Source organism: Pseudomonas persica, assembly GCF_900291015.1.
GTDB lineage: Bacteria > Pseudomonadota > Gammaproteobacteria > Pseudomonadales > Pseudomonadaceae > Aquipseudomonas.
This window is the reverse complement of sequence record NZ_OLKL01000028.1, coordinates 1-55835: the sequence shown is the minus strand read 5'-3', so window position 1 is coordinate 55835 and position 55835 is coordinate 1. Positions and strand designations below refer to the sequence as shown.

The following is a 55835-nucleotide window of genomic DNA, read 5'->3' as shown; positions in this document are numbered from 1 at the left end:
GCACGGACTTTAATCAGCGCCCGAAGGGTGCGAAACACGATCGTCGAGGGGAGGCATTCAGTTTTTCTAAAGGGGCTGGATGAGTGACCCCAGAGTCCGGGTCAAAGCAGCCGGGCCCCAGGCCATCGGCCCTGTTCCACCAGATCCCGAGCGACCTCCTGCAGTACGATCCGTGTCGCCAACGCGGCCGGCGAGAGCTCGTCATCGGTCAGGCTGACAATCACATTGCGACGCTGCGCCTGCGCTTCATCGATGGCAAACACACGCAAGCCCGCCTGATGCGCCCGGGCCACCGTCGCGCCGGGCTGGATGGTGGCGGCATGACCCGCACAGACACAATCCATCAACAGCGACAGACCGTCGACTTCCATGACGATGCTGGCCTCCAGCCCGGCCCGTTCGAAAATCGCGCGCAATGTCGTGCGCAGACCATGCTGCGTGCTGGGCATCACCAAGGGGAGCGTCGCGATCTGTTGCAACGTCAGCGACTCGCCCCACCCGGCCTTGACCAGCGGGGCGGGAACCAGCACGAACAGGCGCTCCGTCAGCAACGCCCGGACATCCAGCCGCGGCCCCGTCTCTGCCTGGAACAGCACCGCCAGGTCAAGGTGCCTGGCATTGAGCTGGTTCATCAGATAGCCAGACAACATTTCCACCAGGTGCAGACGGATGTCGGGATAGCGTTCGCGCATCCTGTCGATCAATGCCAGGCCAAGAATCGATGCGGTGGTCGGTGCCAGCCCCACGCTGGCATAGCCGCTCATACGGCCACTTTGTGCCGCCAGGACAGCATGCTCCGCCTGACGAAGCGCCAGCCGCGCATGGTATTCGAAGGCCAGGCCCGCCGCCGTCGGCGAGACGCCGGTGCTCGAACGTGTCAAAAGCCGGGTACTCAGCTCGCTCTCCAGCTTCGACAGTTGCTGGCTCAATGCCGAGGCACCGACTCCAAGCTCGACCGCAGCCCTGCCAAGACTGCCGTACTCCAGAACACTCAGGAAATAGCGAAGCTGACGTAACTCCATACAAATCTCTTTCAACGATGGGGGCTGGTCCTCGAGCATGTTAAAGGTATTTGCAGATCGACAGGACGCTACCGTGGAACGGACTGGCCCGCCCTCAGGGAACTGTACATAGCTTATTGAATTAGCAGGGCCCCTGTGGGAGCGGCTTTAGCCGCGAACACCGGCGCAGCCGGTGCCATGCACCGCGTTGGATTCTTCGCGGCTAAAGCCGCTCCCACAGGGTACGCGGACTGCTTGCGAATTGAGTTCTCTACGCGACAGCGCCGCCCAAAGGGCTGGGCGCTCCCCTGCAAGGCCTTCTTTTTTTCTGCAGGAGTCAATCTGGCAGCCTTGCAATACATGCGAAAATACGTATATTCGAAAAACCATATGCGACAAGCATGAAATGCCAACACCGAGAACTGCCATGACTGACTCGCTAACCCCAACCCAGGTCTTCAAATGCCTCGCCGACGAGAACCGTATCCGGATGATGCTACTGATCGCTCGCGAGGAAGAGCTGTGCGTCTGTGAACTGATTTGCGCCCTGGAAGAAAGCCAACCCAAGGTTTCCCGCCACCTGGCACAGCTGCGCACCTGCGGCCTGCTTGAAGACCGCCGGCAGGGCCAATGGGTTTACTACCGCCTGCATCCGGAACTGCCCACCTGGGTACGCGATGTCCTGGTAACAACCCTGGAGGCCAATCGCGAGTGGTTGAACACCAGCGCCAAACGACTGGACACCATGGGTGACCGCCCTCAACGCGTCGCTACCTGCTGCTGACCACTGCCGAGAAAAAACGATGAAAGTCCTGTTCCTCTGCACCGCCAATAGCTGCCGCAGCATCCTGTCCGAAGCCGTTTTCAATCACCTGGCGCCGGCCGGGATGAAGGCCTTCAGCGCCGGCAGCCAGCCCAGGGGCGAAGTGAATCCGCTATCCATCACGGCCCTGCAGCGAGCCGCCATTTCCAGCGAAGGCCTCAGCAGCAAGTCCACCGATGCACATATCAACCTGGCACCCGACTTGGTCATCACCGTTTGTGACAAGGCCGCCGGCGAAGCATGCCCCGTGTTCTTCGGGCCAGCGATGAAAGCCCACTGGGGACTTGCCGATCCGTCGGATCTGCAAGGTAGCGGCAACGAACTGGACGCGGCTTTCGACATCACCCTTGAACACATCAAGCGGCGCATTACGGCATTTCTCGCATTGCCTTTCGAACAACTCGATGCCGCCCAGCTCAAGGCCGAGCTGGCACGCATCGGAACGCTCTGACGTTTAGGGAGATCCACCATGAGCAAAAGCCGACTTTCCTTCCTCGACCGCTACCTGACGATCTGGATCTTTTTGGCCATGGCCCTTGGCATCGCGCTGGGCAGCCTGTTCCAGGGCTTGCCGGTGTGGTTGAACAGCTTGTCGGTGGGCTCGACGAACATCCCCATCGCGATCGGCCTGATCGTGATGATGTACCCGCCATTGGCGAAGGTGAAATACGAGGAGTTGCCCCAGGTCTTCAAGGACAAACGCATCCTCATCCTGTCGCTGATTCAGAACTGGGTGATCGGCCCAGTGCTGATGTTCGGGCTGGCGGTCGTATTCCTCTGCGACAGGCCAGAATACATGACCGGCCTTATCCTCATCGGCCTGGCACGTTGCATTGCCATGGTGCTGGTGTGGAACCAGATCGCCGGCGGCAACAGCCAGTACGTGGCCGGTCTGGTTGCCTTCAACAGCATTTTCCAGATTGTGTTCTTCAGCGTATACGCCTGGATTTTCCTGGGGTTGCTGCCCCCGCTGTTCGGTCTCGAAGGCAGCGTCATTGAGACCAGCTTCATCGAGATTGCCCAATCGGTCCTGATCTACCTGGGCATCCCGTTCCTGGCCGGCTTCCTGACCCGCAAGATCCTGATCAGCAGCAAGGGCGCAACCTGGTACCAGGTACAATTCATTCCCAGGATCAGCCCGCTGACGCTCGTGGCGTTGCTGCTGACCATCGTCGCCATGTTCAGCCTGAAGGGCGACATGGTGCTGCAGTTGCCACTAGATGTGCTGCGCATCGCCATCCCTCTGACTATCTACTTTGTGGTGATGTTCTTCATCAGCTTCTGGATGGGCAAGCTGCTGGAGGCCGACTACCCCCGCACCACCGCGCTGGCGTTCACCGCAGCGAGCAACAACTTCGAACTGGCCATTGCCGTGGCCATCGCCACCTTCGGCCTTGCCTCGCCGGTCGCCTTTGCCACCGTCATCGGGCCTTTGGTGGAAGTGCCGGTGCTGATCTCGCTGGTTGGCGTGGCCTGGTGGCTCAAGCGTCGCTGGTTCGATCAGACATCCGGTGCCTTGTCCCAGGAGTAGAACCATGACCGAACACGCTATCCCCAACATCGACAATGAACTGATCGACCTGCCATCCACCGAAAAACTGGCGATCGCGCAGCAGTCCACCCACAAGCCGCGCATCCTGCTCCTGTACGGATCGACCCGCGAACGCTCCTTCAGCCGTCTGCTGACGGAGGAAGCGGCCCGTCTGCTGGAGCACTTCGGTGCCGAGACGCGAATCTTCAACCCGTCCGGCCTGCCATTGGCGGATGACGGGCCCGACGACCACCCCATGGTCAAGGAGCTGCGCGACCTGGTGCTGTGGTCGGAAGGCATGGTCTGGTGCTCGCCGGAACGCCACGGCGCGATGACTGGTGTATTCAAGTCGCAGATCGACTGGATCCCCCTGAGCCTGGGTGCGCTGCGGCCGACCCAGGGCAAGACCCTGGCAGTGATGCAGGTTTGCGGCGGCTCGCAGTCGTTCAACGTGGTCAACCAGCTGCGCGTGCTGGGCCGCTGGATGCGCATGTTCACCATCCCTAACCAGTCATCAGTGCCCAAGGCCTACCTGGAGTTCGACGAAGCGGGCCGCATGAAACCGTCCCCGTACTACGACCGGGTCGTCGATGTCATGGAAGAGCTGGTGAAGCTCACCCTGCTGTTGCGCGACCGCGCCGACTATCTCGTCGACCGCTACTCCGAGCGCAAGGAGTCGGCCGAAGAACTGTCCAGGCGTGTCAATCAACGATCCATCTGAAGTCACAACTTGAGAACAGGAACATGGCAATGAAAGTAGGTATCAACGGATTTGGCCGTATCGGTCGCCTGGCGCTGCGCGCGTCCTGGGATTGGCCGGAATTCGAATTCGTGCAGATCAATGACCCGGCCGGCGACGCCGAGACCCATGCCCACCTGATCAACTTCGACTCGGTCCACGGGCGCTGGCATCGTGAAGCCAGGGCAGAAGGCGACTCGGTGGTGATCGAGGGCAAACGCATCCAGGTCACCGCGAACAAGGCGATCGCAGACACCGATTGGTCAGGCTGCGACCTGGTCATCGAGGCCAGCGGCAAGATGAAGTCGGTAGCCGTGCTCCAGGCCTATCTGGACCAGGGCGTCAAACGCGTGGTGGTGTGCGCTCCGGTGAAGGAGAAAGGCGCGCTGAACGTGGTGATGGGCGTCAACCAGCACCTGTTCGACCCGGCGCAGCACCGTATCGTCACTGCCGCTTCCTGCACCACCAATTGCCTGGCCCCGGTGGTCAAGGTGATTCACGAGAACCTGGGCATCCGCCACGGCTCGATCACCACCATTCACGACCANTGCCTGGCCCCGGTGGTCAAGGTGATTCACGAGAACCTGGGCATCCGCCACGGCTCGATCACCACCATTCACGACCTGACCAATACCCAGAGCATCCTCGATACGCCGCACAAGGACCTGCGTCGCGCCCGAGCCTCGGGCATGAGCCTGATCCCGACCACCACGGGATCTGCCACCGCAATCGCCGAGATCTTCCCCGAGCTGCGCGGCAAGCTGAATGGTCACGCCGTACGTGTACCACTGGCCAACGCCTCGCTGACCGACTGCGTGTTCGAAGTGGAACGTGAGACAACGGCTGAAGAGGTCAACGCGCTGCTGAAAGCCGCAGCCGAAGGACCGCTGAAGGACATCCTGGGCTACGAAGAACGCCCCTTGGTGTCCATCGACTACCGCACCGATCCGCGGTCCTCGATCATCGATGCGCTGTCCACCCTGGTAGTCAACGGTACCCAAGTGAAGATCTACGCCTGGTACGACAACGAGTGGGGCTACGCCAACCGTGCGGTTGAACTGGCACGCCTGGTCGGCGCAGCGGAGTAAATGGCGATCATGAAGGCGTTGTCAGCCCTGTCTGCGGAAGTGCGTCAGTACCTGCTGGTTACCGGCAATTACTGGGCCTTCACCCTTACCGACGGCGCTTTGCGCATGCTGGTGGTACTGCACTTCCATTCACTGGGCTACACGCCGCTGCAGATCGCGGCGCTGTTCCTGTTTTACGAAGTGTTCGGCGTGATCACCAACCTGGTGGGCGGCTACCTTGGCGCCCGCCTGGGGCTCAACCGCACCATGAACATCGGCCTGGGCATGCAGGTACTGGCCTTGCTGATGCTTACGGTGCCGGCAGCCTGGCTGACTGTGCCCTGGGTGATGGCTGCCCAGGCGNTGCAGGTACTGGCCTTGCTGATGCTTACGGTGCCGGCAGCCTGGCTGACTGTGCCCTGGGTGATGGCTGCCCAGGCGTTGTCCGGCATCGCCAAGGACCTGAACAAGATGAGCGCCAAGAGCTCCATCAAGCTGCTGGTGCCGGACAGCCAGCAAGGCACCCTCTACCAGTGGGTCGCCATCCTGACCGGCTCGAAGAACGCGCTCAAAGGCGTGGGTTTCTTCCTGGGTGGCGCCCTGCTCACCCTGCTCGGCTTCACCCTGGCGGTGCTGGCCATGGCTGCGGTACTGGCATTGATCTGGATCGGCAGTCTGATCCTGCTGAAGAAGGACCTGGGCAAAGCCAAGGCCAAACCGAAGTTCCGCGACATGCTGTCCAAGAGCCGGGCCATCAACATCCTCTCGGCCGCACGGCTGTTTCTCTTTGGCGCCCGTGACGTCTGGTTCGTCGTGGCCTTGCCGGTGTACCTGAGCACGGTTTTCGGCTGGGACTTCTGGCGGGTCGGCGGCTTCCTGGCTGCATGGATAATCGGCTACGGCATCGTTCAGTCGTTTGCCCCCCACATCACTGGCAAGAAGCGCGGCCATGTGCCCGACGGTCGAGCGGCTTTCATCTGGGCGATCGCCCTTGCCGGGCTACCTGCGCTCATCGCCCTGGGCCTGTCGGCAGGCTGGTCGGCTCAGGGGGTGCTGCTAGGCGGGCTGATGCTGTTCGGCGTGCTGTTCGCCGTGAACTCGTCGCTGCACAGCTACCTGATCGTCAGTTATGCCAAGGAAGATGGGGTATCGCTGGATGTGGGCTTCTATTACATGTCCAACGCGCTAGGGCGGTTGGTCGGTACGCTGCTTTCCGGTTGGGTATTCCAGGCTTACGGGCTGGAAGCCTGCCTGTGGATCTCCACAGCCTTCGTTCTGCTGGCTGCCCTGATTTCAATCGCCTTGCCAAGGCATGCCGCTGTGGCTGCTGCGCGCTAGCGAACCCCCAAAAGACTGCGGTGTGCACACTCCGCTCAATCCAGAATAACGTAGATCAAGATACAGTTTATGTTGAGCTCTCTACATGATCACTTGGTCGCTGCTGATTCTCGGACTGCCGACAGCCAACGCCACCGAACGTATACAACGGTCGCCGGGGGCATCTTCGATGGTCTGCTGACGGCTTTCGCGAGTGAGGAAGTTCAAAATGGTTGATAGCACCTCGGCAGTGGGCGAACAGCCACCATCGCAAGCGGCTCAGCGGCCAATCGGTCTGTTTGAAGCATTCCTGTTCTGGCTCAAGCTGGGCTTCATCAGTTTTGGTGGGCCCGCCGGGCAAATCTCGATCATGCACCAGGAGCTGGTCGAGCGCCGGCGGTGGATCAGCGAAAAGCGCTTTTTGCATGCGCTGAACTACTGCATGTTGTTACCCGGTCCTGAGGCTCAGCAGCTCGCCACCTACATCGGCTGGCTCATGCACCGCAGCTGGGGCGGTGTGATTGCCGGCACATTGTTCGTGCTGCCTTCGCTGTTCATCCTGATTGGTTTGTCCTGGGTCTACATCGCCTTCGGTGAGGTGCCGGTGGTCGCCGGGATCTTCTATGGCATCAAGCCGGCGGTCACGGCCATTGTCGTCCACGCAGCCCATCGCATAGGTTCGCGCGCGCTGAAGAACGGCTGGCTGTGGGCCATGGCCGGGGCCTCGTTCGTGGCCATCTTCGCCCTCAACGTGCCATTCCCGCTGATCGTGCTGGTTGCCGCCATCATCGGTTACATGGGCGGCCGCTTCGCCCCAGGCAAGTTCGTGATCGGTGGCGGTCATGGGGCCGCGAAGCACAGTTATGGCCCGGCCCTGATCGATGACGACACCCCCCCTCCAGAACACGCCCGTTTCAATTGGGGGCACCTTCTGCGCCTGTTGCTGGTCGCTGCTGCGCTGTGGGCCCTGCCCATGGGGCTGCTTACGCTGTCGTCTGGCTGGCACGGAACCCTGACACAAATGGGCTGGTTCTTCACCAAGGCTGCCTTGATGACATTTGGCGGTGCCTATGCCGTGCTGCCCTATGTCTACCAAGGCGCTGTCGGGCACTACGGGTGGCTGACTCCAACCCAGATGATCGATGGGCTGGCCTTGGGGGAAACCACGCCAGGGCCGCTGATCATGGTGGTCGCCTTTGTCGGCTTCGTCGGTGGCTACGTGCATCCAATGTTCGGTGCCGAACACCCGTTCCTTGCCGGCGCAGTCGCGGCAAGCCTCGTCACCTGGTTCACCTTCCTGCCTTCGTTCATCTTCATCCTGGCCGGTGGCCCGGTGGTGGAGTCGACTCACAACGAGATTAAATTCACCGCCCCGCTAACAGGGATCACCGCCGCAGTGGTGGGGGTGATCCTGAACCTCGCCATGTTCTTCGGCTACCACGTGCTTTGGCCAAAGGGCTTCAGTGGGGCGTTTGACTGGCCTTCAGCGGTAATCGCGGTTGCTGCGGCGATTGCCTTGTTCCGCTACAAGCGAGGTGTGATCCAGGTGCTGTTTGCCTGCGCCTTGGCCGGCCTGGCTGTCCATTTGATGCGGTAGCCGCAGGGCGCTGGCCGCAATTGCTGCGGCCAGCCCTGCCGATGGACCTGTGACGCGGTGTCAGTCGTCGTGGCGGTGTTTGCGCCAGCCATAGTGATGGCCACGGTCGTGACGGTGACGGCGCCAACCCCGATCGTCGTCATCGTCGTCATGACCACGGTAGCGATGCCCACTCTCATCATCGTAATCCCGGCCCATGTGGTTGCCCAAGGCTCCGCCCACACCGCCACCGGCTGCTGCGCCGATCATGCTGCCAGTGGTGCCGCCCATCTTGCGGCCTACCACGTTACCGCCAGCTGCACCCAGTGCGCCGCCAATGGCCGCCTCGCCACGGCTGTGTTTGTTGGCGCCCACCGCACTACCAGCTGCGCCACCCAGGCCTGCGCCGATTGCCGAACCGGTGCTGCCGCCAATCGACTGGCCGACTACCGAGCCCAATACTCCACCCAATGCGCCACCTATACCTGCTTCGGTATTGCCGCCTGCCGACGCAACGCCGCTCAACAGACCAAGTGACAACAAGAGAATCGAGGAGTACTTCATTTGTGAAAGCCTCAAAGGGATACCGCGGCGATCCTGAGGCTCTGAACCGGGGCTTACAATGGAAATCCGACGAATGACACGACTTGAAAAAATTCTCCAAGTTGCTGTTTTTCCAACGAAACTTCGGCAAGTTTCGATGGTCACAGGCTAATTGCAACAGGCCATGCATGAGCGCTAGCGGCGCAGGCGTTGAATGGTCAGCACGCTCCACACGGCGAGGAGCCCAACCCTACTCCCCTTCCCTCCCAAAGCCTAAGCATTTGGGCTGGAACGCTTGCATGAACCAAACCGCCGGATCAACAAAGTGACAACTGTGCCGAGCAAAGCCAAGGCCATATCCTTTTGCGCATCCCAAGGGTCTTGCTGGGTCGCGAGAAAGGTTTGCGCCCGGTCATCGCCCAGGTATTGGCCGCCTATCCACTCCAGTAGTTCATACAACGCCGATGTCGCAAGCACGAAAGAAACTATGCACTCTTGGTCATTGCTTTACGCTCGGCTTGAGCACGGTTGAGCCTGGCAGGGCTGCCAAAGTTTCCTTCGTTAGCCGGTTTCAGGTGTATGGCACCGGCTTCGCCGGTGTTCGCGGGCACGCCCGCTCTCATAGAACTGCACATAACTCGTTGAATTAGCAGGGCCCCTGTGGGAGCGGCTTTAGCCGCGAACACCGGCGCAGCCGGTGCCATGCACCGCGTTGGATTCTTCGCGGCTAAAGCCGCTCCCACAGGATGCACGGACCGCTTGCGAATTCAGTTCTCTATGCGACAGCGCAGACCAAAGGGCTGGGCCATCTCCCACAGGGATCGCATCAACTTTTAAACATTGAGCAAGACAGACTACCTCAAGGCCCACAAGCTAGTGTTGACCACCGCAGTGATGTTACCTCCCAGCGGTGGTCCGGTGCGTTGATCATCCGTTTTGAACCTTGCCGCTCGCGTCCTACTCCATCGAAGGCAATCGTGATTTTTCCAACCCCGAGGAGATGTTTCATGAACGCTATCGAACTGCTGATCCAGGATCATGAGCTGGTGAAAAAGCTGCTGGAGGAACTGTCCTCCACCACTGAGCGCGCGGTGAAGAAACGCGCCGAACTGCTCGAACGCATCAAACAGGAGGTCACCATCCACACCGCGCTGGAAGAAGAAATCCTCTACCCGGCCATCAAGCAGGCCGGCGGCAAGGAAGAAGCGAAGATGTATTACGAAGCCAAGGAGGAGCATCGCACCGTCGACTCGCTGGTGCTGCCGGACCTGCTGCGAACCGAAACCGGCACCGTCGAGTTCGCCGGGCGGGTCAAGGTCATGAAGGAACTGTTGGAACACCATATCGAGGAAGAAGAAAGCGAGCTGTTCCCGACCGCCCGCAAACTGCTGGGCAAGCAGGAACTGGAAGAACTCGGCCAGGCCATGGAAACGCAGAAGAAACTGCTCAAGGGCGAACAGCGTGCCGCGTGATGGCGTACTGGATCGACTTTCTTGAATGGCCCGCCATGGCCCTGACTGTGCTTGCCGCCTGGTGCATCGGTTCACGACGCCCAGGCCGGCGCAAGCTGGGTTTCTGCTGCTTCATTGCCAGCAATGTGCTGTGGGCCATCTGGGGTGGCAGGCGCAAGCCTGGGCGCTGATTCTCCTGCAGGGTTGCCTGTGCGCCATGAACCTGCGGGGGTGGAAGAAAAACACCGCTGTGGAGTCGGGCTGAACATCCGCTCACAGGCGCGAGGTCGTTCAGCGTCGCACAGGTGAAACCGGATTGAACAGCCACCCCGCTGTCACGGCTTGCCCCAGGTAATTCAACGGCGAGGAACCAAGCCATGATCGCCTCCAACCACCCCGACCCTTACGTGGACGAAGTACCGCACAACCCAGGCTGACATTCCTCGTGGCGCGGGCGACCATCAGTTTCACGCTGCATCGGATCAGCCGCTGGTCCGAGCCTGACGGCGCGCTGAGCCGGGTGCTGGCCAAGCTGCTCGCCGGAACCAGCAATTTTCTGCGGTTGCTTGCCTCGCTGCTGGTGGGCCTGAGCATGCTCGACCTGACCGAGCGCTGGCTGACACGGGTCGGTAGCCTGTGGTTGGTGGTGGCCGCATTGCAGGTGACCAACCTGCACACGCAAGGCATGCTCTGCCCGCGGCGTCAGCAGGGCTGCTCACATTACGCACCCAGGCTTTCATGCGTCGGGGTGCAAAGAGTCGCGCCCCCCTTCCTTTCGTGCATTTCGTCCAGTGAATGCGATCGCGCCTGCCCCGTCAAAGGGTTCGTTTGCCTGAAATGAACTCGCCGCGAACCAGGTTTCCCGGTTCGCGGCGTAATGGAAGCGTTACTCAGGCAATCAGGTAGGAATGCCAGCCAGTCGCCAGATTGGCGCTTGAACCGGTTCGGCTTCGCTGCGTTTGCGCGCCCACTGGGTCAGGGCGGCCATCAGCGCAAAGCCCGCCAGGATCATGAGCGGATAAGCCAGCAGCAACTCGGTCAGCGAGTATTTCCAGGCCAGTGGCCGGCCGACGCCCAGCATCGCCGCATACAGCCAGGACACCCCCGACAGTGCGCCGGAGAACAGCGCGAACATGCGCACGCCAAAATTCAGGTCGAGCAAGTTGCCCGCTTTGAGCAGGGCAGGCAATACATAACGGTGCAACAACATGCCGTTGAAAGTCAGCAACAGGACAATAATGATCTTCGCCTGCAGTTTTGGATTGGCGAAATAGTTCATGCCTTTGTCAAGGTAATCGATACCAATTACCGCAGCACCGGTCAGCCACAAGAATATAAGGGCATTGCCCACGGACTTCTGCAAGCTCGCCATATGCTTGCTGTCATGCCCGGCCTCTTTATGGCCTTTCAATAAATTCCTGACCATCTCGGCGTCACTGGCGAATACCAGGCCGATGGCAATGCAACAGGCCAGTAAATGAACGTAAATCACTGACAACCGCACCAGCTCCATGGATTCTTTCTGCCCGAACAGGCTAATAATTGTATTAATCTCCACGACGTTTTCTCCACGTAATGCGTTAGCGCTAGATGCCCTTGCAATAGGCGTGCGAACGACTCAGTCGCAGCGGCAAGGCCAAATTCAAATCGTTAGTTGAAACAGCATATCGTTATTCAATACACACGGTGGCTCACCCGAAGAGCCTCGGTTGGGCATGGTATTGCTCCACTCTTCCGAAAAAGAAAGCCCCATGAGCATCCCTGCGATGCCGATGAGGTTGAACGTCCATAAGTTCTGGGGGAAAGGCGCGCGGTGCAATCACATTGAAAGCACCTGCTGGCAAATAGGAGTCAGCGTCGCCCAAATCGTTCATTTCTCGAACAAAACGACCGACAGGCGGTACACTCAGTCAAGTTAGTTAGTTTGCTAAGTTGTTGCAAGTTGACCGAATGGAAAGTTTTCACGACAACTGGATCCAAACTTCGCAAGCGACTTTGAATGCTCTATTCCGCTATTTCGCAGTTCTCGTTTTGCAGGGGGCCGTGCCTGAAGTGCCATCAGTCAGGCCAGGAGCAGCCCCATTCTGCTCGCCAGCGGCGGCCAGCACCCCGTCTGTCGCCTTCAGTCTGTCCGCCTCGTCAACTTGCCCTGGGTGATGCCCTGCGCATGACATGCTAAATACTATGTGCATGCACCTTATCAAGGAGCCTGCGATGATCGCAGTACGCGAAGCCTGGAAAGCCGGCTTGTTCAGACGTGAACACTGGATGCGCAACCTGGTATCCGGCCTCATCGTTGGCGTTGTTGCGCTGCCCCTCGCCATGGCCTTCGCCATCGCGTCCGGGGTCAAGCCGGAGCAAGGCATCTACACGGCAATCATAGGTGGGCTGCTGGTTTCCCTGCTGGGTGGCAGCCGATTGCAAATCGCCGGACCGACCGGGGCATTCATCGTGATCCTTGCAGGGGTGACGGCGAAGTACGGCGTGGAAGGCCTGCAACTGGCCACGATGATGGCTGGCGCCATACTGTTGGTGCTTGGCATTACCCGCCTGGGTGCAGTCATCAAGTTCATTCCCGACCCGGTGATCGTCGGTTTCACCGCCGGCATCGGCATCATCATCTGGGTGGGGCAATGGCGTGATTTCTTCGGTCTGCCCGAAATTGCAGGCGGGCACTTCCACGAAAAGCTATGGCACCTGTTGCAAGCCCTGCCCAACCTCCACATTGCCACGACACTGCTCGCAACCTGCAGCCTTGCCCTGCTGATCATGACGCCAAGAGTGCCCGTGCTGAAACGCCTGCCGGGGCCACTGGTAGCCATGGTGTTCGCGACCATCGTTCAATCCCTGTTCCATTTTGACGGTGTGGCAACCATCGGCACCGCCTTCGGGGCGATTCCACAGGGTTTGCCGTCACTCACCTGGCCCGAGGTCCCCCTCGCACGGGTGATCGAACTGATCGGACCGGCCTTCGCCATCGCCATGCTGGGGGCCATTGAATCGTTGCTTTCTGCTGTCGTCGCCGACGGCATGGCAGGGACCCGGCACGACTCGAACCAGGAACTGATCGGCCAAGGGGTTGCCAACATGGTTGTGCCGTTATTCGGCGGCTTTGCCGCCACCGGAGCCATTGCCCGGACAGCGACCAACATCCGCAATGGTGCTACCGGGCCACTGGCCGGCATCATCCATGCAGTGACACTGGTACTGATCATTCTGTTCCTGGCGCCACTCGCGTCGAACATCCCACTCTGCGCCCTGGCGGCGATTCTATTCGTCGTCGCCTACAACATGAGCGAGTTGAAGCATTTCAAGCGCATGCTGCAACGCGCACCGAAAGCCGACATCGCCATCCTGCTGGTCACTTTCACCTTGACGGTGTTCAGCGATCTGGTGATCGCCGTGAATATCGGCGTCATCCTCGCCATGCTTCAGTTCATGCGCCGCATGGCATCATCCGTCGAAGTCCAACAGGTGGTCGAAGAGGAACTGGCCAATGAACTGCACAGCAACGGCCAGAAATCGCTCCCCCCGGGTGTGATGGTGTACACCATCGAAGGCCCGCTGTTCTTTGGCGCCGCTGAAACCTTCGAGCGTGCGCTGTCACAAACGCATACCGACCCTGAACTGCTGGTGATTTGCCTGAAACGGGTGCCCTTCATGGATATCACGGGGCTGCAAACCCTGGAGGAAGTGATCCAGCAACTGCATAAACGCCGGATCGTGGTGAAATTGTGCGAAGCCAACCGCAAGGTGCTTGGCAAGCTGGAAAGGACCGGTATCTTGCGGCTACTTGGCCCTGAGCACTATCACCACACGCTCGGTAGCGCCCTGCTGGAGGCGCAGGCATCAGCGGCAGAGAACTGAATTCGCAAGCGGTACGCGTGCCCTGTGGGAGCGGCTTTAGCCGCGGACAATCCAAGGCGGTGCATGGCACCGGCTGCGCCGGTGTTCGCGGCTAAAGCCGTTCCCACAGAGTCCCTGCTAATTCAATGAGTCATGTGCAGTTCCAGGGGAGCCTGGCTTGCCGGCGATGGGCCGCAAGGCGGCCGCCAAATCGCTTGACTGACGGGCATCAGGCCTGGCCCAGCAACTGGCTCAACACCGCACGCAATTTCCCCGGTTTGACGGGCTTGTTCAGCAACGGCGCGCCGAGCTTGTTCAAGGCGCGTCGGCACTGATCGCTGCGGTCGGCGGTGATGATCACCGCTGGAATGACGACGCCGAAATGTTCGCGCAAGTGCCTGACCACCTCGCAGCCGACCACGCCGTGGTCCAGGTGAAAATCCGCCAGGATCAATTCCGGCGCCTGCCCCCGCAAGGCCAGCAAGGCCCCGGCCTGGTCGGTCGCGGTAACCACTTCGCAGCCCCACTGCCCGAGCAGTGCGCCCATGCTCTGGAGGATGCTCACTTCGTTGTCCAGTACCAGCAGGCGCCGGCCTGGCAACGGGTTGCCGGCGCCCGGCTGCGGCACGGCCTGGTGGCTAGGCAGCGGGATGGCTTCGCCGATCGGCACGTCGATGCTGAACATCGAGCCACGCCCCGGCCACGAGCGCACCTCGACCCGGTAGCCGAGAATCTTGGCGATCCGTTCGACGATGGCCAGCCCCAGGCCCACGCCCTTGCGATCGGCGGCGCGGCCAACGTCCAGTTGATTGAACTCGAGGAAAATGGCCTGCAGCCGATCCGCCGCGATGCCCCGCCCGGTATCCCACACCTCCAGGCGCAGATGGCTGCCGCGGCGTCTGGCCCCCAGCAGAATCCTGCCCTCGTCGGTATAACGGCAGGCGTTGCTGAGAAAATTGCGCAGGATACGTGTCATCAGCCGCAGGTCGGTGCTGATGGCATAGTCGGCAATCCGCGCACGCAGCTTCAGGCCGGCCGCGTCGGCCACCGAGCGGAATTCCGAGACCAGTGGCGCGAACAGTTCGTCGAGGCGGTACAGCGCCACGTCCGGCTTGACCGCCGCTTGGTCGAGGCGGGAAATGTCCAGCAGGTCGGTCAGCAGGTCCTCGGCGCCCTCCAAGGCCTGATGGGTACGCTCCACCAGCACTTTTTCCGCTTCTGGCAGTGGCCTTTCGCGCAAGGTCGAGATCAGCAGCCGCGCGGCATTCAGCGGTTGCAGCAGGTCATGGCTGGCGGCAGCGAGGTACTTGTCCTTGCTGCGGTTGGCGGTTTGCGCAGCGTCGCGGGCATCGCGCAGGGCGCGGGCGATCTGTTTGCGCTCGGCGATCTGCTGCTGCAGGTTACGGTTGGCCTCCAGCAGTTCATCGGTGCGGGCGGCCACCCGTTGCTCGAGTTCGTCATTCAGTTGCTGCAGGCGCTGCTGGGCCTGCTTGCGTTCGGTGATGTCGGCGACAAACCCTTCCACCAGCCCTTCCTGGCCGGGCTTGAGCAACAGGTTCATCAGCACATCGAGGTGGCTGCCGTCCTTGCGCCGCAAGCGGGTTTCGTAGCCGTGCAGGCTGTGTTCACGGGCGAGAGTCGCGGTGATGGCGTGCAGCTCTTCGGCCCCGCCGACAAACAGGTTGGCGGCAAGGTCCGTCAGCGGAAACAGCAACGCCTGCGGATTGTCGTAACCGAGCATACGTGCCAACGCCGGGTTGGCGGCCCGCATGCCGTCTTGCAGGCTGGCCTGGAAGATCCCGTGCACGGCGTTTTCGAACAGCCATTTGTAGCGGTTGCGTTCGGCCTCCAGCTCGTCCAGGCGCGCCGCCAGCTCCGGGTAATGGCTCTTGCGCGCCGAGTGGTCGCCCAGCCCCAGCAGCCCGGCCAGCGCCCGCTGCTGCTCGTCAGAGGGCCTCGCCATAGACGACCTCGACATCACGCTGGCTCGACGCACGCGGGTTGGTGAGAATGCACGGGTCATCCATTGCATGTTCTGACAGGAACGGGATATCGGCCGTGCGCACCCCGTGCAGGCCCAGGGTTTCATGGAAACCGATGGCATGCTTCAGCGCGATCAGGTGCTCCACCAGGCGCGCGCAGATCTGCCGGTGGTTGAGGCCGCGGCAGTCGATGCCCAGTACTTCGGCAATCACCTTGAAACGCTCCGGCGCCGAGCTGTAGTTGAACGCCACCACGTGCTCCACCAGCACCGCATTGCACAAGCCATGCGGCAGGTCGAGGAACCCGCCCAGGCTGTGCGACATGGCGTGGACCGCCCCCAGAATCGCATTGGAAAATGCCAGCCCCGCCTGCATGCTGCCCAGCATGATTTTCTCGCGCAAGGCGATATCGGTGGGGTTGGCGATCATTTCCACCAGGTTGCCGTTGATCAGGCGCATGGCTTCCAGCGCATGGGGGTCGGTCAGTGGGCCGTGGCCGGTGGAGACGAAGGCTTCGATAGCATGCACCAGCGCATCGATGCCGGTGCAGGCCGACAGGAACGGGTCCATGCTCAGGGTGGTTTGCGGGTCGATCAGCGATACGTCCGGCACCACCGCCTTGCTGACGATGGAGAACTTCATGCGCTCCTGCTGGTTGGATATGATCACGAACTGCGACACGTCCGCCGAGGTGCCGGCCGTGGTCGGGATCAGGATCAGCGGCGGGCTGGGCACGCGGATCATGTCCACGCCTTCGAATTCGAGGATGCTGCGCCCGTGGGCGACCACGATGCCGATGGCCTTGCCGCAATCCATCGGGCTGCCGCCGCCGACCGCGACAATCACATCACAATGGTTTTGCCGGTAGATCTCGGCGCCGAGCATCACCTCTTCGACCCGTGGGTTGGGCGATACGGCGCTGTACAGGCAGTAGTCGATACCCTGGGCCTGCAGGCTGGCCTCCACGTCTGCCACCCAACCGGCGGCAATCACACCGGGGTCGCTGACCACCAGCACCTTGCGCGCACCGAAAGTCTTGGCGTAATTGGCGACGTTATGCCGGCAGCCGGCACCGAAGATGATCTCAGGCGAAACGAACTTGCGAAGCGGGCTGAAACTCTGGCTCATCGGGAAGCCTGTTCTTATTGTTCTGGAAGAAGGTAACCGCCAGCGTAAAGCATCCCGCAGCGAAAGCAACCAGACCAAAGCGTGGCCACCGCTCACTCGATCCAGTATTTGGCACGGGCCACCTCCAGAAACGCCAGGATGTCCTCGTCGAGCCCCGGTACCCCGGGGAAGCGCTGTGCCAGGCGGTCGATGACCGCCGCCACGCTGCGCTGGCCGTCCAGCAACTCCAGCACCCAGCCGGCACTGGCGTTGAGCTCGATGATGCCCTCGGGGTACAGCAGCACATGGCGCGCCTGGTGCGGCTCCCAGCGCAGGCAGAAGCCTTTGCGCAAGGCCAGGGCTTGCTCGCGATCGATCAGGTTCACAGGGGGGGGCGCAATGAAGACCCGGCCACCGCGACGATGGCCGGACAGGCATCAACGATTGGCGAAGTACATCGTCACTTCGAAGCCGATGCGCAGGTCGGTAAAGGCGGGTTTAGTCCACATGGGGCGTTCCTCTTGTTGTGCCGGGCGATTCCGGTAGAGGCATTAATGCACGAGGGGGCGACGAGACCGAATGCTACTTTGGGACTGATTTGTGGGGTGCGTTGGTAGGGGGCATCGAATCACTGTGGATTTGTCTGTTGCAGTGCCGGCCTCTTCGCGGGTAAACCCGCTCCCACAGGTACTGCGCAGATCTTGAACCCTGCGCAGTACCTGTGGGAGCGGGTTTACCCGCGAAGAAGGCGACGCGGTTTAGAAGAAGCCCAGCGGATTGATGTCGTAGCTCACCAGCAGGTTCTTGGTCTGCTGGTAGTGATCGAGCATCATCTTGTGCGTCTCACGGCCCACCCCGGACTTCTTGTAGCCACCGAACGCCGCATGCGCCGGGTACAGGTGGTAGCAGTTGGTCCACACACGCCCGGCCTTGATCCCACGGCCCATGCGATACGCACGGTTGATGTCACGCGTCCACAGCCCCGCGCCCAGACCGAACTCGCTGTCGTTGGCGATCGCCAGCGCTTCGGCTTCGTCCTTGAAGGTGGTCACGCCCACCACCGGGCCGAAGATCTCCTCCTGGAACACGCGCATCTTGTTGTTGCCCTTGAGCAGGGTCGGCTGGATGTAGTAACCGCTGGCCAGGTCGCCGTCGAGCCGCTCCGCACCACCCCCGGTGAGCAGCTGCGCGCCCTCCTCCCGGGCAATCTGCAGGTAGGAAAGGATCTTGTCGTATTGCTGCTCAGACGCCTGGGCACCGACCATGGTCGTGGTGTCCAGCGGGTTGCCACGGGTGATCCCGGCGATCTTCTTCATCACCTCGGCCATGAACGGCTCGTAGATCGACTCCTGGATCAGCGCCCGCGACGGGCAGGTGCACACTTCGCCCTGGTTGAAGAACGCCAGCACCAGGCCTTCGGCGGCCTTTTCGATGAACGCGGGCTCGGCCTGCATGATGTCTTCGAAGAAGATGTTCGGCGACTTGCCGCCCAGTTCGACGGTGGACGGGATGATGTTCTCGGCCGCGCACTTCATGATGTGCGAGCCGACCGGGGTGGAGCCGGTGAAGGCGATCTTGGCGATGCGCTTGCTGGTGGCCAGGGCCTCGCCGGCTTCGCGGCCAAAGCCCTGGACGATGTTCAGCACGCCTGCCGGCAGCAGGTCGGCGATCAGCTCGGCAAAAATGGTGATCGCCAGTGGCGTCTGCTCGGCCGGTTTGAGCACCACGCAGTTGCCGGCGGCCAGGGCCGGGGCGAGTTTCCAGGCGGCCATCAGCAGCGGGAAGTTCCACGGGATGATCTGCCCGACCACGCCCAGCGGCTCGTGGATGTGGTAGGCCACGGTGCCTTCGTTGATTTCGGCGGCGCCGCCTTCCTGGGCGCGGATGCAGCCGGCGAAGTAGCGGAAGTGATCGGCCGCCAGCGGCACGTCGGCATTGAGGGTTTCGCGCACGGCCTTGCCGTTGTCCCAGGTTTCGGTAACGGCCAGTACTTCAAGATTCTGTTCGATACGGTCGGCGATCTTCAGCAGCACCAGGGCGCGGTCCTGCACCGAGGTCTTGCCCCAGGCCTCGGCAGCGGCATGGGCGGCGTCCAGGGCCAGCTCGATGTCCTCGGCGCCAGAGCGCGGGAACTCGGCAATCGGCTGGCCGTTGACCGGCGAGCTATTGGTGAAGTACTGGCCGCCCAGCGGCGGCACGAATTCACCGTTGATGAAATTGCCGTAGCGTGGTTTGAAGGACACGATGGCGCCTGGGGTTCCGGGTTGTGCGTAGATCATGCTGAGCCTCTGTGGTCGATGCCTGTCCAGCGACAGGCGATGAACCGATGGTAAAAAGCCCCGCCTGCCGGGCGAATGCATCGTTGGCAGCGGGGCTCTCGTCATTTGGTAGTAGGGCCGCTTGCCGCCGGGTCTGTGGCAGCAAGCGGCAGGTCATGGCCTCAGCGCTTGGCGCTGGCCATTTGCAGTTGCTTGGGCAGCTTGAAGGTCCAGAGCATGCCGCCCTGGTTGAAGTCCTTGACCCGCTTGGCCACTTCGCCGCCCCACAGCGGCACCGCGCCACCCCAGCCGGAGACCACCGAAACGTACTGCTCGCCGTCCATTTCCCAGGTCACTGGCGAGCCGAGCACACCAGAACCGGTCTGGAATTCCCAGACCTTGTCGCCGGTCTTGGCGTTGAACGCCTGCAGGAAGCCTTCCGGCGTGCCGGTGAACACCAGGTTGCCCTTGGTAGTCAGCACCCCGCCCCACAGCGGCGCGTAGTTCTTGTGGCGCCACACTTCCTTGCCGCTGACCGGGTCGATGGCGCGCAGCACGCCGATGTAGTCTTCGTTGAGCGGCTTGATGGTGAAGCCGGCACCGAGGAACGCCGCGCCCTTCTTGTAGGCGATGCCTTCGTTCCAGATGTCCATGCCCCACTCGTTGGAAGGCACGTAGAACAGCCCGGTGTCCTTGTTGTAGGCCATCGGCATCCAGTTCTTGGCACCGAGGAATGCCGGGGCGACGAACACCGAACTGCCCTTCGCTTCGCTACCCGGCGCCCCCGGCCGGCTGGCCTCGTTGTAGATCGGCCGGCCATCCTTGTCCAGACCGGTGGCCCAGGTGATCTTGTCGACGAAGGGGAAGCCGCGGATGAACTTGCCGTTGGTGCGGTCCAGCACATAGAAGAAGCCGTTGCGGTCGGCGGTGGCGGCGGCCTTGACCTCTTTGCCGCCGTCTTTGTAGTTGAACGAGATCAGCTCGTTGACGCCGTCGAAGTCCCAGCCGTCATGCGGTGTGCTCTGGAAGTGCCACTTGATGGTGCCATCGTCCGGGTTCAGGGCCAGGCGCGAGGAGGAATACAGGTTGTCGCCCGGGCGCAGGTGCGAGTTCCACGGCGCCGGGTTGCCGGTACCGAACAGAATCAGGTTGGTTTCCGGGTCGTAGTAGCCGCCCAGCCAAGGCGCCGCACCGCCGGTCTTCCACAGGTCGCCGGGCCAGGTCTTGCCCGCCTCGCCGCCGGATATGCCATTCTCGATCGCCTTGCCATCCTTGTACACGTAGCCCATGTGCCCTTCCACGGTCGGGCGCATCCACAGCAGTTCACCGTTTTCCGGGTTGTAGGCCTGGATCTTGCCCACCACGCCAAACTCGCCGCCGGCGACACCGGTGATCAGTTTGCCGTTGACGATCATCGGCGCGGCACTGATGGAGTAGCCTTCCTTGTGGTCGGCGACCTTCTTGCTCCATACCACCTTGCCGGTGTCCTTGTTCAGCGCCACCAGCTTGGCGTCGAGGGTGCCGAAGAACACCAGGTTGCCGTACAGCGCCACACCGCGGTTGATCACGTCGCAGCACGGGCGGATGTCATCAGGCAGGCGCGCATCGTATTGCCACAGCTTCTTGCCGGTACGTGCGTCCACGGCGAACACCCGCGAGTAGGAGCCGGTCAAGTACATCACTCCGTCCTTGACCAGCGGCTGGGCCTGCTGGCCACGCTGCTTCTCACCACCGAAGGAAAACGCCCAGACCGGCCGCAGGTCCTTGACGTTGTCGGTATTGAGCAGGTTCAGCGGGCTGTAGCGCTGGCCCTGCACGCCCAGGCCATTGGTCACTATCTGCTGCGGGTTCTTCGGGTCCTGGAGAATTTCTTCATTGCTGACAGCGGCGTGGGCCGCGCCGGCAAGCAGCATGGCGCTGAGCACCAGGCTCAAGGCGAACACAGGACGACGTGGGGATCGGGTCATGACGGCTACCTTTGGTTTTTTTGTTGTATCCGGGAAAACTTCCCGGTGTGCCGAGAATTCTTGGGCCCGACCTGCTTGCCAGCAATTGCCCGCAGTGCGGAGTTTTCTAGTTCCTTGGTATGGGGCTGGGTTGCGCTGCAAAACACCACACAACGCCCGCGCCAATCACGCTAGTCAGCACTGCAAGCATCAAGATAACCCCTTGCGTCCCCAGCGGTGCCGCCAGCACTGCCACCAGCAAACCCGCCAACGGTTGTGACAGGTTGTTGAGCAACGTGATCACCCCAACCGTCTTGCCAAAATCCTGGGTCGGAATTACCCGCTGACGAACATTGCGCATATAGACATTGAACATCTTGTCGAACCCGACGATTAGCAAAAAGCCCAGCACATACCCTGCAAGGTTTGGACTCAGGGCACTGATGAAGGCACCGGCGGCAATCATCGAGTAGCCCGCGCCGCCCATTACCCGCAGCGGCAGCACCACTCGTGCGAGAAAGAACAGGATCACGATGGTAATCACCGCGCCAACCGCCTGCAGCCCTGCGTAAGCGTCTTTCCCAGCGCCATGCTCGCCGAGCACCATGGCCGCCGAGGTGGCCAGGGTGACCCCGACGATCAGGTTGACGCCGACGGCCAAGGTGATGACCTTCTTCAGTTCGGCCTGTTCACCAATATGCCTGAAGGCAATGCGCACGGGTTGGAACCAGATATCACGATGCTGCTCGTACACCTGTAGAGTGATCTGGCTGGCGCGCTGCCAGGCCCGCATGCTCAGGTCGGCCAGCAGAAACAGCCCAGCGACCCAAAGCACCACCCAGTGCCACGCCACAAGCTCCAGCAGCGCGGCCGCCACCAGCGGCCCGAGTACCAGACCCGTCTGGTCGGCGATCTGCGAATAGGCGAGGGTCCTGGTGTAGCTGTAGTGCTGGAAGATATGCGGCATCACCACCTCGCGAGCCATGATGCCCTGGGTGGTCAGCACCCCACATAGCGCCGACAGTACCACCAGCCAGGCGAGACCACCGAACAGGGTATGAAGCCCCATCGCCAGTACGCACAGCAAGGCCCGGTAGACTTGGCTGATGTGCAGGATCTTGATTGGTGAGAACTTGTCGCACAGTGCGCCGCATACCGGGAAGGCCAGAAAACGCGGCAGCGATTCAACGAAGAACGCCAGCCCTGCCCAGGCGGCGCTGTTGGTGGCCTGGAACACTACCAGCGGCACCATGAACAACAGGATCTGGTCCGCCAGGCGCGAAAGAAATAGCGAAATGAAAAAGGCGAGGTAATCCTTGCGCATGCTGAACTCCTAAAGGCAGCGGGGATAGAGGCCTGGCCATACTTCAATAGGCGAGCAGCACCCATTCCAGTCCGATTGCCTTGATCGGACCAGGAAGATCGTCGGTACAGGCCCACACGATCGCCTGGAGTGATTCCCAGGGTTGGCAAGAGAGATGCGATATCATCCGCTTGGTGTTGCAATATTCGATAGGAAGTTGCTACTCCGTCTAGAACATTTGCTGACTTGTCTGGGTGCGCATCGGTGTTATTCGCAATGACTTTATGAAACGATGAAATCCATTATGTCTTATTTATTTGGCATCCACATTTTCACCAGCATTCAAATATCTCGATAAGTGGAATTTATCCACCGTCGAAATCCTCCTATCAAGGTAACCCCGGATGCAGCCAGGTTAATTTTGTCACGTCCGAGTGACATTATTCGCGCAGCAGAATCTGGAAATATCTTGTTATCGGAAACATCAGTCAGACATTGGGAATGTTCGAAGAAAGTTTCCCCAGTTTGCAATGCTCAGCGTTTTAACGCGGCAAGGCCAGGCAGCAGCTGAGATGGGCATCCTGTTTGCTGTGCGCGCCGCCTCGGCGACGGGCGTGCTCCCACAGTACAGCGCGTTGCGCGATCAGATTGGGGGCTTGGCATCGACACGCCGCAGCTGCTGGCGTTCGTAGCGGGGATACAGGTGGCTGACACTGCGAATCAACTCGTAACGGGTCAGGCTGATACCGGCAAACCGTTCGGGGATCGGGCTGCGGATCATCTCGGCCATGTCATCGCCACGCGCCGCGCCGTCACGCATCAGTCCATCCAGCCAGCTCAGGTAATCACGCATCTGGGCAAACGGCCGGGCATCGCTGGCCAGTGGACCATGACCGGGTACCAGCTGCTTCCAGGGCAGCGCTTGCAAGGTGTCCAGGTCCCTCAGCCACACCGCCAGCCCCGGGCTGTTGGGCGTGGTCAGCGCGCGCTCGTAGAACACCAGGTCGCCGGCAAACAGCACGCCGGTGCTTTCATCCAGGATCGCCAGGTCGGCACCGGTATGCCCGCCCAGCGCCAGCAGCCGCAGGCGGTGCCCGCCCACCTCATGAATACCCGGTTGCAGTACCCGGGTCGGCAGCACCACCTCGGTACCGCGCATCCAGTCGCCGACCAGACGGTACATGTTCTCGGCCATGGCCTCGCCCTGCTGGCGCAACAGCTCGCCGGTGCCGGCCAGGGCGCCGATGGGCACATCGGCAAAGGCCTGGTTGCCCAGCACATGGTCGGGGTGATGATGGGTCAGCAGCACTTCGACCACCGGCTTGTCGGTGGTAGCGGCAATGGCCTGGCGCATGGCTTCGCCGTAGCGTTTCGACGGCCCGCTGTCGATCACTACCACACCGTTGTCGGTAACGATGAACGCGGTGTTGACGATATTGCCGCCGTTGTCCTTGGCGAAATTGTCGGTGCTGCCCTCCAGCAGCCAGGTGCCCTCGGCGATCTGCCGGGGTGTAAGCCGATAGTTCAGGTCTGCCCAGGCCGGCAGGCCCAGGCACAGCAGCAACAGCAGAATGCAACGCATGACGGGCGCCTCCGGTCAGGGATGAAGTCGGGCAAATGCGCTCAGGGCAGCGCCGCCTCGAACTGGTTGCCGCTGTTGTCCTGCAACACCAACCGGGTCGGCCCGGGGCCCTGGATGTCGAAGCCCAGGTTGGGGTTTTCGCTGACCGCCGGGTACAGCTCCAGGCTGGCCAGGCGCTGGCCGTCGGCGTCTTGCAGCTCGGCATGGTTGAGGAAGAATTCGGGAATGCCGCTGACCAGGCCATTGCCCATCGGGTGGGCCACCTGCAGGCGCAGGCGGCTTCTGTCGCCGCGCGGGTAACGCCCGCCGAGGACTTCGCCAAGGTGCTCCTCCCAGCCGGGCTGAGTGCGTACCACGCTGGGCGCGGTGCAACCGCCGCCGGCGGCATCGATCAGGGTCGAGCCGACATGCCACAGGCCGTCGCGCGTCAGTACCGCAGCGCGCAGCGGTGTGGCCTGTTCGATGCGGATGCGGATCGACAACCAGGGCTGCACGCGCTCGCCAGGCTGGAAGTCGACAATACGCGGCAGCGGGTTGAGTTCAGCCCAGGCGAGCATCCGCACCACCTCGCCGCTGAACGCCCGAGCGTCGATCTCCAGCGGCACCTGGCGCGCGTCCTCGGCAAACGGCGGCGCCAGCAGCTTGACCCGGTCATCGAAGACGAACGCGGCCTGGCCCAGCAGCTGCTTGTGGTAGAAGTCCCACATTACCGACGGTACCGGGTCCGGGTTGGCACTCGGTTCGGTGGCCTGGGCTGCCCAGGGCATCCAGCAGGCCAGCAGGAAAATTGCTCGCCAGTTCATCGCCTACTCCCTTTGATCAACACAAATCTGGCTGACATTGCACGGTCCTTGTGGGGGCGGGTTCACCCGCGAAGAATGCAACGAGGTAGATGGCACCGGCTTTGCCGGTGTTCGCGGGTGAACCCGCTCCCACAGCACAGGGGTTGTGCTGCTCTTGCAAACCCACAGGCCTGGGCAATTCGTTACTGGTACATTTCCGGCACCTGGTAACGCAGGCCGTAACTGGCATAAATCGCCTTCATCCGCCCATCACGAATCAGCGCCTCAAGCGCCTCCTCCACCGCATAGGCCAGCTGTCGGTTGCTTTCATGCACCGCCATGCCGATCTCCCAGGCCTGTTTGCCCAGGTTCGGGTAGGCGTTTTCCGCCAAGGCCAGTTGCGGGTCGGCGGCCTGGCGCAGTTGCCAGTCAACCTCGCCGCGCATCGCCATCACCGCGTCCACCTGGCCGGCCTGCATGGCACCGAAGGCCTGCTGCACATTCGGGTAATGATGGGTCCTGGCGCTGAGCATGCCGTTGAACACCGAGGTCAGGTAGAACGACGGCACGCTGTCCACCTCGACCCCGATCGGGTGCTGCTGGAACACCGCGACACTGGCCACCGAGGCCAGGCGGCGGCGATCGTAGGCGACCTGCCAGCGCTCCTCCTGATAGGGGCCGAACATCACCACCTGGGCGTTTTCCAGTTCGCCCACCTCATTGCGTCTCTGCGCGTACGCGTGGTCATACGGCACCCGCATCATCAGGTCGGCCAGTTGCTGGTGGCGCAGCGGGCTGCCGCGCCAGATGTAGTCGCGCAGATCGTCGTCGAGCTTTTCCCCCGGCGGCGCCCAGATCAGCTGCAAGCGCACGCCCAGGGCCGTGGCCAGGGCCTGCGCCAGCTCGACGTCGACACCACGCGGCTGGCCGTGGTCCTGGAAGCTGTAGGGCGCGAAGTCCTTGTACACCGCCACCTTCAGTTCACCGGCGGCGATGATCGCGTCGTAGCTGCGCACCTGCGCCTGCGCCGCCGCGCACCACAGCAGCAGGCCACTCAACAGCACCGCCAACAGACGCATGGCCGTCACTCCTCGACGTGCACGCTGTCCAGGTAGGTACGCACCGCCCACAGGGCTTCCTGGCTCAGGTAGTCGGCCATCTTCGGCATGTACACCCGGCCGTCGCGAACCGCACCGTGGCGGACCCGCTCGACGAACCATTCATCCCCGGCCTCGCCGGCATCGAGCATGCGCAAATCCGGGGCGATGCCGCCGGACTTGGCCTCCAGGCCATGGCAGGCGGCGCAGTTCTGGTTGTAGGCCGAGGCACCGATTTCCACGGCCTTGTCGTGCTCGGGAGAAGTGCGGTACGGGTTGACCGCCGCCCAGCCATCACCGTCCAGGGTTACGCCAGCGTCCTTGATCGGGGTCAGCCCCTGGGTTTCCACGGCCTGGGGCACCACATTGCCATGCGCCCAGGCCGTGCCGGTCAGCACTGCACTGGCAAGCAACCCGGTAGCCAGCAAGACGTTGCGTTTTGTTGTCATTTTTATACCCTCACGATTGCACGCATGGCCTCAACCACAGAGGCCGTGCCGCCATCTTAGAAACACCCCGCAGGCGGCCGAATGCTGCTTTGGTGGCCGTGCCTTACTCCCTTGGTAGTAGCGCTTGTGGCGAAGGGCCAAATGAGGTGCCCTGCGGGAACTATTCCCGGCAAGGGCGGGACTTTTTCCGTATCCCGCAACACCCGCCGCATCCCACCCTGTGCAGGCCAAAACCTCCACTGGGAACTGCAACCATGACAACAAGAACGCTACCCGCCCCTTCCCCTCTGGCCCTGAGCGTGCGGGCCTTGCTGCTGGCCGGTAGCCTGGCCCTCGGCAGCATGGCCACAGCGGCCACCGCCCCGGCACCTGCCAGCAAGAACGTGACCTGGGAAGACATCGCCAACGACCACCTGACCACCCAGGACGTGCTGCAGTACGGCATGGGCACCAACGCCCAGCGCTGGAGCCCACTGGCCCAGGTCAATGACCAGAACGTGTTCAAGCTGACCCCGGCCTGGTCCTATTCCTTCGGTGACGAGAAGCAGCGCGGCCAGGAATCCCAGGCCATCGTCAGCGACGGCGTGGTCTATGTCACTGGCTCCTATTCGCGGGTGTTCGCCCTCGATGCCAGGACCGGCAAGCGCCTGTGGACCTACAACCACCGCCTGCCGGACAACATTCGCCCATGCTGCGACGTGGTCAACCGCGGCGCGGCGATCTACGGCGACAAGATCTACTTCGGCACGCTCGACGCGCGGGTCATCGCCCTCGACAAGCGCACCGGCAAAGTGGTGTGGAACAAGAAGTTCGGCGACCATGGCGCCGGCTACACCATGACCGGCGCCCCAGTGCTGATCAAAGACAAGACCAGCGGCAAGGTATTGCTGATCCACGGCAGCTCCGGCGATGAGTTCGGCGTGGTCGGCCAACTGTTCGCCCGCGACCCGGACACCGGCGAAGAAGTGTGGATGCGCCCCTTCATCGAAGGCCACATGGGCCGCCTGAACGGTAAGGACAGCACGCCGACCGGTGACGTCAAAGCGCCGTCCTGGCCGGACGACCCCAGCACCGAAACCGGCAAGGTCGAAGCCTGGAGCCACGGCGGCGGCGCGCCTTGGCAAAGCGCCAGCTTCGACCCCGAGACCAACACCATCATTGTCGGCGCAGGCAACCCCGGCCCCTGGAACACCTGGGCGCGCACGTCGAAAGACGGCAACCCGCACGACTTCGACAGCCTGTATACCTCAGGGCAGGTCGGCGTCGACCCGAGCACCGGTGAGGTGAAGTGGTTCTACCAGCACACGCCCAACGACGCCTGGGATTTCTCCGGTAACAACGAGCTGGTGCTGTTCGACTACAAGGGCAAGGACGGCAAGCTGGTCAAGGCCACGGCCCATGCCGACCGCAACGGTTTCTTCTATGTGGTGGACCGCAGCAACGGCAAACTGCAGAACGCCTTCCCCTTCGTCGACAACATCACCTGGGCCAGCCACATCGACCTCAAGACCGGGCGCCCGGTGGAGAACCCCGGGCAGCGCCCGGCCAAACCACTGCCGGGCGAAACCAAGGGCAAGCCGGTGGAGGTCTCGCCACCGTTCCTTGGCGGCAAGAACTGGAACCCCATGGCCTACAGCCAGGACACCGGCCTGTTCTACATCCCCGGCAACCAGTGGAAGGAGGAGTACTGGACCGAGGAAGTGAACTACAAGAAGGGCTCGGCCTACCTGGGCATGGGTTTCCGCATCAAGCGCATGTACGACGACCACGTCGGCACCTTGCGGGCCATGGACCCGAGCACCGGCAAGCTGGTGTGGGAGCACAAGGAGCAGCTGCCGCTGTGGGCCGGCGTGCTGGCGACCAAGGGCAACCTGGTGTTCACCGGCACCGGCGACGGCTTCTTCAAGGCCTTCGACGCCAAAACGGGCAAGGAGCTGTGGAAGTTCCAGACCGGCAGCGGCATCGTCTCGCCGCCGATCACCTGGGAACAGGACGGCGAGCAGTACATCGGTGTGACCGTGGGTTACGGCGGCGCGGTGCCGCTGTGGGGCGGCGACATGGCCGAGCTGACCAAGCCGGTGGCCCAGGGCGGCTCGTTCTGGGTGTTCAAGATCCCCAGCTGGGATAACAAGACTGCACAGCGGTGACTGCCTGAGTTGACGCATCACTGGGGCTGCGATGCAGCCCCAGGATGCATCCCCGACCTCACATTGAGAGCCTTTCGCCATGAACTACCTGCCACTTGCCTTGCTGATCGTGCTGTCCCCTGCCATGGCCGACAATGCCGACGACGCTGGCATCGATCCCCCCCTGACCATCAATGGTTGCGTGATTGCCGAAGCCAGCCAGTGCCCGGGGGCAAACCTGCGCGGCGCCAACCTGGCCAACCAGGACCTGCGCAAGATGAACCTGGCCGGCGCCGACCTGCGTGATGCCGACCTGCGCCATGCCCGGCTGGACCTGGCCAACCTGGAAAAGGCCAGCCTGCAAGGCGCCAACCTGACCCGCGCCAGCCTGCAGCAGAGCAACCTGCGCCTGGCCGACCTGAGCCATGGCCGGCTGGTGGCGATTCAGGGCTGGGGCCTGTTTGCCCAGGGGGCGCAATTTGCCAAGGCCGACCTCAGCGCGGCCTACCTGCAGTTCGCCAGGTTGTCAGGGGCGAAGATGCACCAGGCCAACCTGCGGGCGGCGGACCTGGAAATGGCCTGGCTGAGCAAGGCTGATCTGCAAGGGGCCGACCTTGGCGATGCCAACCTGCAGGAGGCCAAGTTTGGCCAGAGCAACCTGGCCCGCGCCGATTTGCGCGGGGCGCGGCAGCATTACGGGAATTTTCAGGAGGCCAATATGGAAGGGTGCAAGGGGTGCCCTGAGACATGGGACAATTGAATAGAGCGTGCTCGGGCACATTGGCTCCCACAGATTCCCTGCTAAATCCATCAGACCTATGTTGGCCTTCGAAGAAACCTCACCCCGCCACCCGCACCACCCCAAGATCGATTCCCAGATGCACCAGCTCGGCATGCGAGCTGACCTGCAACTTGCTCTTGAGCAAGGTCAGGTGGTTGGACACGGTCTTGGCGCTGATGCACAGCTGCTCGGCAATCCCCCGCACCGGCGTCCCCTTGGCCAGCATCACGAAAATCTCCAGCTCACGCTGGGTCATGCGCTGCAGGCGCGGGTCACTGGCGTTCTGCTGTGAGGTGCAGGCCAGCTGGGTGGCCAAAGGCTGTTCGATATAGGCATGCCCGGCCAACACCCGCTGCACCGCCTCGATCAACACTTCGGGCGCCGAGTTCTTGGTCAGGTACCCTGAGGCCCCCGCGTCCAGTGCCTGACGCACCAGCGGCAGCTCGTCATGCATGCTGAAGAACAGCACCCGCAACTGCGGCAGGCGCTGACGCAGGCGCCGGGTGGTTTCCAGGCCGCTGATGCCTGGCAGGCCGAAATCCATGATCACCAGGTTGGGCACCTGCTCCTGAACCCGCGCCAGCGCCTCTTCGCCACTGGCGGCCTCACGCACCTGTACTGTCGGCAGCACCACCCGCAGCAGGCTGGCATAGCCCTGGCGGACCACGGCGTGGTCATCGACCAACACGATATTCATCACACCTCCATGGGAATGTTCAGGGCCAGCGCCCAGCCGGCACCCGGGCGGCTGAGGATGCGCAGTTCACCGCCCAGGCTGCGGGCGCGCTCGGCCATCGAGTGCAGGCCTACCCCGGGGCGCTGGGGCTGGCTCGCACCGCAACCATTGTCGCGAACCAGCAGGCGCAAGCCCTTGGCGCTGCGTTGCAGGCGTATCCGCACCTGGCTGGCGCCGGCGTGTCGGGCGACGTTGGTCAACGCCTCCTGCAGCAAGCGATACAGATGCGTCCGACTCTCCCCGGGCAGCAGCGGCAGCTGCTCGCCGACCCGCAGGCGGCAATCGATACCCTGGCTGGCCTGCCATTGGCTCACCAGCAGGCCGAAGGCTTCGGCCAGCGGCATGTGTTGCAACGCCAGCGGATACAGGTCGTGTACCAGGGCGCGAAAACCCTGCTGCAGGCGTTCGCAATCGAGTTCCAGGGCACGTGTCGTTTGCGCCACCACGGTAGGCTGGTCGGCCACCATGCGCAACAGACAGAGCTGGGCGCGAATACCCGCCAGGTATTGCCCGAGGTCGTCGTGCAGGGTCTGCGCCAACAGGGTGCGTTCCTGCTCCTGCACCGCCAGCAGGGCCTGGGTCAGCTGGGTATTGTCAGCCCGGGCCTGCTCCAGGGAGGCGGTCATGCGGTTGAAGTGCTCCGCCAGCTGGCGCGCCTCCGGCAGACCGGCCTCGCGCAGGCGCGCGGTCAACTGCCCACCCGAGACCTGGCGCAAAGCCTGCAGCAGATCGTCCAGCAAGCTCATGCCCCGCCGCACCGCCCAGCGGATGGTCAACAAGCTCAGCAACAACGCCAGGCCGCACAGGGCCAACAGCTGCTGCAGGGAGTCGCGGACCTCGTCGATTTCATCCCGAGCATCCACGGCTATCACTACCCGGCGGCCGTCACCCAGCTCCAGCAGCCGGCTGCTGTTGTGGCGCTGACCAAGCAGTTGGCGGCCCAGCCAGGCATCCAGGCCGACCTCTTGCGGCAGCCGCGCGGCTTCATCCGCCGCCAGCCAGTGCACCCGCACATGGCGCAGGCTTTGCGTCAGCCGCGGCTGCAGGCTCTGCGGGTCGCGCTCGGCGGTGTCACCGAGGTACGCCAACACGGCTTCGGCAGACTGCAACTCCCGTTCCACATCAGCCACTGCCTGGTGCAACAGCACCCCGGCACAGGCCAGCGTCACCATCACGAAGCAACAGGTGACCCAGAGGTTGATCCGCCACAGGGCCGACAGGTTGACAAGGCGCATGGGCCGGTTCTCCTCTGAGGGTGCTGCGACCCATCGTAAAACCCGGGCCCGCGTGGTGAATTACTACCTTGGTACCGGGCGAGCGCTACTTTCTGCATATTCCCCCGTCCCGACGGGCTTCCTATGCTGGCGCCATCTGCCGTGGAGTTGCTTTATGCGCCAGCCTGCCCACCTTGCCCTGACCTGCCTGCTGGCCCTGGCCGCGACGCTGCCTGCACCCCCGGCACCCGCCGCGCAGGCCCAGGCCACTGAACCGTTGCAGGTGCGCATCGGCTATCTCGGCTATCGCCCCGACCCCGGCCCGCTACTGTCCAACATCATCCCCGAGCCCGCCGATGCCGGGCTGCAGGGCGCCGAACTGGCAATTGTCGACAGCAACAGCACCGGGCGCTTTCTCAAGCAGGAATTCCAACTGGCCAAGGCCAGTGTCGACAGCCCCGAAGCCCTGCTGCAAGCCGCCAAGGCCCAGCATGACCAAGGCCTGCGGCTGTTCGTGGTGAATGCCCCCGCCGCCAGCCTGCGCGCGCTGTCTGCCGCCCTGCCCGACAGCCTGCTGTTCAACGCCGGCAGCCCGGACGACAGCCTGCGCAGTAGCCAATGCCTGGGCAATGTGCTGCACAGCCTGCCCAGCCGCGCCATGCTGGCCGATGCCCTGGCGCAGTTCCTGGTGCTGCGCAAATGGCAGCGGGCGCTGTTGATCGTCGGCCCGACCGACGACGACCGGGCCTACGCGGCGGCCCTACGCCGCTCCATGAAACGCTTCGGCATGCAGCTGGTTGCCGAGAAAGCCTGGACATTCGACAACGACCAACGCCGCAGCGCCCAGGCCGACATGCCGCTGTTCACGCAAACCGTCGAGTACGACGTGGTGCTGGTAGCCGACGAGCGCGGCGACTTCGGCGAGTACCTGCCCTACCAGACCTGGTACCCGCGCCCGGTGGCTGGCACCCAGGGCCTGACGCCCACCGGCTGGCACAAGACCGTGGAAACCTTCGGTGCGGCGCAGTTGCAAAAGCGCTTTGAAGCCCAGGCCGACCGCTGGATGAACGACCGCGACTTCGCCGCCTGGATGGCCGTGCGCAGCGTCGCCAGCGCGGTGAGCAAACTGCGCCAGGCCGAGCCCCGTGCCCTGCAGCAACTGTTGCTCAGCGAGCAGTTGCCGCTGGACGGTTTCAAGGGCCGCAAGCTCAGCTACCGCCCGTGGAACGGCGAACTGCGCCAACCGATCCCGCTGGTGCAGCCGCGGGCCCTGGTCAGCACCTCGCCGCAGGAAGGCTTCCTGCACCCGTTCAACGAAATGGACAGCCTGGGCTACGACAAGCCCGAAGTGACCTGCGGCTACCCCTGACCCGATAACCACAACAAAAAAAGGATTTCGCCATGCGTCGCTCCCCTTTTTACCGGGCACTGCTTTACCCTAGCCTGTTGTCGGGCGCCCTGGCACTTGCCAGCGGGCACGCCGTGGCCGCCACTGCCTGGGTGTCGAACGAGAAGGACAACAGCCTCAGCCTGATCGACATGCACACCCTGCAAGTCACCGAGACCCTGCCGGTGGGCCAGCGCCCGCGCGGCCTGCTGCTGTCCCACGACAACACGCTGCTGTACATCTGTGCCAGCGACTCGGACCGGGTGCAGGTGATGGACGTGGCCACCCGCAAGATCATCAAGGAGCTGCCCTCCGGCAAGGACCCCGAGCAGTTCGCCCTGCACCCCAACGACCGCTGGCTGTACGTGTCCAACGAGGACGACGCGCTGGTGACGGTGATCGATACCCAGACCGACAAGGTGCTCGGGCAGATCGACGTCGGCATCGAGCCAGAAGGCATGGCGGTGAGCCCGGATGGCAAATGGGCGGTCAACACCAGCGAAACCACCAACATGCTGCACTGGATCGACACCAGCACCCAGACCCTGGCGCAAAGCACCCCGGTGGACCAGCGGCCACGTTTCGTCGAATTCAGCCAGGACGGCTCGCAGCTGTGGGCCTCGGCGGAAATCGGCGGCACGGTGACTATCCTCGACGTGGCCACCCGCCAGGTACTGAGAACCCTGAACTTCCAGATCAAGGGCGTGCACCCGGACAAGGTCCAGCCGGTGGGCATCAAGCTCAGCGCCGATGGCAAGTACGCGTTCGTTGCCCTGGGCCCGGCCAACCATGTGGCAGTGGTCGATGCCAAGACCTACGAGGTACTCGACTACCTGCTGGTGGGCCGGCGGGTCTGGCAACTGGCGTTCACCCCGGACCAGAGCCAGTTGCTGGCCACCAACGGGGTCAGCGGCGACGTTTCGGTGATCGATGCAAAAAACCTCAAGGTGCTCAAGTCGGTGAAGGTCGGCCGCTACCCCTGGGGCGTAGTGGTGACGCCATGAATACCCTCGAAGTCAGTGACGTGAGCTTTGCCTATGGCCAGCGCGAGGCGCTCAGGCAGGTCGGTTTCAGCCTGGCGCCGGGGCGCTTCGCTGCCTTGCTGGGTCCCAATGGCGCCGGCAAGTCGACCCTGATCGCCCTGCTCACCCGGCTGTACGACCTGCAGCATGGCGATATCCGCGTGTGCGGCTGCTCGCTGCGCAACGCGGCGCGCCCGGCCTTGCGCCAGCTGGGCGTGGTGTTCCAGCAAAGCACCCTGGACCTCGACCTGAGCGTGGAGCAGAACTTGCGCTACCACGCTTCGCTACATGGCCTGTCGCGGCGCCAGGGCACTCTTCGGGTCGATGCCGAACTGGCCCGCCAGGGCCTCGATGAACGTCGGCGGGAGCCAGTCCGGGCGCTGAACATCGGCCATCGGCGCCGGGTGGAAATTGCCCGCGCGCTGCTGCATGAACCGCGTTTGCTATTGCTCGACGAGGCCAGCGTCGGCCTTGACCCGGCCAGCCGCCTGGCGCTCAACCAGCATCTGCGGCTGCTGTGCCGCGAGCAGCGCCTCAGTGTGCTGTGGACCACCCATTTGCTGGACGAAGTGCAGCCCAGCGATGACCTGCTGATTCTGCACCAGGGGCGCCTGGTAGCCAGCGGCACGGCCGATGCCCTGAGCCTGGAGCACGGCGGTGACCTCGACCATGCCTTTGCCCGCCTGACCAGCGCCCCCTCAGGAGTCAATGCCCGATGAACGCTTACTGGCAGTGCTTCAACGGCATTCTCCTGCGCGAATGCCTGCGTTTCGTCTTGCAGCGCACACGCTTCCTCAGCGCCCTGGTGCGGCCGTTGCTGTGGCTGCTGGTGTTCGCCGCCGGCTTTCGCGCGGCCCTGGGTATCGCGATCATCGAGCCCTACGACACCTACATCCCCTACGAGGTGTACATCATTCCGGGCCTTGCCTGCATGATCCTGCTGTTCAATGGCATGCAGGGCTCGCTGTCGATGGTCTATGACCGGGAGATGGGTAGCATGCGCGTACTGCTGACCAGCCCGTTGCCGCGGCCATTCCTGCTCGGCAGCAAGCTGCTGGCGACCTCGTTGATTTCCCTGCTGCAGGTGTACGCCTTCCTCGCCATCGCCTGGGTGTATGGCGTGCAGCCACCGGCCACGGGCTTGCTGCTGGCGCTGCCGGCGTTGTTGCTGGTGGCGCTGATGCTCAGTGCCCTGGGGCTGTTGCTGTCGAACGCGATTCGCCAGCTGGAGAACTTTGCCGGGGTGATGAATTTCGTGATTTTCCCGCTGTTCTTCCTGTCCTCGGCGCTGTACCCGTTGTGGAAGATGCGCGAGGCCAGCCAGTGGCTGTATTGGCTGTGCGCGGTGAACCCGTTCACCCATGCCGTGGAACTGGTGCGCTTTGCCTTGTATGAACGCCTGAACCTGTTGGCGCTGGCGGTATGCCTGGGGCTGACCGTGCTGTTCAGCCTGCTGGCAATCCTCACCTTCAACCCCCAGCATGCGGCGCTGCGCAAGCCGCGCTGAGTGGCGGCTGTCTCCCCCGGACCTTTCGCCGAACCCGTTGAATGAACATGGTCCGTGTGGGAGCGGGTTCACCCGCGAAGAAGGCGACGCGGTGCATGGCACCGGCTACGCCGGTGTTCGCGGGTAAACCCGCTCTCATAGAACTGCACATAACTCGTTGAATTAGCAGGGCCCCTGTGGGAGCGGCTTTAGCCGCGAACACCGGCGCAGCNCAGGATGCACGGACCGCTTGCGAATTCAGTTCTCTATGCGACAGCGCAGCCCAAAGGGCTGGGCCATCTCCCACAGGGATCGCGCACGCATTCAGATATTGAGCAGGATCAGGCCAGAGGCGCCGTTCAGCCATCTACTACTTTAGTACTGCCTTTGCTGTCTGATCGTCGCATTCACAATGCACCACCACTGGCATGTAATGGGCCTATAACAAAAAGGACAGACCCCATGCCACGTGCCCTGCCCCGGCTGCCACGCCCATTGCTGGCGGCGCTTTCGCTGAGCCTGACGCTGGGCATCGCCCAGGCCGACAGCACACCGCTGTTTTCCGCCGAGGGCTATCGCACCACCCTCTACCGCAGCCCGACCCCACAGCAGGTCGAAGGTGGTCAGGTCATCGACACCGCCATGCTGCAAAACCTGCTGGGGCACGCCCCAAAGCCGGTGCTGATCGACGTCTATCGCCGCCAATGGCTGCAAGGCCGTTTCATCGAAGATGAACCCCACACCAACATCCCCGGCAGCCGTTGGCTGGCCAACACCGGCGACGGCGAGCTGAGCCCGGCGTGGCACGACTACTTCGTGCGCAACCTGCAACAAGCCAGCGCCGGGCGCATGGAGCAACCGCTGGTCTTTTACTGCCGGTCCGATTGCTGGTTAAGCTGGAACGCGGTAAAACGCGCGAAAGCCTTGGGCTATAAGAATCTGTATTGGTATCGCGACGGCCTGGACGCCTGGCAGCAGGCCAACCTGCCACTGCAGCCGGCGCAGCCGGAACCCTTCCCCTGAATTCACTGCCTGCGAACGCGTGCCCCGCTCCATCCAATAAAAACGAGGTGAAAAGGCCATGTACAAAATTCTGATTGCCGACGATCACCCCCTGTTTCGCGAAGCCATCCACAACGTTATCAGCGATGGTTTCCAAGGCAGCGAAGTCATGGAAACTGCCGACCTGGACAGTGCCCTGGCGCTGACCCACGAGCACGACGACCTCGACCTGATCCTGCTCGACCTGAACATGCCCGGTATGCACGGCCTCAATGGCCTGATCACCCTGCGCAACGAGGCACCGACCACGCCGGTGGTGATCGTTTCGGCCGAGCAGGAAAAACAGATCGTGCTGCAGGCCATCACCTATGGTGCGGTGGGTTTCATCACCAAGTCCTCGCCACGCTCACAGATGATCGAAGCGATCGAGCAGATCCTCAACGGCAATGTCTACCTGCCGCCCGACATCATCCGCGCCCAGAAAAGCAGCACCAGCCGGCGCCTGAGCGATGCCCCGAGCTTCCCGCCGGAGATGCTCCAGGCCCTGACCCGCAAGCAGTTGCTGGTGCTCGAGCGCATGACCAAGGGCGAGTCGAACAAGCAGATCGCCTACACCCTGGATATCGCCGAAACCACGGTCAAGGCCCACGTTTCGGCAATCCTGCGCAAACTCAACGTGCACAACCGGGTGCAGGCCATCCTCAGTGCCGGTGATATCGATTTCGGTGATTACCTGCGCCGTTGATACCGCTATTTGGGGCCGCCTTGCGGCCCATCGCCGGCAAGCCAGCTCCCACAGGGACCGGGCAACTCTCGAGTCCTGCGCTGTACCTGTGGGAGCTGGCTTGCCGGCGATGGGCTGCGCAGCAGCCCCAATACCGCTGACTGTCTGGCACCACGGCTAGCCCTGGCTGCCCAGCAAATGGCTCATCGCCGCCTTCAGCTTCATCGGCCGCACCGGCTTGTGCATCAGGGTGTGGCCCAGCTCGCGGATCTGTTGCTTGAGTTCGTTGCTGTAGTTGGCGGTGATCATCATCGCCGGTAGCGGCTGGGCGCGGCGGGCATTGATCCGCGCCACGGCATCGACGCCATTGCAGTCGTTGTCCAGGTGGTAATCGGCGATCAGCAGGTCGGCGTCGGCATGGTAGTTGTCCACCTGGCGCGCCAGGTCCTCCTCCGACAGCGCGGTGACCACCTGGCAGCCCCAACCCTCCAACAGGGTACGCATGCCGGCGCAAATCGCCGCATCGTTATCCAGCACCCACACCCGCGCCCCGCGCAGGCGTTCGAGCATCGGCTCGCTGATCGCCAGGCTCGGCTGGGCCTTGGGCGCGGTGGTGCTCAGCGGCACTTCGACCGCGAATACCGAGCCCTTGCCAAGCCATGACCGCACCCGAATCCGGTGGCCGAGGATGCCGGCGATCTTTTCCACGATCGCCAGGCCCAGGCCCAAGCCACGGTCCTGATCCGGGCGCTGCACATCGCCGCGCCTGAACTCCTGGAACATTTCTTCCAGGTGCTCTTCGGCAATGCCGATCCCGCTGTCCCACACTTCGATCCGCAGGCCGCCACGCTGGCGCCGGCAACCCAGCACCACGCGGCCACTGGGGGTGTAGCGAATGGCATTGCTGAGCAGATTGCGCAGGATCCGCGCCAGCAGCTGGATGTCGCTACGCACCACGGCAGAACAACCCACGAAATGCAGCTCAAGCCCTTCGCTGCGCGCCACCTGGGCATATTCGGCAGCGAGGTTGTCCATCAGTTCGCGTAGGGCGAACGGAGCGACATCGGCCTTGATTACCCCGGCATCGAGCTTGGAAATGTCCACCAGGGTACCTAGCAGGCTCTCCACATCCTCCAGGGAGTTGCTGACATTACGCACCAGGTGAGCACTGTTTTGCGGCTCGCGACATTCGAGCAAAGCACTGGTGAACAGCCGCGCCGCGTTCAGCGGTTGCAGCAGGTCATGGCTGACGGCGGCAAGGAATTTGGTTTTCGACAGGTTGGCCTGCTCGGCCTCGCGCTTGGCCTCGCGCAGGCGCGATTCCACCCGGCTGCGCTCCTCGATTTCGCGCAGCAGCTGCTCGTTGAGGCTGGTCAGCTCGGCAGTGCGCTCGCGTACCCGTTGCTCCAGGTGTTGATAGGCCTGGTGCAGCGCCTGCGCGGTATTGCGCCGTTCGGTGATGTCGCGGATCAACACGAAGATGCCCACCACGTCACCATTGGCCAGGCGGTTCGGCACGTAGGAGCGCAGCATGTAGCGTTCCTGGCCGTTGATGTTGGTCTCGGCAAACTCGAAGGTTACGCTCTCCCCCGCCAGCGCCCGCGCCACGTAGGCCTCCAGGCGCTGGTAATGCTGCTCGCTGTGGGCCTCGCGCAGGCTCTGGCCCAGCATCACGCCGCGAGGCCAGCAGTACCATTCTTCATAGACCTTGTTGGTGAATTCGTAGACCAGGTCGGCATTCAGGTAGGCGATCAGCGCCGGCACATGGTCGGTGATCAGGCGAATCTGGTGCTGGTGGGCAGTCTCGGCCCGCTGCCGGGCCTCGCTGAGCAGGTGGTTGACGGCCTTGAGCTCGGCCATGGCCTGGTTCAGCGCTTCGGTGCGCTCACGCACCTGTTCGGCCAGCACCACCGAATGCTGGAACGCGGCGTAAGGGTCGTTGCCACGCGTTACGCCGGACTCGATGCGTTCGATCAGCGCACCGTTGATGCGCTGCAGCTTGTGGTTCTGCTGCTGCAGCCGGGCGACCTCGGCCTGCAGTTCAGCGACCGACAGGGGGGCGGTTGCGGGCAATGGCGACCCCGGTGAAGGTCTGGTTGATGTGCATGCCATTGAACTGTTCTCCGTAGGTGTTGAAGCCGATCACCCGCTGCTCGCGCAGGAACGCACCGATCAGTTCCAGGCCGTGATGGGCTTGCAGTTCCAGCCGCCGCAGGAAGCAATCGCAACCGATGGTCAGCAGCAGCGGGCCGAGGCGCTGCTGCAAGCCGTCGAACAACTGCTGCAGGTTCGGCAACAACGGGCCCGGGGTCATGGCGGTAAGCACGATGCCGTTTTCCACTGCGCAGTAGAAACTCAGGCTCAAGTCCGGGTGCACCTGCTGGATCGCCCGCACGTAATACTGGTCGTGGATGCGCACGGCCAGCGGATGGGCGGCGAATACCCGGTGGTCGAGCTCGGCCACCGACACGCCGATGTGCCGGGCGTACTCCTCGGCAGCAGGCTCGGCATTCAGTTCGAAGACCCGGCGTTGGCCACTGTCGGCACCGGTGACCACCAGCTTTTCCTGGCGCGGCAGGATGTGGTGGGTGGTGAACACTTCGAAGTCGAGCCAGGTATTGACCAGCACCACCACTGCCGCACTGTGGTGGAACGCGCCGCCGAAATACACATGGGTACGGGTCAGGTAGTTGTCGTCGCCGGCCGAACCACCGAAATGCGGGATGTCGCCCAGGGCCGCACTGAGGGCGGCAAGGACCATCTCCTCGCGGCTGGACAAGCCGTCGAACAGGGTCAGGGCAAAGCTGTGGCCCTTGATCGGCGCCAGGGTGTTGCTGCGGCAGGTGCTGACCAGGCGCTCGACCATCTGCTGGGCGTCGATCAGGCTGTAGCGCTCCATTTCATCGATCAGCTCGGTGGCGATGGAAAAGTGCCGATGATCGAACCCAACCGCCGTTATGCAATTGCGGCCGTAGCCCAGCGGAGTGATTTCGCCGGCGCTGGTGCAACCGACCAGGCGGATGCCACCAAAACCCTGCTCCAGGGCTTCGCCCAAGGCCTGCAGGTCGTATTCGGCGGAGCAGAAGAACAGCACGAAGCCCAAGTGTGGGTGCAGCAACTGCGCCGCCAGCTCCTGGGCTGCCTGCCGGGCATCGGTTGCCTGCGACATGGCGCTGACCACACCGTCGTTGTGAGCCTGCTGCATGGTGGTCTCCGGCGCGGGGTGGCTGAGGGTTCAGTGTACGAAGGTGGGTACCGGGGACGAATGCTACTTGGGTAGCGGGTGGGCGGTTCCATGGTTGTAATTGCTTTCACTGAAGATTGCCGGGGCCGCGCAGCGGCCCCGGCAATCTTGAGTCGAAGCCGAGGGCCTACCAGGTCAATACCGCCCCCACCGCAAAGGTATCGGTGTCTTCGTTCTGGTCACTGGTTTCATGGCCGTCGATGGAGAACTGGTTGTACTCGGCAACCAGCTTGAGGTTGTCGTTGACGTCATGGAACAGCGCCACGCCACGGGTTTCATAATCCGCACCACTGCCCACCGCGCCGTTGCCATCGTCCTTGGTCTTGCCATAGGACAGCGCCACGCGGTTCTTGCCGACCTTGTAGGAGCCCTGCAGCAGGTAGCCATCGCTGTCGACATTGCGCAAGGTCGGTTCACCAGCGTTGTTGGTGAAGAACGGGTTGATGCCCTTGGCCTGGAACCCCGAGCCGGTCAGCGACAGCCCGCCCATCTTCGCCTGTACGCCATAGCCAACGCCCTTGGAGGTGACCGACTGCACCGTCGGGTCGGTGTTGTCGGAGGTCTGGTAGCTGCCGTTGAGCCAGCTGTAGATCTGCGCCCCGGCCAGGTCGAACTGGTAGGTGATCTCGCTCTCGGTGCGCGGGTTTTCCTGGTAGGCCTTGCCGGTCGGGCTGCTGTCGTTGGTGTCCACCGGGTCCATGATGCCCACCGCCACCCGCAGGCCGTCCATCACCGGCGTGCGGTAGGTGATCTGCGATGTGGGGAACGGGTACGGGTAGCCGCTACCGATATTGCCGAACGATACACCGCCGCCGTCCACCAGCCCCAGGGTGTCACTGACCTGGCCGTAGCCGGCCAGCAGTTCGTCGAGCAGGATGTTGGAACGGGCAAACAGCCCGAAGTCCTTACCGATCAGTACCTCGCCCCACTCGGGGTTGGCCACGGTACCGTAGAACTGGCGCACGTCGATGGCGGTGTCGGTGCCGTTGGTTTCGCTGTCGTTGATGGTTACCCAGAACGAGGCGCGTGCGCCGAGCTTCAGGTCATCCACCTGCTTGCCCATGTTGAAGCCCAGGTAGTTGGGCAGAAAGCCCATCTTCACCCGCGACTGGCGGCGGTCGAACTGCTCGCCTTCGCGATCGACATCGCTGTTCACGTAAAAGGCGTTGATGTAGCCGTCGGTGGAGAAAGTCGTCTGGTCCTTGTCGTACAGCATGATCTCGGCCTGGGCGACGCCGCTCAGGCAAAAGGTCGACAGGCTGACGGCAGCAGCCGCAAGCAAACGTGGGCACAGATTCTTATTGTTGTACATGGCGCGCTCCGAAACGGGGACGGGATGTCGGAGGCGATTATCAGAAGCGGGCAAACAGCCAGAAACGCTGCCTTGGAGGGGGCTGGCAGGTGCTTTGGGCCGACGCGCAGGGCGTGATGATTCCGGCCCAGGACCGGGTTACGTCCGGATGCAACACTTCGGGCGTAACCCACAGGAGCAGGCCAGGGATGAATACGGCAGGCTACCGCGGGCCCCGATTCGCTCATCCCAGGCTAGCGTTCAGTGCCTTGCAACTGAATGAACCAAGGCCTGGATCTCTGCGAAGACACCCGGAGCAAGGCTGGCCGGGACGCCCCAATAGTCGAATATCCCGCCGTCATCGCTGTTCTGGCCGCAGGTGACGAAAACGCCCGTTCCAAACAACCGCTTCAGACGCATCGCCAACCAGCCCACGAACCCGCTGTTGTCGACGTTTTCAGGGAAATGGAAGCGGAAGACCCCGAACAGTTCTCGTTCGATGTCGTCGCAAGGGACCAGTTGACTCCAGACCTTGTCGTCTCGTACCAGCGCCAGCGCCTCGGGATAGGCCGCACCAGGAAACGCTGACAAGGGAAACTCCAAAAATGCATAGGTGCCAGGAAAGAACCGGACGCGCGCCTGGGAGGTCACCTGCAGCAGTCTGCGCTCGGTATCCGCTGCCGTTTCATGCGATATGTTCACCAATTCATAATCTCCGCTCTACGAAGCGCAACGCGCCTGCTGTGATTGACCCGAGGCATGATGAACAGCAAGATCCTGAAGATAAATGCACAAGATCCAATAACATTGGCAACTAAAGGTTGTAGATATGGACAAGCTGAAAAGCATGGCAGCGTTCGTGGCGGCAGCCGAATCAGACTCCTTTTCCGCAGCCGCTGCCTTGTTGGGCGTGACCCCGCAATTGATCGCCAAACAGGTCGGCAATCTGGAATCTGAGCTGGGCCTCAAATTGATCACGCGAACCACTCGCCGGCAAAGCTTGACCGCCGTGGGGAGGCAATATTACTCACGCTGCAAGGCCATTCTGAGCGACGTTGAGGACGCAGATGCCCTGGCCTTGGCAGCGAACTCGATACCGCGAGGAAAAATAAGGATCAGCGCGCCGTACAATTATGGTTCTCATCGACTGATCCCGTTCCTCACCCAATACCTGACGCGTTACCCCGAAACGGAAATCGAGTTGGAGTTGACGGACAGGTTCGTGAATGTCGTGGAAGAAGGTTACGAAGTCGTCTTCCGGCTGGGGAAACCGCAACTGGCCGACAGTGCGGCTCTGGTTCAACGCGGCTTGAAGCCTTTCAGGATGTTTGCCTGCGCGTCCCCTGCTTATCTCGCGCGCAAAGGGGTTCCGCTCCATCCCGAGCAGCTCGTGGACCATGACTGTCTGGGCTACCTGTTTTCCGATCGAATGACCGACAAGCGCTGGCAATTCACTAAAGACCTGCAGACGTTCACGGTCCCCATTGCGAGCCGGCTGAAAGTAAACAACACCATGGCCAAGGTGAACGCCGCATTGTCGGGCTTCGGTATTACGCTTTGCGTCGAGGACGTGCTGATGCCCTACGTGCAACGGGGTGAATTGGTCGTACTTTTCGAGGACTTCGAAGGCCCCATCTACCCGGCCAACCTGATCTACCCCGCCGACCGTCGCCCTTCAGCAAAGCTCCGACACTTCGTGGATGAGGTCATCCAGAGCCTGGGTTGATCGCCGCAAGTTCGCGCGAACCTCAGCTGAACACCCAGAGCACGCGGGTGGGCTTGTCAGTGAGGTTGGCGTAACGAAAACTGGCGTGGGGTTGCAGCTGAAAACTGTCACTGGCGCGCAGCGTTACCGGCTCGCCGCCATCCAGCCAGACGGTCAGTTCGCCTTCGAGCACGAAGCAGCCCTGCTCCGAGCTGTCGTCCAGATACTCCTCGCCACTGCTGGCCCCCGGCTCCAGATGGCTGTCGAGCATGGAGAACGCGCCCGTTATCGTCGGGGATGCCAGCACATCGGTGATGCCACCGGCCAGGTGGAGGGTACGACGCTCGTGCGGACGGGTGACCCAGTCGAGCTCGCGGGGCTTGTCCAGCTTGTAGAAATAGGCCGTGGAGACGCCGAGCTCTTCGCTGATAGCCGTGAGGTCGGCCACGGTCGGGCGTGACACGCCTCGTTCGACCTGGGACAGAAAGCCCACCGAACGGCCGATGCGCTGGGCCAGTTCGCCCAGTGTCAGGCCCTTGAACTTGCGCAGGTCGCGAATCAGTACGGCCAGGCCTTCTATCTCTTCGTGCACTTTCATAGTTGAATCGCGACTTTCGGACGGGAAAATGATTGCCCTGAAAAGTACATGATTCATCTCGCAAAGCAAGATTCTTCAAACAATTGCGGGAACCGGCAGCGCAACCCGGGGCCGCCTTGCGGCCCATCGCCGGCAAGCCAGCTCCCACAGGTACTGTGCATGACTTGAAGTCGATGCGGTCGAGGTGGGAGCTGGCTTGCCGGCGATGGGCTGCACAGCAGCCCCCCTTACCGGATAGCCTCGTACGTCAGGTCCAGGCACTTGCGGGCTTTTTCCAGCAGTTCGTCGATCTCCTCGATGCTGATCACCAGCGGCGGCGCAATGATCATGGTGTCGCCCACGGCGCGCATGATCAGGCCGTTGGCGAAGCAGTGCTGGCGACAGATCATGCCGACACCTTTGCCTTCGTAACGGGTGCGGGTGGCCTTGTCTTTCACCAGCTCGATCGCGCCGAGCATGCCCAGGCCGCGCACTTCGCCTACCAGTGGGTGGTCGGCCAGCTCGCGCAGGCGTTGTTGCAGGTAAGGAGCGGTCTTGTCGTGCACCTGCTCGATGATCTGTTCGTCACGCAAGATCCGCAGGTTCTCCAGGCCCACCGCAGCCGCCACCGGGTGGCCGGAATAGGTGAAACCGTGGTTGAAGTCCCCGCCTTCGCTGATGACTTTGGCCACTTCATCACGCACGATCACACCGCCCATGGGGATATAGCCGGAGGTAAGGCCCTTGGCGATGGTCATCAGGTCGGGCTTGAGGTCGTAGTAGTCGCTGCCGAACCACTCACCGGTACGGCCGAAGCCGCAGATCACTTCGTCGGCGACGAACAGGATGTCGTACCTGGCCAGGATCTCCTTCACCTTCGGCCAGTAGGTCTGCGGCGGAATGATCACCCCACCTGCGCCCTGGATCGGTTCGGCGATGAAGGCGGCGACGTTGTCCACACCGACTTCGAGGATCTTCTTCTCCAACTGCTCGGCCGCCCACACGCCGAAATCGGCCTCGGTCATGTCGCCGCCTTCGCCATACCAGTACGGCTGCGGGATGTGCACGATATCCGGGATCAGCCCACCCTGCTGGTGCATGCCGCTCATGCCGCCCAGGCCCGCGCCGGCCACGGTGGAGCCGTGGTAGCCGTTGATGCGGCCAATGATGACCTTCTTGTTCTTCTGCCCCTTGAGCGCCCAGTAATGGCGGACCATGCGCAGCACGGTGTCGTTGCCTTCGGAGCCGGAGCCGGTGAAGAACACATGGGTCATGCCTGGCGGGGCCACATCAGCGATCGCCTTGGCCAGTTCCAGCGCCGGCGGGTGCGCGGTCTGGAAGAACAGGTTGTAGTACGGCAACTGCTTCATCTGCCGGCTGGCAACGTCGGCCAGCTCATCGCGGCCATAGCCCACCGCCACACACCACAGGCCTGCCATGCCATCGAGAATCTTCTGGCCTTCGCTGTCCCAGAGGTACACGCCCTTGGCCGAGGTGATGATGCGCGGGCCTTTCTCGGCCAGTTGCCTGACATCGCTGAACGGCGCCAGGTGGTGGTCGCGGCTCATCGCTTGCCAGGCAAGGGTCTGCGAATGCTGTTCACTCATTGACTTCACTCCATCAAGTTGCGCAGCCGTGCTGCGCGGGTACTTTTTTGTAATTGGCAACGGTCGCTGTTCAGGCGCACTTCAACAGCATCTGGCGCAGTACCGAGCGATGCCGGCAGGCCTTGCCAAAGGACTGGAAGATGGTCAGGTAATGCGGGTTGTCCATGACCTGGTACTCGGGGTGCCATTGCACAGCCAGGGCAAAACCCTCGCTGTTCTCGAGCGAAATCGCTTCCACCAGGCCATCGGGGGCCCGCGCCTCCACCCTCAGCCCGGGGGCCAGTACATCGATACCCTGGCCGTGGATGGAATTGACCTCGATGATCGCCGGCAAACCCATGCGCTCGAGCATGCCGCCTGGCTCTATATGCAGGGCGTGACGCGGGCCATATTGCTTTTCGATGGGCTCACCCTTGCTTTCGCGGTGGTCCATGAACACGCCTGTCTCGTGAACCTTCTGGTGCAGGGTGCCGCCCAGCGCCACGTTCATTTCCTGAAAGCCACGGCAGATGCCGAGCACCGGCACGCCGGCGGCGATGGCCGCCCGCATCAGCGGCAATGTGCTGGCATCACGCAGCGGGTCGTGATGGGTACCCGCTGCACTGGCCGGGCCGTTGTAGTGGAATGGTTCGATGTTGGACGGCGAACCGGTGAAGATCAGCCCATCCACCACGTCGAGAATATCGGCGCTGTCCATCAGGTCGGCGAGGCTGGGTATCACGATGGGCAACCCACACGCTGCCTTGGCCGCCGCGCGCGCGTACTTCTCGCTGATGGTCTGGGTTGCATGCAGCTCGATCATGCTGGTGCATGCGGTAATGCCGATAACGGGCACACGTGGCATATCTTCCTCCGGCAAATCCATATTGCGCGTTGTATTGAAACGCTAGAAAGAGAGGGGGTAGCGGCGCTGTTCGAAGCTCGGCACCTACAGGAACCAGCGGTATTCGCGGGCATCGATGTGGTGCATGAAATCCAGTTGCTCCTGGTATTTGTTTTCGCAATAGACCATCACGAACTCACTGCCCAGGCCCTCGTTGACCACCGGGTGGTGACGCATGGCGGCCAGGGCACTGCAGGCATCCTTGGGGAAGTCGATGCCGCTCTGGCGGTTGTCGTTCAGCGGGGCGATGGGCTCGACACCACGATCCAGGCCATGCTCCATCCCGGTCAGGATGGCCGCCAACACCAGGTACGGGTTGGCATCGGCACCGGCGAGGCGGTGTTCGATGCGCAGGTTGCGCGGGTCGGACTCGGGGATGCGAATACACGCATCACGATCCTCGAAGCCCCAGCTGGCCTTGCTCGCCGCGTTGACCATGGCGCCGTACCGGCGGTAGGCATTGTGGTTGGGGGCGAAGATCGGCATGCAGTGGGGCAGCAACTCCAGGCACCCTGCCACCGCATGGCGCAGCTTGCGCTGGTCATCGCTGGCCAGGATGTTGTTGCCGGCGTTGTCGTACAGGCTGACGTGCACATGCATGCCGCTGCCCGGCGCGTCGAGGTACGGCTTGCTCATGAAGCTGGCTCGGTAGCCGTGTTTCATCGCGATACCGCGGGTACTGCGGCAGAACAGCGCCGACCAGTCCGCCGCGCTCATCGCATCGTCGCTGTGCGAGAAATTGATCTCGAACTGGCCTGGGCCCAGCTCCGCGGTGATGACGTTTGCCGGCACGCCCTGCTCGTTGGCGCCATCGACCATCTCGTGCAGCACCGGTGCGAAGCGCGACAGCCGCTCGATGTGCATGTTCGGCTGGTCGTCCTGGTCGTCGGTCGCCGTGTCGCGCGGGTACTGTGGCAGACCGTTATCGAGTTTGCGGTCGAACAGGTAGAACTCCAGTTCGAAGGCCACCACCGGACGGATACCGCGCCTGGCCAGGCGCTGTACCACCCGGGCCAGCACTTCACGGGGCTCGAACTCGATAGGCTTGGCAGTGCCGTCGGAGGTGATGAGCATCTGCGCGATCACTTCCTTTTCCCAGCGCACCGGCTTGAGGGTACCCGGCACCAGGCGGCGGGCGGCATCCGGGTCGCCGTCGGCGAAGCAGTAGTCACCGATTGGGTAGAGGCCACCTTGGGTGCCCAGCAGCACGCAGTTCTGCGGCAATTTCAGCGGCGTGCCGGCTGCGACTTTTTCCAGCATGTCCATCGGGTAGCGCTTGCCGTAGAAGTGCCCGGGGATATCCAGCGCAATCAGGTCGACATAGCGTATTGTCGGGTGTTCCGCTCGGAACGAACGCACTTCAGTCAGCAGATCCGGAAAGATGACACTCATCTTCTTGTCCTTGTGAGGTGAACGAATTCAGTTGAAGACCCAGAGCACGCGGGTGGTTTTTCCCGTCAGGTTGGCGTAACGGAACTGCGCGTGGGGGTGCAGCTGGAAGCAGTCGTTGGCCTGCAGGGTCACGGCATCGCCGTGGTCCAGCCATACCGTGAGTTCGCCTTCGAGCACGAAGCAGCCCTGCTCGGAACGGTCAGTCAGGTACAGCTCGCCACTGCTGGCGCCTGGCTCGAGGTGGCTGTCGAGCATGGAGAACGCACCGGCGATGCTGGGCGAAGCCAGCACATCGGTGATGCCCGACTCGAGGTACAGCGTGCGTCGCTCGTGAGGGCGCGTGACCCAGCTGATGCTGCGGGGCTTGCTCAGGTTGTAGAAGTACGCAGTCGATACACCGAGCGCTTCACTGATGGCAGTGAGGTCTGCCACGGTAGGACGCGAAACACCGCGCTCGACCTGGGACAGGAAGCCGACCGAGCGATTGATGCGCTCGGCCAGCTCGCCCAGGGTCAGGTTCTTGAATTTGCGCAGGTCGTGAATAAGGATCGCGAGGGCTTCAACCTCTTCGTGCATCTTCATCGATTCGGACTGCCGTGAAATTTTTAGAGTTATTTTTCATGAAAAAATACATGAAAAATTTCACGAGTCAAGCCGAATCAGGAAATGTGAAACAGGGAACAGAGGTTTGGGGGCACAGGGAGACGACAGACGCCAGGCGTTTCCAACGCTGGCTTCTGAACGTCAATAGGTAGAGATGAAGGATGAATTGTGAAGAGGTAGTACGAAAACAGTACCCTGAAGCCCTCTCAGGACGCGAGGGCTTGCGAACGCTGTCGCATCGGCATTTCATAGCGGTGCGGTTGCTGCCAAGCCAGTTGTGCCTGGACGTCGACCGCCGCATCCATCACCTTCTGCGCCCAGTTCTGATCCTTCGGGCACACCACCACCACGCGAAAACCGTGGTCGACGCCTTCCAGCCGCACACCGTCGGAGTCATCGACATGCAAGTCGATATCGAAGGCCGATGGCAACTTCGAGGGCGCATTCTCAAGCCCGTTCACGGCCAGGATATGCTGGTGCCGGTCACTGTTGACCACGCCATCGACACGGATGCCGTAGAGCATCAGCCAACGGCGGATGTAGGACGGCGTGCGCCCGGACGAGGTGTAGATCCAGATGCTGCAGCCCTGGCGGCGCAGGTCGCGGATCAGCGAGCGCGTGCCACTGCGCAGGGGTTCACCCAACCAGCGGTGGACGAACGCCGGCAGCTTGCTGTCCTCGGCGGCGGCGTGGTCGGCCTGGCAGGCCAGCGTGTCATCGATATCGAACGAAATGCGTACCTGCGGGCGATTGAACGTGCGCTCGATGGCTTGCCGCCCGCGCTGGAGCAGTGAAGGCCTTGGCATCAGCGGCACCTCTCGCGCGCAGGCACAGGCGTGCCGCTGAGGAAGAACTTGCCCGGCTCGGGCGCCTTCGCTTCGAGGAAGGCTGCGTACTTCTTCTTGATCTTGGGTAGTTCGTACAAGGCCTTGACACCATGCTTGGCGGAGTTGCGTATGACCGAGGACGGGTTGAAGTAACCCTCGGCGTTGTCCAGCGACAGCACGAATGGTGGTAGCCCCGCGCGCATCAGCAAGTAGCTGACTATGAGCGAGCCCGTGCGGTTGTTGCCTTCGATGAACAGTTGCGGCTTGCTGAGAATTCGAACGTAGACACCCGCCGCGCGTTTCCAGATCGAGTCGCTGCCATACGAGCAATACCAGTTGTAGAGGTCCTTGATGCCACCCTCCACATTATTGAAAAAGTGCGCCTCGGTCGCCGCCAGGTGCGGGGCAAACTCCAACCTGCGCGTCGGGTCGCTGCCGCACAGTACGGTGGCATTGATCTCCAGCATCAGGTTCAGTTGCTGAAGGTCGAAAAGGTCGACGCCCCGGGCGACATAGTCGTCAATCAGGGCATAGCCTTCAACCACATTCAGCAGCACCTCGTCGGTAAACGGGTCACGCGGTTCGGTGAAGTGCTGGCTGAGTTCGGCAAAGCGGCCTTGCACCTCACGTAGTGCGTGCTCTACCGCTGCCAGATCAAGACGACACGTCGCTCGCATTGGAAATCCCTGGTAACACTTGACGGAAGGTAATGCGGTCGGGTGTTGCAACCTTCCTGACAGCAACACCCGGCCACCTTGACACGTACGGCCTCAGCTGAACTTGCCGCTGATGTAGTCAGCGGTCAGTTGCTCACGCGGGTTCTGGAAAATCTGCGTGGTCGGGCCCATCTCGACCAGGTAGCCGGTGCGGGTGCCCTTGGAGATGTCGACCGAGAAGAACGCGGTGGTGTCGGCCACACGAATCGCCTGCTGCATGTTGTGGGTCACCAGGGCGATGGTGTAGTCCTTCTTCAACTCGACCATCAGTTCCTCCACCCGGCGGGTGGCAATCGGGTCGAGTGCCGAGCAGGGTTCGTCCAGCAGCAGCACTTCCGGCTCGGTGGCGATGGCGCGGGCGATACACAGACGCTGCTGCTGGCCGCCAGACAGGGCCAGGCCGCTGACCTTGAGCTTGTCCTTCACTTCGTCCCACAGCGCGGCGCCCTGCAGCGCGTGCTTGACGCGGTCGCCGATGTCGCCCTTGTAGCGGTTCAGGCGCAGGCCGAAGGCGACATTGTCGAAGATGCTCATCGAGAACGGGTTGGGCTGCTGGAACACCATGCCGATGTAGCGGCGCACCACCACAGGGTCGACGCCCTTGCCGTAGACGTCCTGGCCCAGGAAGTGCACATGGCCTTCGAAGCGGAAGCCCTTCACCAGGTCGTTCATGCGGTTCAGGCTACGCAGCACGGTACTCTTGCCGCAGCCGGACGGCCCGATGAAACCGGTGATCTCGTTTTTCCTGATCGGCACATGGCTGTCGCGAACGGCCATGAAATTGCCGTAGAAAATCTTGTCCAGCTTGCAGTCCATGACGATGGGGGCTTCGCTGACCACGGGAGCGGCTTTTGGCGCAGTGGATACGTTCAAGTTCGGATGCTCCCTTTCTCAATACTTGGGCTTGCCGAATACTCGGCTCAAAATGTTGATTACCAGCACGATCATCACCAGTACCAGCGAGGCCGCCCAGGCGAGCTCGAGCTGGTTGTCGAATGGCATGCCGGAGAAGTTGTAGATCAGTACGGCAAGCGAGGCCGTCGGGTTCATGACCGCGAGGTCGCCGTCATGCAGGATCCAGTAGTTGCTGAACAGCGCGGTGAACAACAGCGGCGCGGTCTCGCCGGCGGCGCGGGCCACGGCCAGCATGACGCCGGTCAGGATGGCCGGCAGGCCGGTGGGCAGGACGATTTTCCAGATCACCTGGGCACGGGTGCAGCCCATGCCGTAGGCGGCATCCTTCATGATCTTGGGCACCATCTTCATCGACTCTTCAGCGGTCAGCACGACGATGGGCAGCATCAGCACTGCCAAGGCCACACCGCCTGCCGGCGCAGAGTAGGTGCCGGTGGTCATCACCACCAGGGCGTAGGCGAATACGCCGGCCAGGATCGACGGCAAGCCGGTGAGCATCTTGGCGGCGAAGCGCGCGGCGTTGGCCAGCTTGCTGTCCGGGCCGAGTTCAGCGAGGAACACCGCGGCCAGGATACCGACCGGTACGGCGATGGCCGCGGCAATACCGACCATGACGAAGGTACCGGCCATGGCGTTGCCAAAGCCCCCGCCCATCTCGAAGCCGGTGGGTGGCAGCTCGGTGAACACCTCCAGGTTGAGGCGTGCACCGCCGCGGGTGATCAGCATGTACAGCACGGAAATCAGCGGCACGCTGGCCACCAGTGCCGCCAACCATGCCAGCGTGGTCAATACCAGGCTGCGCAGGGAACGGCCTTCCAGCTTGCGCTGCAGGCTGGGCAACGCGTTTGCAGGGGTGGTGAGGTTAGTCATTATTTGTTACCCCGCTGGGCGTAAAGCATGATCATCGAGCCGAGTACGTTCACCAGCAGGGTGATGAACATCAGTACCAGTGCGGCGTACATCAGCACCTCGACCTCGTTCGGACCGGCCTCCGGGAAGTTCAGGGCCAGCAAGGCCGCCAGCGTGTTGGCCGGGGCGAACAAGGACAGGGAAATGTTGTTGGCATTGCCCACCAGCATCGCCAGCGCCATGGTTTCACCCAGCGCACGGCCCAGGCCGAGCACCAGCGAACCGAAGATGCCGGTGGCTGCCGATGGCACCATTACCTTGAGGATGGCTTCCCAGTGGGTGGCACCCAGGCCGTAGGCGGCCTGCTTGGTTTTCATCGGCACGCTGGTCAGCGCATCCTGCGAAACGGCGGCGATGGTCGGCAGAATCATGATCGCCAGCACCAGCGCAGCCGGCAGCAGCCCGGGCCCGCTCAGGGAAGTGCCAAAAAAGGGAATCCAGCCCAGCTCGCTGTTCAGCCAGGTGGTCAGCGGGCGAATGGCCGGGATGACCACATAGATCCCCCACAGGCCGTAAACCACGCTGGGGATGGCAGCGAGCAGCTCGACGATGGTGCGGAACACCGCCGCCAGCCTGGCCGGGAGGAAGTCCTGGGTCAGGAAAATGGCCATGCTGACGCCGAAGAAACCGGCGATCAACAGGGCGATCAGGGCGCTGTAAAGCGTGCCCCAGATCGCTGGCAGAATACCGTATTTGCCTTGGTTGATGTCCCAGACGCTGCCGAACAGCACGTCAAAACCGTGCTTCTCGATGCCTGGCAATGCCTTGCGGCCCACTTCGTAGACCAGCGCGAAGACCAGCGCCAGGACCAGCACTACACCGATGCGTGCAAGCGCACGGAAGGTGCGATCAACCAGGAAGTCTTTCGCAGACGGTGGCTGGCACGCGGAGTCGGGGTTAGCCGGGATGGCAAAAGGAGTGTTCATTGGCAGGTTCCGGGACAGAGGGCAAACACGCCCGGTATGGCCGCAAGACCACACCGGGAGCGCCTGGACGTGTTACTGGATGTTGGCGGACGCTTTGCGTACATGTTCGACAACCGACGGTGGCAGCGGGATGTAGCCCATCGAGTCGGCGATCTTCTGGCCTTCGGTCAGGCTGTATTCGACCATTTCGCGCATGGCCTTGGCCTTGGCCGGGTTACCGTTGTCCTTGCGGAAGATCATCCAGGTGTAGGAGGTGATCGGGTAAGACTTGGCACCGTCCGGGTCAGGCAGCCAGGCCACCAGGTTCTCTGGCATGTTCACCGCCGCCAGCGCCTCGGCACCGCTCTCGGCGTTCGGCACGACGTATTGGCCGGCCTTGTTCTGCAGCTGGGCGAAGTCGACCTTGGCCAGCTTGGCGAAGCCGTATTCGATGTAGCCGATGGCGCCTGGGGTCTGGCGGACGGTGGCGGTTACGCCATCGTTCTTCGGCGACTTGATGAACTTGTCGCTGGCCGGCCAGTTGACCGTGTTGCCTTCACCCAGCGCCTGCTTGAAGTCAGCGTTGATGGCCGACAGGTGCTTGGTGAATACCGCAGTGGTACCGCTGGAGTCGGCACGCACGACCACGGTGATCGGAGTGGCTGGCAGTTTCAGCTCAGGGTTGGCCGCGACGATCTGCGGGTCGTTCCACTGGGTGATCTTGCCGAGGAAGATGTTGGAGTACACATCGCGCGGCAGCTTCAGCCCTTTTGGGTTGCCCGGCAGGTTGTAGGCCAGGACGATTTCGCCGGCGGTCATCGGCAGCAACTGCACGCCCTCGCCGACCTTGGCGATTTCTTCAGCTTTCATTGCCGAGTCGCTGGCGGCGAAGTCGACGGTTTTATTCAGAAAGTCCTGAACACCCGCCCCGCTTCCCTTGGACTGGTAGTCAACGGTGACACCGTCGGTTTCCTTGCTGAAGGCCTTGAACCAGGTCAGGTAGATCGGTGCAGGGAAACTGGCGCCGGAACCGGTCAGGCGGACGTTCTCTGCGGCAAAGGATGCCGAGGTGGCGCAAAGAGAAACGGCAACGGCGAGTGCAGCAGACTTCATCAGGCGTATCATCGAAAAGCGCTCCGTGTGATGGCCGGCACACTTTGCAACAGCAATGTTACAGCTTTGTGACCGATGAATGGCAGGCCGCACGGTAGAGCCGTGCGGGAGTGCCATCACGGCAGCATCGAGGGCTGGAACCCTGCAGCGACTGCTGTCGCAACCCTAAGGCCTCAATGTGTCGATTGAATGACTGTTTCAGTGGACAACTGGCTTCATGACACCGCTCGTCGATTAGCGGGCACTCTGACGTTGCCCCGGCATTCAACCGCTCATGCAAACCAGCCAGGAGTGAATCCCATGCCACGCGGCGACAAGGACAAGTACACCGACAAGCAAAAGCGCAAGGCCGACCATATCGAGGAAAGCTACGAGCACAATGGCGTGCCGAAAGACCAGGCCGAAGCGCGTGCCTGGGCCACCGTCAACAAACAGTCCGGGGGTGGTGAGAAAAAAGGAGGCTCGGGTAAAACCACATCTTCCAGCGAGAAGAAAACTGCCCGTTCGGACTCCGCCAAACGCGCGGCAAAGTCACGCCAGGGTCTTTCCCGCCCATCGGGCAGCTCGCTGGAAACCCGGAGCAAGCAAAGCCTGATGAAACAAGCGCGCAGCAAAGACATCAAGGGGCGCTCCACCATGACCAAGGCACAATTGGTGGCAGCGCTCGCGCACGCATGACGCAAGCGCCGAGCACGGCCCATCAACCATTCCCGGCGATATCCGCCGTGTCAGCATCTCTGCAACTGTTGCGGTACGCACATACGAATTCCGCTTCGGCACGCGTCGGGTAGTTGAGAGTCAGGCGCAGCTTTTCTTGTGTGTCATAGAGGTCATAACCCTCCCCTAACGTCGCGGGAAAGCCAAGACTGCGAGGGTAAATCTCTTTCTTGAGCGGCACAGCGGGAACCACAACGAAGCGCGTCTGCATGATCATCCCCCTCCCGGCAGTCTCTTAGTATTAGTACTGCTACGGGAAAGCATCAAGCTGACTCATGCAAACAATCCCAACACCCTGCAGCCCGGCTACCGGGCACTGCGCCATCCGCTACGCCAGGCCTATGTGCGAGGGTTCGCAGAAGTGGTCAGCTCGGGATCGGTTCCTCACTCCATTGATGCACGTCAAGCCGCCGGGCCGGGTTCGCGCGACGATGGCTGCCAGCAAGGCACGAATCGACAATCGCCCTGCGCATTGTGCTCAAAGGTCATCGCCCTTGATCACTGTGCGCGGCTTTGGATAAGGAGTCCCACATGAGCCCGCTGAACCACGTACTGGTAGCCACCGACCTGTCCACCTCTGCCCGCAACGCGGCAGAGCGCGCTGCACAGCTGAGCAAGGCGCAACAGGCATCACTGGACCTGCTATACGTTGCCAACCCGGCCCCCTTCGAACGCCTGAAGCAGCTGGTGGCACCTGGTGACGATCTACTGAAGCGCGTGCTGGATACCGCTGGCGAGAAAATTCGCGCACTGGCTGCAATGCTGTTCCAGCGCCATGACATCGCCGCTGGCGTGCAGGTCGCGCACGGCTCGGTGACCACGGAGATCACCCGCGAGGTGCAGGATAAACGCAGCGACCTGCTGGTGTGTGGGGCAAAGGGCCAGAGCGTGGCGCGGCGCCTGCTGCCGGGCTCCACTGTGCAGAAAATGCTGAACCGCATGCCCTGCCCTTTGCTGGTGGTCAAGCAGGCACCTCGCGATGCGTACCGCACCGTGCTGGTTGCGGTTGATTTTTCGTCTTCGTCACTGCGCGCCATCGAACTGGCAAAAGCCATTGCCCCACAGGCCGAGATCATTTTGCTGCATGTGTACGAGGCGCCGTTCGAAGGCAGCATGCGCTTCATCCACATCGATCACGACACCCTGACGCACTATCGCAATGTCATCCGCAAGGATGCGGTGAAGCAACTTGCGGCCTTGAGCGAAATCGCCGGAGTGGCCGATGCTCGGCAAATCGTGGTGCACGGTGACCCTGCCTGGCAGATTGCCGAGCAGGAACAAGCGCTGGAATGCGACCTGATTGTGGTCGGCAAGCAAGGGGAAAGCGCGCTTGAAGAACTGCTGATAGGCAGCGTCACCAAGCATGTGCTGAACGAATCCCAGTGTGATGTGCTGGTGTCGCCATAGGGTCCATATGCTGGGGAGGACGCTTAGGCGCCCTCCCCCGAAGCCCGTGCCATCCACCGTGGCGCCTGCTTCGCGGGTAAACCCGCTTGTATGGTTAGACTTGAAGGGGTGGTGGGACTAAATGCCCGATTCTGACTGTTCAGAGC

General features: G+C 62.3%; 53 protein-coding genes and 2 pseudogenes. 22 read left to right on the top strand and 33 right to left on the bottom strand.

The genetic code is table 11. The annotated features are described in order from the left end of the window. Nucleotides 1-101 precede the first annotated feature (101 nt). A complete protein-coding gene (locus tag FQ664_RS13880) occupies nt 102-1022 on the bottom strand; it encodes a LysR family transcriptional regulator (RefSeq protein ID WP_144172585.1) in 921 nt (306 codons plus the stop codon). 406 nt (nt 1023-1428) lie between these two features. On the opposite strand from FQ664_RS13880, the gene FQ664_RS13870 reads away from it, so the two are divergent. From FQ664_RS13870 to chrA, 7 genes are all read left to right on the top strand, one after another. After that, entirely contained in the window at nt 1429-1785 is a 357-nt protein-coding gene (locus FQ664_RS13870; RefSeq protein WP_144172580.1) for a metalloregulator ArsR/SmtB family transcription factor, read from the top strand. A gap of 19 nt (nt 1786-1804) precedes the next feature. Continuing rightward, nucleotides 1805-2275 (top strand): arsenate reductase ArsC, encoded by a 471-nt coding sequence (locus tag FQ664_RS13865; RefSeq protein WP_144172578.1) that lies wholly within the window; start codon nt 1805-1807, stop codon nt 2273-2275. Between the two features lie 18 nt (nt 2276-2293). Beyond that, nucleotides 2294-3355 (top strand): ACR3 family arsenite efflux transporter, encoded by a 1062-nt coding sequence (gene arsB, locus FQ664_RS13860; RefSeq protein WP_144172576.1) that lies wholly within the window; start codon nt 2294-2296, stop codon nt 3353-3355. 4 nt (nt 3356-3359) lie between these two features. Continuing rightward, nucleotides 3360-4076 (top strand): arsenical resistance protein ArsH, encoded by a 717-nt coding sequence (gene arsH, locus FQ664_RS13855; RefSeq protein WP_144172574.1) that lies wholly within the window; start codon nt 3360-3362, stop codon nt 4074-4076. A gap of 23 nt (nt 4077-4099) precedes the next feature. Continuing rightward, the gene (locus FQ664_RS13850) at nt 4100-5182 is read left to right on the top strand and encodes an aldehyde dehydrogenase (RefSeq protein WP_144172572.1); all 1083 of its coding nucleotides are present in this window, start codon (nt 4100-4102) and stop codon (nt 5180-5182) included. A gap of 9 nt (nt 5183-5191) precedes the next feature. Further along, on the top strand, nt 5192-6499 hold the full coding sequence (arsJ, locus tag FQ664_RS13845; protein WP_144172570.1) for an organoarsenical effux MFS transporter ArsJ: 1308 nt from the start codon (nt 5192-5194) through the stop codon (nt 6497-6499). A 208-nt stretch (nt 6500-6707) separates the two neighbouring features. After that, nucleotides 6708-8075: a chromate efflux transporter gene (gene chrA / locus FQ664_RS13840; RefSeq protein WP_144172567.1), complete on the top strand. Its 1368-nt coding sequence runs from the start codon at nt 6708-6710 to the stop codon at nt 8073-8075. A gap of 60 nt (nt 8076-8135) precedes the next feature. Here chrA and FQ664_RS13835 read toward each other — a convergent pair whose 3' ends face one another. Next, on the bottom strand, nt 8136-8618 hold the full coding sequence (locus tag FQ664_RS13835; RefSeq protein ID WP_144172564.1) for a glycine zipper domain-containing protein: 483 nt from the start codon (nt 8616-8618) through the stop codon (nt 8136-8138). A gap of 252 nt (nt 8619-8870) precedes the next feature. Then, complete coding sequence (locus FQ664_RS13830) at nt 8871-9074, bottom strand: DUF2238 domain-containing protein (protein WP_256675951.1); 204 nt, start codon at nt 9072-9074, stop codon at nt 8871-8873. Between the two features lie 530 nt (nt 9075-9604). Between FQ664_RS13830 and FQ664_RS13820 the strand changes: the two genes are divergently transcribed. The 3 genes and pseudogenes from FQ664_RS13820 to FQ664_RS28055 all read left to right on the top strand — a co-directional run. Next, nucleotides 9605-10069: a hemerythrin domain-containing protein gene (locus FQ664_RS13820; RefSeq protein WP_144172560.1), complete on the top strand. Its 465-nt coding sequence runs from the start codon at nt 9605-9607 to the stop codon at nt 10067-10069. Further along, nucleotides 10069-10313 (top strand): annotated as a pseudogene (locus tag FQ664_RS13815) (hypothetical protein). Before FQ664_RS13820 ends, FQ664_RS13815 begins: the two are co-directional and overlap by 1 nt. 168 nt (nt 10314-10481) lie before the next feature. Beyond that, nucleotides 10482-10712: pseudogene (locus tag FQ664_RS28055) on the top strand (mechanosensitive ion channel family protein); the annotation flags it as partial. A gap of 234 nt (nt 10713-10946) precedes the next feature. Here the strand turns inward: FQ664_RS28055 and FQ664_RS13805 are convergent. Beyond that, a complete protein-coding gene (locus FQ664_RS13805; RefSeq protein WP_144172672.1) occupies nt 10947-11561 on the bottom strand; it encodes a hypothetical protein in 615 nt (204 codons plus the stop codon). Nucleotides 11562-12262: 701 nt separating this feature from the next. Here FQ664_RS13805 and FQ664_RS13800 point away from each other — a divergent pair. Then, nucleotides 12263-13915 carry a SulP family inorganic anion transporter gene (locus tag FQ664_RS13800; RefSeq protein ID WP_144172558.1) on the top strand — a complete coding sequence of 551 codons (1653 nt, stop codon included), beginning with the start codon at nt 12263-12265 and terminating at the stop codon, nt 13913-13915. A 208-nt stretch (nt 13916-14123) separates the two neighbouring features. Here the strand turns inward: FQ664_RS13800 and FQ664_RS13795 are convergent, their stop codons facing one another. The 11 genes from FQ664_RS13795 to pedF all read right to left on the bottom strand — a co-directional run bounded on the left by FQ664_RS13795 (nt 14124) and on the right by pedF (nt 26400). After that, nucleotides 14124-15857 carry a PAS domain-containing hybrid sensor histidine kinase/response regulator gene (locus FQ664_RS13795; RefSeq protein WP_144172556.1) on the bottom strand — a complete coding sequence of 578 codons (1734 nt, stop codon included), beginning with the start codon at nt 15855-15857 and terminating at the stop codon, nt 14124-14126. Continuing rightward, the gene (gene ercA, locus FQ664_RS13790; RefSeq protein WP_144172554.1) at nt 15841-17004 is read right to left on the bottom strand and encodes an alcohol dehydrogenase-like regulatory protein ErcA; all 1164 of its coding nucleotides are present in this window, start codon (nt 17002-17004) and stop codon (nt 15841-15843) included. The genes FQ664_RS13795 and ercA overlap by 17 nt, the downstream gene beginning before the upstream one ends. Nucleotides 17005-17096: 92 nt before the next feature. Then, complete coding sequence (gene pqqD, locus FQ664_RS13785; RefSeq protein WP_144172551.1) at nt 17097-17369, bottom strand: pyrroloquinoline quinone biosynthesis peptide chaperone PqqD; 273 nt, start codon at nt 17367-17369, stop codon at nt 17097-17099. Between the two features lie 51 nt (nt 17370-17420). Continuing rightward, complete coding sequence (gene pqqA / locus FQ664_RS13780; RefSeq protein WP_003253598.1) at nt 17421-17492, bottom strand: pyrroloquinoline quinone precursor peptide PqqA; 72 nt, start codon at nt 17490-17492, stop codon at nt 17421-17423. Nucleotides 17493-17741: 249 nt separating this feature from the next. Next, complete coding sequence (exaC, locus tag FQ664_RS13775) at nt 17742-19262, bottom strand: acetaldehyde dehydrogenase ExaC (RefSeq protein ID WP_144172549.1); 1521 nt, start codon at nt 19260-19262, stop codon at nt 17742-17744. A 161-nt stretch (nt 19263-19423) separates the two neighbouring features. Beyond that, entirely contained in the window at nt 19424-21208 is a 1785-nt protein-coding gene (gene pedH, locus FQ664_RS13770) for a PQQ-dependent alcohol dehydrogenase PedH (protein WP_144172547.1), read from the bottom strand. A 106-nt stretch (nt 21209-21314) separates the two neighbouring features. Further along, the gene (locus FQ664_RS13765) at nt 21315-22511 is read right to left on the bottom strand and encodes an MFS transporter (RefSeq protein WP_144172545.1); all 1197 of its coding nucleotides are present in this window, start codon (nt 22509-22511) and stop codon (nt 21315-21317) included. A 622-nt stretch (nt 22512-23133) separates the two neighbouring features. Beyond that, complete coding sequence (locus tag FQ664_RS13755) at nt 23134-24072, bottom strand: quinoprotein relay system zinc metallohydrolase 1 (protein WP_144172542.1); 939 nt, start codon at nt 24070-24072, stop codon at nt 23134-23136. A gap of 41 nt (nt 24073-24113) precedes the next feature. Beyond that, a complete protein-coding gene (locus FQ664_RS13750) occupies nt 24114-24875 on the bottom strand; it encodes a quinoprotein dehydrogenase-associated SoxYZ-like carrier (protein ID WP_144172539.1) in 762 nt (253 codons plus the stop codon). Between the two features lie 182 nt (nt 24876-25057). Further along, nucleotides 25058-25933, bottom strand: coding sequence for a substrate-binding periplasmic protein (locus FQ664_RS13745; RefSeq protein WP_144172536.1), 876 nt, complete (start codon nt 25931-25933; stop codon nt 25058-25060). Between the two features lie 5 nt (nt 25934-25938). Next, on the bottom strand, nt 25939-26400 hold the full coding sequence (gene pedF, locus FQ664_RS13740) for a cytochrome c-550 PedF (protein ID WP_144172533.1): 462 nt from the start codon (nt 26398-26400) through the stop codon (nt 25939-25941). Nucleotides 26401-26654: 254 nt separating this feature from the next. Between pedF and exaA the strand changes: the two genes are divergently transcribed. Further along, nucleotides 26655-28547: a quinoprotein ethanol dehydrogenase gene (exaA, locus tag FQ664_RS13735; RefSeq protein ID WP_144172530.1), complete on the top strand. Its 1893-nt coding sequence runs from the start codon at nt 26655-26657 to the stop codon at nt 28545-28547. Nucleotides 28548-28626: 79 nt separating this feature from the next. Next, nucleotides 28627-29286, top strand: coding sequence for a pentapeptide repeat-containing protein (locus tag FQ664_RS13730; RefSeq protein WP_144172527.1), 660 nt, complete (start codon nt 28627-28629; stop codon nt 29284-29286). A gap of 79 nt (nt 29287-29365) precedes the next feature. Here FQ664_RS13730 and FQ664_RS13725 read toward each other — a convergent pair whose 3' ends face one another. Next, on the bottom strand, nt 29366-30004 hold the full coding sequence (locus FQ664_RS13725; RefSeq protein WP_144172524.1) for a response regulator: 639 nt from the start codon (nt 30002-30004) through the stop codon (nt 29366-29368). Next, complete coding sequence (locus FQ664_RS13720) at nt 30004-31278, bottom strand: HAMP domain-containing sensor histidine kinase (RefSeq protein WP_144172521.1); 1275 nt, start codon at nt 31276-31278, stop codon at nt 30004-30006. The genes FQ664_RS13725 and FQ664_RS13720 overlap by 1 nt, the downstream gene beginning before the upstream one ends. A 154-nt stretch (nt 31279-31432) precedes the next feature. Here FQ664_RS13720 and FQ664_RS13715 point away from each other — a divergent pair, with 154 nt between their 5' ends. From FQ664_RS13715 to FQ664_RS13690, 6 genes are all read left to right on the top strand, one after another. After that, nucleotides 31433-32626, top strand: coding sequence for an ABC transporter substrate-binding protein (locus tag FQ664_RS13715; protein WP_144172518.1), 1194 nt, complete (start codon nt 31433-31435; stop codon nt 32624-32626). A 32-nt stretch (nt 32627-32658) separates the two neighbouring features. Further along, nucleotides 32659-33648: a YVTN family beta-propeller repeat protein gene (locus tag FQ664_RS13710; protein WP_144172516.1), complete on the top strand. Its 990-nt coding sequence runs from the start codon at nt 32659-32661 to the stop codon at nt 33646-33648. Next, nucleotides 33645-34385, top strand: a complete 741-nt coding sequence (locus FQ664_RS13705) for an ABC transporter ATP-binding protein (RefSeq protein WP_144172512.1) — start codon at nt 33645-33647, stop codon at nt 34383-34385. The genes FQ664_RS13710 and FQ664_RS13705 overlap by 4 nt, the downstream gene beginning before the upstream one ends. Next, nucleotides 34382-35173, top strand: coding sequence for an ABC transporter permease (locus FQ664_RS13700; RefSeq protein ID WP_144172509.1), 792 nt, complete (start codon nt 34382-34384; stop codon nt 35171-35173). Before FQ664_RS13705 ends, FQ664_RS13700 begins: the two co-directional genes overlap by 4 nt. 441 nt (nt 35174-35614) lie before the next feature. Continuing rightward, nucleotides 35615-36175 carry a PQQ-dependent catabolism-associated CXXCW motif protein gene (locus FQ664_RS13695; RefSeq protein WP_144172506.1) on the top strand — a complete coding sequence of 187 codons (561 nt, stop codon included), beginning with the start codon at nt 35615-35617 and terminating at the stop codon, nt 36173-36175. Nucleotides 36176-36233: 58 nt separating this feature from the next. Beyond that, nucleotides 36234-36899, top strand: coding sequence for a response regulator transcription factor (locus tag FQ664_RS13690; protein ID WP_063913564.1), 666 nt, complete (start codon nt 36234-36236; stop codon nt 36897-36899). 156 nt (nt 36900-37055) lie between these two features. On the opposite strand, the gene FQ664_RS13680 is transcribed toward FQ664_RS13690, so the two are convergent. The 4 genes from FQ664_RS13680 to FQ664_RS13665 form a co-directional block, all read right to left on the bottom strand. Further along, nucleotides 37056-38951: a PAS domain-containing hybrid sensor histidine kinase/response regulator gene (locus FQ664_RS13680; protein WP_144172500.1), complete on the bottom strand. Its 1896-nt coding sequence runs from the start codon at nt 38949-38951 to the stop codon at nt 37056-37058. After that, nucleotides 38920-40083, bottom strand: a complete 1164-nt coding sequence (nosP, locus tag FQ664_RS13675; protein WP_144172498.1) for a nitric oxide-sensing protein NosP — start codon at nt 40081-40083, stop codon at nt 38920-38922. The genes FQ664_RS13680 and nosP overlap by 32 nt, the downstream gene beginning before the upstream one ends. Before the next feature lie 166 nt (nt 40084-40249). Next, complete coding sequence (locus FQ664_RS13670) at nt 40250-41434, bottom strand: porin (RefSeq protein WP_144172495.1); 1185 nt, start codon at nt 41432-41434, stop codon at nt 40250-40252. Between the two features lie 240 nt (nt 41435-41674). Next, on the bottom strand, nt 41675-42115 hold the full coding sequence (locus tag FQ664_RS13665; RefSeq protein ID WP_256675947.1) for a DUF6196 family protein: 441 nt from the start codon (nt 42113-42115) through the stop codon (nt 41675-41677). Nucleotides 42116-42242: 127 nt separating this feature from the next. Here FQ664_RS13665 and FQ664_RS13660 point away from each other — a divergent pair, with 127 nt between their 5' ends. Further along, a complete protein-coding gene (locus FQ664_RS13660; RefSeq protein ID WP_144172490.1) occupies nt 42243-43139 on the top strand; it encodes a LysR family transcriptional regulator in 897 nt (298 codons plus the stop codon). A 22-nt stretch (nt 43140-43161) separates the two neighbouring features. Here the strand turns inward: FQ664_RS13660 and FQ664_RS13655 are convergent, their stop codons facing one another. The 11 genes from FQ664_RS13655 to pstS form a co-directional block, all read right to left on the bottom strand. Then, nucleotides 43162-43716, bottom strand: a complete 555-nt coding sequence (locus tag FQ664_RS13655) for a helix-turn-helix domain-containing protein (RefSeq protein WP_063913578.1) — start codon at nt 43714-43716, stop codon at nt 43162-43164. Between the two features lie 227 nt (nt 43717-43943). Then, complete coding sequence (locus FQ664_RS13650; protein ID WP_144172487.1) at nt 43944-45302, bottom strand: aspartate aminotransferase family protein; 1359 nt, start codon at nt 45300-45302, stop codon at nt 43944-43946. 70 nt (nt 45303-45372) lie between these two features. Then, nucleotides 45373-46146 (bottom strand): gamma-glutamyl-gamma-aminobutyrate hydrolase family protein, encoded by a 774-nt coding sequence (locus tag FQ664_RS13645; RefSeq protein WP_144172484.1) that lies wholly within the window; start codon nt 46144-46146, stop codon nt 45373-45375. Between the two features lie 84 nt (nt 46147-46230). Beyond that, nucleotides 46231-47577, bottom strand: a complete 1347-nt coding sequence (locus FQ664_RS13640) for a glutamine synthetase family protein (RefSeq protein WP_144172481.1) — start codon at nt 47575-47577, stop codon at nt 46231-46233. Between the two features lie 27 nt (nt 47578-47604). Further along, nucleotides 47605-48159 (bottom strand): helix-turn-helix domain-containing protein, encoded by a 555-nt coding sequence (locus FQ664_RS13635; protein WP_144172478.1) that lies wholly within the window; start codon nt 48157-48159, stop codon nt 47605-47607. 227 nt (nt 48160-48386) lie between these two features. After that, nucleotides 48387-48986, bottom strand: a complete 600-nt coding sequence (locus tag FQ664_RS13630; RefSeq protein WP_144172475.1) for a hypothetical protein — start codon at nt 48984-48986, stop codon at nt 48387-48389. After that, nucleotides 48986-49684, bottom strand: coding sequence for a hypothetical protein (locus FQ664_RS13625; RefSeq protein WP_144172473.1), 699 nt, complete (start codon nt 49682-49684; stop codon nt 48986-48988). The genes FQ664_RS13630 and FQ664_RS13625 overlap by 1 nt, the downstream gene beginning before the upstream one ends. Nucleotides 49685-49777: 93 nt before the next feature. Then, nucleotides 49778-50539 carry a phosphate ABC transporter ATP-binding protein PstB gene (pstB, locus tag FQ664_RS13620; RefSeq protein ID WP_031324478.1) on the bottom strand — a complete coding sequence of 254 codons (762 nt, stop codon included), beginning with the start codon at nt 50537-50539 and terminating at the stop codon, nt 49778-49780. A 75-nt stretch (nt 50540-50614) separates the two neighbouring features. Next, nucleotides 50615-51508, bottom strand: coding sequence for a phosphate ABC transporter permease PstA (pstA, locus tag FQ664_RS13615; RefSeq protein WP_144172470.1), 894 nt, complete (start codon nt 51506-51508; stop codon nt 50615-50617). Next, nucleotides 51508-52473 (bottom strand): phosphate ABC transporter permease subunit PstC, encoded by a 966-nt coding sequence (pstC, locus tag FQ664_RS13610; RefSeq protein ID WP_144172467.1) that lies wholly within the window; start codon nt 52471-52473, stop codon nt 51508-51510. The genes pstA and pstC overlap by 1 nt, the downstream gene beginning before the upstream one ends. Nucleotides 52474-52545: 72 nt before the next feature. Continuing rightward, nucleotides 52546-53577, bottom strand: a complete 1032-nt coding sequence (pstS, locus tag FQ664_RS13605) for a phosphate ABC transporter substrate-binding protein PstS (RefSeq protein WP_144172464.1) — start codon at nt 53575-53577, stop codon at nt 52546-52548. Nucleotides 53578-53865: 288 nt separating this feature from the next. On the opposite strand from pstS, the gene FQ664_RS13600 reads away from it, so the two are divergent. Further along, on the top strand, nt 53866-54243 hold the full coding sequence (locus FQ664_RS13600; RefSeq protein WP_144172460.1) for a termination factor Rho: 378 nt from the start codon (nt 53866-53868) through the stop codon (nt 54241-54243). Nucleotides 54244-54265: 22 nt separating this feature from the next. On the opposite strand, the gene FQ664_RS13595 is transcribed toward FQ664_RS13600, so the two are convergent. Further along, complete coding sequence (locus tag FQ664_RS13595) at nt 54266-54499, bottom strand: hypothetical protein (RefSeq protein WP_144172457.1); 234 nt, start codon at nt 54497-54499, stop codon at nt 54266-54268. A gap of 314 nt (nt 54500-54813) precedes the next feature. Between FQ664_RS13595 and FQ664_RS13590 the strand changes: the two genes are divergently transcribed. Further along, nucleotides 54814-55689 (top strand): universal stress protein, encoded by an 876-nt coding sequence (locus FQ664_RS13590; RefSeq protein ID WP_144172454.1) that lies wholly within the window; start codon nt 54814-54816, stop codon nt 55687-55689. Nucleotides 55690-55835: the final 146 nt, after the last annotated feature.

What these genes read in the sequence shown, in the direction of transcription:
- FQ664_RS13880 (WP_144172585.1), bottom strand. Translation starts at nt 1,022, where the DNA reads ATGGAGTTACGTCAGCTTCGCTATTTCCTGAGTGTTCTGGAGTACGGC.
- FQ664_RS13870 (WP_144172580.1), top strand. Translation starts at nt 1,429, where the DNA reads ATGACTGACTCGCTAACCCCAACCCAGGTCTTCAAATGCCTCGCCGAC.
- FQ664_RS13865 (WP_144172578.1), top strand. Translation starts at nt 1,805, where the DNA reads ATGAAAGTCCTGTTCCTCTGCACCGCCAATAGCTGCCGCAGCATCCTG.
- arsB (WP_144172576.1), top strand. Translation starts at nt 2,294, where the DNA reads ATGAGCAAAAGCCGACTTTCCTTCCTCGACCGCTACCTGACGATCTGG.
- arsH (WP_144172574.1), top strand. Translation starts at nt 3,360, where the DNA reads ATGACCGAACACGCTATCCCCAACATCGACAATGAACTGATCGACCTG.
- chrA (WP_144172567.1), top strand. Translation starts at nt 6,708, where the DNA reads ATGGTTGATAGCACCTCGGCAGTGGGCGAACAGCCACCATCGCAAGCG.
- FQ664_RS13835 (WP_144172564.1), bottom strand. Translation starts at nt 8,618, where the DNA reads ATGAAGTACTCCTCGATTCTCTTGTTGTCACTTGGTCTGTTGAGCGGC.
- FQ664_RS13820 (WP_144172560.1), top strand. Translation starts at nt 9,605, where the DNA reads ATGAACGCTATCGAACTGCTGATCCAGGATCATGAGCTGGTGAAAAAG.
- FQ664_RS13805 (WP_144172672.1), bottom strand. Translation starts at nt 11,561, where the DNA reads ATGGAGCTGGTGCGGTTGTCAGTGATTTACGTTCATTTACTGGCCTGT.
- FQ664_RS13800 (WP_144172558.1), top strand. Translation starts at nt 12,263, where the DNA reads ATGATCGCAGTACGCGAAGCCTGGAAAGCCGGCTTGTTCAGACGTGAA.
- FQ664_RS13795 (WP_144172556.1), bottom strand. Translation starts at nt 15,857, where the DNA reads ATGGCGAGGCCCTCTGACGAGCAGCAGCGGGCGCTGGCCGGGCTGCTG.
- ercA (WP_144172554.1), bottom strand. Translation starts at nt 17,004, where the DNA reads ATGAGCCAGAGTTTCAGCCCGCTTCGCAAGTTCGTTTCGCCTGAGATC.
- exaC (WP_144172549.1), bottom strand. Translation starts at nt 19,262, where the DNA reads ATGATCTACGCACAACCCGGAACCCCAGGCGCCATCGTGTCCTTCAAA.
- pedH (WP_144172547.1), bottom strand. Translation starts at nt 21,208, where the DNA reads ATGACCCGATCCCCACGTCGTCCTGTGTTCGCCTTGAGCCTGGTGCTC.
- FQ664_RS13765 (WP_144172545.1), bottom strand. Translation starts at nt 22,511, where the DNA reads ATGCGCAAGGATTACCTCGCCTTTTTCATTTCGCTATTTCTTTCGCGC.
- FQ664_RS13755 (WP_144172542.1), bottom strand. Translation starts at nt 24,072, where the DNA reads ATGCGTTGCATTCTGCTGTTGCTGCTGTGCCTGGGCCTGCCGGCCTGG.
- FQ664_RS13750 (WP_144172539.1), bottom strand. Translation starts at nt 24,875, where the DNA reads ATGAACTGGCGAGCAATTTTCCTGCTGGCCTGCTGGATGCCCTGGGCA.
- FQ664_RS13745 (WP_144172536.1), bottom strand. Translation starts at nt 25,933, where the DNA reads ATGCGTCTGTTGGCGGTGCTGTTGAGTGGCCTGCTGCTGTGGTGCGCG.
- pedF (WP_144172533.1), bottom strand. Translation starts at nt 26,400, where the DNA reads ATGACAACAAAACGCAACGTCTTGCTGGCTACCGGGTTGCTTGCCAGT.
- exaA (WP_144172530.1), top strand. Translation starts at nt 26,655, where the DNA reads ATGACAACAAGAACGCTACCCGCCCCTTCCCCTCTGGCCCTGAGCGTG.
- FQ664_RS13730 (WP_144172527.1), top strand. Translation starts at nt 28,627, where the DNA reads ATGAACTACCTGCCACTTGCCTTGCTGATCGTGCTGTCCCCTGCCATG.
- FQ664_RS13725 (WP_144172524.1), bottom strand. Translation starts at nt 30,004, where the DNA reads ATGAATATCGTGTTGGTCGATGACCACGCCGTGGTCCGCCAGGGCTAT.
- FQ664_RS13720 (WP_144172521.1), bottom strand. Translation starts at nt 31,278, where the DNA reads ATGCGCCTTGTCAACCTGTCGGCCCTGTGGCGGATCAACCTCTGGGTC.
- FQ664_RS13715 (WP_144172518.1), top strand. Translation starts at nt 31,433, where the DNA reads ATGCGCCAGCCTGCCCACCTTGCCCTGACCTGCCTGCTGGCCCTGGCC.
- FQ664_RS13710 (WP_144172516.1), top strand. Translation starts at nt 32,659, where the DNA reads ATGCGTCGCTCCCCTTTTTACCGGGCACTGCTTTACCCTAGCCTGTTG.
- FQ664_RS13705 (WP_144172512.1), top strand. Translation starts at nt 33,645, where the DNA reads ATGAATACCCTCGAAGTCAGTGACGTGAGCTTTGCCTATGGCCAGCGC.
- FQ664_RS13700 (WP_144172509.1), top strand. Translation starts at nt 34,382, where the DNA reads ATGAACGCTTACTGGCAGTGCTTCAACGGCATTCTCCTGCGCGAATGC.
- FQ664_RS13695 (WP_144172506.1), top strand. Translation starts at nt 35,615, where the DNA reads ATGCCACGTGCCCTGCCCCGGCTGCCACGCCCATTGCTGGCGGCGCTT.
- FQ664_RS13690 (WP_063913564.1), top strand. Translation starts at nt 36,234, where the DNA reads ATGTACAAAATTCTGATTGCCGACGATCACCCCCTGTTTCGCGAAGCC.
- nosP (WP_144172498.1), bottom strand. Translation starts at nt 40,083, where the DNA reads ATGCAGCAGGCTCACAACGACGGTGTGGTCAGCGCCATGTCGCAGGCA.
- FQ664_RS13670 (WP_144172495.1), bottom strand. Translation starts at nt 41,434, where the DNA reads ATGTACAACAATAAGAATCTGTGCCCACGTTTGCTTGCGGCTGCTGCC.
- FQ664_RS13660 (WP_144172490.1), top strand. Translation starts at nt 42,243, where the DNA reads ATGGACAAGCTGAAAAGCATGGCAGCGTTCGTGGCGGCAGCCGAATCA.
- FQ664_RS13655 (WP_063913578.1), bottom strand. Translation starts at nt 43,716, where the DNA reads ATGAAAGTGCACGAAGAGATAGAAGGCCTGGCCGTACTGATTCGCGAC.
- FQ664_RS13650 (WP_144172487.1), bottom strand. Translation starts at nt 45,302, where the DNA reads ATGAGTGAACAGCATTCGCAGACCCTTGCCTGGCAAGCGATGAGCCGC.
- FQ664_RS13645 (WP_144172484.1), bottom strand. Translation starts at nt 46,146, where the DNA reads ATGCCACGTGTGCCCGTTATCGGCATTACCGCATGCACCAGCATGATC.
- FQ664_RS13640 (WP_144172481.1), bottom strand. Translation starts at nt 47,577, where the DNA reads ATGAGTGTCATCTTTCCGGATCTGCTGACTGAAGTGCGTTCGTTCCGA.
- FQ664_RS13635 (WP_144172478.1), bottom strand. Translation starts at nt 48,159, where the DNA reads ATGAAGATGCACGAAGAGGTTGAAGCCCTCGCGATCCTTATTCACGAC.
- FQ664_RS13630 (WP_144172475.1), bottom strand. Translation starts at nt 48,986, where the DNA reads ATGCCAAGGCCTTCACTGCTCCAGCGCGGGCGGCAAGCCATCGAGCGC.
- FQ664_RS13625 (WP_144172473.1), bottom strand. Translation starts at nt 49,684, where the DNA reads ATGCGAGCGACGTGTCGTCTTGATCTGGCAGCGGTAGAGCACGCACTA.
- pstB (WP_031324478.1), bottom strand. Translation starts at nt 50,539, where the DNA reads ATGGACTGCAAGCTGGACAAGATTTTCTACGGCAATTTCATGGCCGTT.
- pstA (WP_144172470.1), bottom strand. Translation starts at nt 51,508, where the DNA reads ATGACTAACCTCACCACCCCTGCAAACGCGTTGCCCAGCCTGCAGCGC.
- pstC (WP_144172467.1), bottom strand. Translation starts at nt 52,473, where the DNA reads ATGAACACTCCTTTTGCCATCCCGGCTAACCCCGACTCCGCGTGCCAG.
- pstS (WP_144172464.1), bottom strand. Translation starts at nt 53,577, where the DNA reads ATGATACGCCTGATGAAGTCTGCTGCACTCGCCGTTGCCGTTTCTCTT.
- FQ664_RS13600 (WP_144172460.1), top strand. Translation starts at nt 53,866, where the DNA reads ATGCCACGCGGCGACAAGGACAAGTACACCGACAAGCAAAAGCGCAAG.
- FQ664_RS13595 (WP_144172457.1), bottom strand. Translation starts at nt 54,499, where the DNA reads ATGATCATGCAGACGCGCTTCGTTGTGGTTCCCGCTGTGCCGCTCAAG.
- FQ664_RS13590 (WP_144172454.1), top strand. Translation starts at nt 54,814, where the DNA reads ATGAGCCCGCTGAACCACGTACTGGTAGCCACCGACCTGTCCACCTCT.